The 56,483-nt window shown below is 64.2% G+C and carries 53 protein-coding genes; 33 read left to right on the plus strand and 20 right to left on the minus strand.

Annotated elements, in window-relative coordinates; translation table 11 throughout:
- Window positions 1–289: 289 nt before the first annotated feature.
- The 11 genes from AC3WTO_RS28495 to AC3WTO_RS28545 all read left to right on the plus strand — a co-directional run bounded on the left by AC3WTO_RS28495 (window position 290) and on the right by AC3WTO_RS28545 (window position 11,942).
- The gene (locus AC3WTO_RS28495; protein ID WP_492464315.1) at window positions 290–1,273 is read left to right on the plus strand and encodes an AraC family transcriptional regulator; all 984 of its coding nucleotides are present in this window, start codon (window positions 290–292) and stop codon (window positions 1,271–1,273) included.
- Between the two features lie 235 nt (window positions 1,274–1,508).
- Window positions 1,509–2,960, plus strand: a complete 1,452-nt coding sequence (locus tag AC3WTO_RS28500; protein WP_492464316.1) for a xylulokinase — start codon at window positions 1,509–1,511, stop codon at window positions 2,958–2,960.
- A 56-nt stretch (window positions 2,961–3,016) separates the two neighbouring features.
- On the plus strand, window positions 3,017–3,925 hold the full coding sequence (locus tag AC3WTO_RS28505; protein ID WP_492464317.1) for a sugar ABC transporter substrate-binding protein: 909 nt from the start codon (window positions 3,017–3,019) through the stop codon (window positions 3,923–3,925).
- Window positions 3,926–4,273: 348 nt separating this feature from the next.
- Entirely contained in the window at window positions 4,274–5,791 is a 1,518-nt protein-coding gene (locus tag AC3WTO_RS28510; protein WP_492464318.1) for a sugar ABC transporter ATP-binding protein, read from the plus strand.
- A complete protein-coding gene (locus tag AC3WTO_RS28515; protein WP_492464319.1) occupies window positions 5,788–6,717 on the plus strand; it encodes an ABC transporter permease in 930 nt (309 codons plus the stop codon). The genes AC3WTO_RS28510 and AC3WTO_RS28515 overlap by 4 nt, the downstream gene beginning before the upstream one ends.
- Window positions 6,714–7,412, plus strand: a complete 699-nt coding sequence (locus tag AC3WTO_RS28520) for a GntR family transcriptional regulator (protein WP_492464320.1) — start codon at window positions 6,714–6,716, stop codon at window positions 7,410–7,412. Before AC3WTO_RS28515 ends, AC3WTO_RS28520 begins: the two co-directional genes overlap by 4 nt.
- A gap of 349 nt (window positions 7,413–7,761) precedes the next feature.
- Entirely contained in the window at window positions 7,762–7,971 is a 210-nt protein-coding gene (locus AC3WTO_RS28525) for a cold-shock protein (RefSeq protein ID WP_492464321.1), read from the plus strand.
- Window positions 7,972–8,157: 186 nt separating this feature from the next.
- Window positions 8,158–8,385, plus strand: coding sequence for a hypothetical protein (locus AC3WTO_RS28530; protein ID WP_492464322.1), 228 nt, complete (start codon window positions 8,158–8,160; stop codon window positions 8,383–8,385).
- A 307-nt stretch (window positions 8,386–8,692) separates the two neighbouring features.
- Window positions 8,693–11,014: a glucose/quinate/shikimate family membrane-bound PQQ-dependent dehydrogenase gene (locus AC3WTO_RS28535; protein WP_492464323.1), complete on the plus strand. Its 2,322-nt coding sequence runs from the start codon at window positions 8,693–8,695 to the stop codon at window positions 11,012–11,014.
- A gap of 308 nt (window positions 11,015–11,322) precedes the next feature.
- Window positions 11,323–11,580, plus strand: coding sequence for a hypothetical protein (locus tag AC3WTO_RS28540; protein ID WP_492464324.1), 258 nt, complete (start codon window positions 11,323–11,325; stop codon window positions 11,578–11,580).
- Window positions 11,577–11,942, plus strand: a complete 366-nt coding sequence (locus AC3WTO_RS28545; protein ID WP_492464325.1) for a DUF982 domain-containing protein — start codon at window positions 11,577–11,579, stop codon at window positions 11,940–11,942. The genes AC3WTO_RS28540 and AC3WTO_RS28545 overlap by 4 nt, the downstream gene beginning before the upstream one ends.
- 47 nt (window positions 11,943–11,989) lie before the next feature.
- Here the strand turns inward: AC3WTO_RS28545 and AC3WTO_RS28550 are convergent, their stop codons facing one another.
- On the minus strand, window positions 11,990–12,310 hold the full coding sequence (locus tag AC3WTO_RS28550; RefSeq protein ID WP_492464326.1) for a hypothetical protein: 321 nt from the start codon (window positions 12,308–12,310) through the stop codon (window positions 11,990–11,992).
- A 1,087-nt stretch (window positions 12,311–13,397) separates the two neighbouring features.
- On the opposite strand from AC3WTO_RS28550, the gene AC3WTO_RS28555 reads away from it, so the two are divergent.
- The 4 genes from AC3WTO_RS28555 (at window position 13,398) to AC3WTO_RS28570 (ending at window position 14,648) form a co-directional block, all read left to right on the plus strand.
- On the plus strand, window positions 13,398–13,661 hold the full coding sequence (locus AC3WTO_RS28555; RefSeq protein ID WP_492464327.1) for a hypothetical protein: 264 nt from the start codon (window positions 13,398–13,400) through the stop codon (window positions 13,659–13,661).
- Window positions 13,658–14,026, plus strand: a complete 369-nt coding sequence (locus AC3WTO_RS28560) for a hypothetical protein (RefSeq protein WP_492464328.1) — start codon at window positions 13,658–13,660, stop codon at window positions 14,024–14,026. The genes AC3WTO_RS28555 and AC3WTO_RS28560 overlap by 4 nt, the downstream gene beginning before the upstream one ends.
- Window positions 14,027–14,128: 102 nt before the next feature.
- Entirely contained in the window at window positions 14,129–14,380 is a 252-nt protein-coding gene (locus tag AC3WTO_RS28565; RefSeq protein WP_492464329.1) for a hypothetical protein, read from the plus strand.
- Window positions 14,367–14,648, plus strand: a complete 282-nt coding sequence (locus tag AC3WTO_RS28570) for a hypothetical protein (protein ID WP_492464330.1) — start codon at window positions 14,367–14,369, stop codon at window positions 14,646–14,648. The genes AC3WTO_RS28565 and AC3WTO_RS28570 overlap by 14 nt, the downstream gene beginning before the upstream one ends.
- Window positions 14,649–14,963: 315 nt before the next feature.
- On the opposite strand, the gene AC3WTO_RS28575 is transcribed toward AC3WTO_RS28570, so the two are convergent.
- A complete protein-coding gene (locus AC3WTO_RS28575) occupies window positions 14,964–15,701 on the minus strand; it encodes a Crp/Fnr family transcriptional regulator (RefSeq protein ID WP_492464331.1) in 738 nt (245 codons plus the stop codon).
- A gap of 487 nt (window positions 15,702–16,188) precedes the next feature.
- Here AC3WTO_RS28575 and AC3WTO_RS28580 point away from each other — a divergent pair, with 487 nt between their 5' ends.
- Complete coding sequence (locus tag AC3WTO_RS28580) at window positions 16,189–16,476, plus strand: hypothetical protein (protein ID WP_492464332.1); 288 nt, start codon at window positions 16,189–16,191, stop codon at window positions 16,474–16,476.
- Window positions 16,477–16,518: 42 nt separating this feature from the next.
- On the opposite strand, the gene AC3WTO_RS28585 is transcribed toward AC3WTO_RS28580, so the two are convergent.
- From AC3WTO_RS28585 to AC3WTO_RS28610, 6 genes are all read right to left on the minus strand, one after another.
- Complete coding sequence (locus AC3WTO_RS28585) at window positions 16,519–17,850, minus strand: MFS transporter (RefSeq protein WP_492464333.1); 1,332 nt, start codon at window positions 17,848–17,850, stop codon at window positions 16,519–16,521.
- Between the two features lie 270 nt (window positions 17,851–18,120).
- Window positions 18,121–18,555 carry a nucleoside triphosphatase NudI gene (nudI, locus tag AC3WTO_RS28590; RefSeq protein WP_492464334.1) on the minus strand — a complete coding sequence of 145 codons (435 nt, stop codon included), beginning with the start codon at window positions 18,553–18,555 and terminating at the stop codon, window positions 18,121–18,123.
- 167 nt (window positions 18,556–18,722) lie between these two features.
- On the minus strand, window positions 18,723–19,727 hold the full coding sequence (locus AC3WTO_RS28595; RefSeq protein WP_492464335.1) for a TRAP transporter substrate-binding protein: 1,005 nt from the start codon (window positions 19,725–19,727) through the stop codon (window positions 18,723–18,725).
- Window positions 19,728–19,754: 27 nt separating this feature from the next.
- The gene (locus tag AC3WTO_RS28600; protein WP_492464336.1) at window positions 19,755–21,584 is read right to left on the minus strand and encodes a TRAP transporter large permease; all 1,830 of its coding nucleotides are present in this window, start codon (window positions 21,582–21,584) and stop codon (window positions 19,755–19,757) included.
- A 223-nt stretch (window positions 21,585–21,807) separates the two neighbouring features.
- Window positions 21,808–22,938, minus strand: a complete 1,131-nt coding sequence (locus AC3WTO_RS28605) for an LLM class flavin-dependent oxidoreductase (protein WP_492464337.1) — start codon at window positions 22,936–22,938, stop codon at window positions 21,808–21,810.
- On the minus strand, window positions 22,935–23,783 hold the full coding sequence (locus AC3WTO_RS28610) for an ABC transporter substrate-binding protein (protein ID WP_492464338.1): 849 nt from the start codon (window positions 23,781–23,783) through the stop codon (window positions 22,935–22,937). The genes AC3WTO_RS28605 and AC3WTO_RS28610 overlap by 4 nt, the downstream gene beginning before the upstream one ends.
- A 229-nt stretch (window positions 23,784–24,012) precedes the next feature.
- On the opposite strand from AC3WTO_RS28610, the gene AC3WTO_RS28615 reads away from it, so the two are divergent.
- Window positions 24,013–24,381 carry an ArsR/SmtB family transcription factor gene (locus AC3WTO_RS28615; RefSeq protein ID WP_492464339.1) on the plus strand — a complete coding sequence of 123 codons (369 nt, stop codon included), beginning with the start codon at window positions 24,013–24,015 and terminating at the stop codon, window positions 24,379–24,381.
- On the plus strand, window positions 24,381–25,007 hold the full coding sequence (locus tag AC3WTO_RS28620; RefSeq protein WP_492464340.1) for a glutathione S-transferase family protein: 627 nt from the start codon (window positions 24,381–24,383) through the stop codon (window positions 25,005–25,007). The genes AC3WTO_RS28615 and AC3WTO_RS28620 overlap by 1 nt, the downstream gene beginning before the upstream one ends.
- A gap of 12 nt (window positions 25,008–25,019) precedes the next feature.
- Here the strand turns inward: AC3WTO_RS28620 and AC3WTO_RS28625 are convergent, their stop codons facing one another.
- Entirely contained in the window at window positions 25,020–25,901 is an 882-nt protein-coding gene (locus tag AC3WTO_RS28625) for a DMT family transporter (RefSeq protein ID WP_492464341.1), read from the minus strand.
- A 135-nt stretch (window positions 25,902–26,036) separates the two neighbouring features.
- On the opposite strand from AC3WTO_RS28625, the gene AC3WTO_RS28630 reads away from it, so the two are divergent.
- Complete coding sequence (locus AC3WTO_RS28630; protein WP_492558463.1) at window positions 26,037–26,741, plus strand: ArsR/SmtB family transcription factor; 705 nt, start codon at window positions 26,037–26,039, stop codon at window positions 26,739–26,741.
- A gap of 4 nt (window positions 26,742–26,745) precedes the next feature.
- On the opposite strand, the gene AC3WTO_RS28635 is transcribed toward AC3WTO_RS28630, so the two are convergent.
- Complete coding sequence (locus AC3WTO_RS28635) at window positions 26,746–28,257, minus strand: glycosyl transferase family protein (protein ID WP_492464343.1); 1,512 nt, start codon at window positions 28,255–28,257, stop codon at window positions 26,746–26,748.
- 252 nt (window positions 28,258–28,509) lie between these two features.
- On the opposite strand from AC3WTO_RS28635, the gene AC3WTO_RS28640 reads away from it, so the two are divergent.
- The 6 genes from AC3WTO_RS28640 to AC3WTO_RS28665 all read left to right on the plus strand — a co-directional run bounded on the left by AC3WTO_RS28640 (window position 28,510) and on the right by AC3WTO_RS28665 (window position 35,452).
- A complete protein-coding gene (locus AC3WTO_RS28640) occupies window positions 28,510–30,531 on the plus strand; it encodes a TonB-dependent receptor domain-containing protein (RefSeq protein ID WP_492464429.1) in 2,022 nt (673 codons plus the stop codon).
- Complete coding sequence (locus AC3WTO_RS28645) at window positions 30,504–31,442, plus strand: alpha/beta hydrolase (protein WP_492558464.1); 939 nt, start codon at window positions 30,504–30,506, stop codon at window positions 31,440–31,442. Before AC3WTO_RS28640 ends, AC3WTO_RS28645 begins: the two co-directional genes overlap by 28 nt.
- A 111-nt stretch (window positions 31,443–31,553) precedes the next feature.
- Complete coding sequence (locus AC3WTO_RS28650; protein ID WP_492464430.1) at window positions 31,554–32,495, plus strand: siderophore ABC transporter substrate-binding protein; 942 nt, start codon at window positions 31,554–31,556, stop codon at window positions 32,493–32,495.
- 281 nt (window positions 32,496–32,776) lie between these two features.
- On the plus strand, window positions 32,777–33,736 hold the full coding sequence (locus AC3WTO_RS28655) for an ABC transporter permease (RefSeq protein ID WP_492464345.1): 960 nt from the start codon (window positions 32,777–32,779) through the stop codon (window positions 33,734–33,736).
- Window positions 33,737–33,788: 52 nt separating this feature from the next.
- Entirely contained in the window at window positions 33,789–34,685 is an 897-nt protein-coding gene (locus tag AC3WTO_RS28660; RefSeq protein WP_492464431.1) for an iron chelate uptake ABC transporter family permease subunit, read from the plus strand.
- Complete coding sequence (locus tag AC3WTO_RS28665) at window positions 34,682–35,452, plus strand: iron ABC transporter ATP-binding protein (protein ID WP_492464346.1); 771 nt, start codon at window positions 34,682–34,684, stop codon at window positions 35,450–35,452. The genes AC3WTO_RS28660 and AC3WTO_RS28665 overlap by 4 nt, the downstream gene beginning before the upstream one ends.
- A 108-nt stretch (window positions 35,453–35,560) precedes the next feature.
- Here AC3WTO_RS28665 and AC3WTO_RS28670 read toward each other — a convergent pair whose 3' ends face one another.
- Window positions 35,561–35,734 carry a hypothetical protein gene (locus AC3WTO_RS28670; RefSeq protein WP_492464347.1) on the minus strand — a complete coding sequence of 58 codons (174 nt, stop codon included), beginning with the start codon at window positions 35,732–35,734 and terminating at the stop codon, window positions 35,561–35,563.
- Between the two features lie 37 nt (window positions 35,735–35,771).
- Window positions 35,772–36,968, minus strand: coding sequence for a sensor histidine kinase (locus AC3WTO_RS28675; RefSeq protein ID WP_492464348.1), 1,197 nt, complete (start codon window positions 36,966–36,968; stop codon window positions 35,772–35,774).
- 207 nt (window positions 36,969–37,175) lie between these two features.
- Between AC3WTO_RS28675 and AC3WTO_RS28680 the strand changes: the two genes are divergently transcribed.
- The 3 genes from AC3WTO_RS28680 to AC3WTO_RS28690 are packed head-to-tail and all read left to right on the plus strand — an operon-like array spanning window position 37,176 to window position 38,108.
- Complete coding sequence (locus tag AC3WTO_RS28680; protein ID WP_492464349.1) at window positions 37,176–37,505, plus strand: PadR family transcriptional regulator; 330 nt, start codon at window positions 37,176–37,178, stop codon at window positions 37,503–37,505.
- A gap of 2 nt (window positions 37,506–37,507) precedes the next feature.
- Window positions 37,508–37,885: a DUF1048 domain-containing protein gene (locus AC3WTO_RS28685; protein ID WP_492464350.1), complete on the plus strand. Its 378-nt coding sequence runs from the start codon at window positions 37,508–37,510 to the stop codon at window positions 37,883–37,885.
- Window positions 37,886–37,943: 58 nt separating this feature from the next.
- A complete protein-coding gene (locus AC3WTO_RS28690) occupies window positions 37,944–38,108 on the plus strand; it encodes a hypothetical protein (protein ID WP_492464351.1) in 165 nt (54 codons plus the stop codon).
- Between the two features lie 78 nt (window positions 38,109–38,186).
- Here the strand turns inward: AC3WTO_RS28690 and AC3WTO_RS28695 are convergent, their stop codons facing one another.
- The 4 genes from AC3WTO_RS28695 to AC3WTO_RS28710 form a co-directional block, all read right to left on the minus strand.
- Complete coding sequence (locus AC3WTO_RS28695; protein WP_492464352.1) at window positions 38,187–38,480, minus strand: hypothetical protein; 294 nt, start codon at window positions 38,478–38,480, stop codon at window positions 38,187–38,189.
- Window positions 38,481–38,772: 292 nt separating this feature from the next.
- Window positions 38,773–39,006 carry a hypothetical protein gene (locus tag AC3WTO_RS28700; protein WP_492464353.1) on the minus strand — a complete coding sequence of 78 codons (234 nt, stop codon included), beginning with the start codon at window positions 39,004–39,006 and terminating at the stop codon, window positions 38,773–38,775.
- Between the two features lie 175 nt (window positions 39,007–39,181).
- Complete coding sequence (locus AC3WTO_RS28705; protein ID WP_492464354.1) at window positions 39,182–40,201, minus strand: alpha/beta hydrolase family protein; 1,020 nt, start codon at window positions 40,199–40,201, stop codon at window positions 39,182–39,184.
- A 183-nt stretch (window positions 40,202–40,384) separates the two neighbouring features.
- Entirely contained in the window at window positions 40,385–44,308 is a 3,924-nt protein-coding gene (locus AC3WTO_RS28710; RefSeq protein ID WP_492464355.1) for an autotransporter domain-containing protein, read from the minus strand.
- A 293-nt stretch (window positions 44,309–44,601) separates the two neighbouring features.
- On the opposite strand from AC3WTO_RS28710, the gene AC3WTO_RS28715 reads away from it, so the two are divergent.
- Complete coding sequence (locus tag AC3WTO_RS28715; RefSeq protein WP_492464356.1) at window positions 44,602–45,519, plus strand: LytTR family transcriptional regulator DNA-binding domain-containing protein; 918 nt, start codon at window positions 44,602–44,604, stop codon at window positions 45,517–45,519.
- A 279-nt stretch (window positions 45,520–45,798) separates the two neighbouring features.
- Entirely contained in the window at window positions 45,799–46,671 is an 873-nt protein-coding gene (locus AC3WTO_RS28720; RefSeq protein ID WP_492464357.1) for a phytanoyl-CoA dioxygenase family protein, read from the plus strand.
- Between the two features lie 135 nt (window positions 46,672–46,806).
- Here AC3WTO_RS28720 and AC3WTO_RS28725 read toward each other — a convergent pair whose 3' ends face one another.
- Window positions 46,807–47,703, minus strand: a complete 897-nt coding sequence (locus AC3WTO_RS28725; protein WP_492464358.1) for a LysR family transcriptional regulator — start codon at window positions 47,701–47,703, stop codon at window positions 46,807–46,809.
- Window positions 47,704–47,832: 129 nt separating this feature from the next.
- Here AC3WTO_RS28725 and AC3WTO_RS28730 point away from each other — a divergent pair, with 129 nt between their 5' ends.
- The gene (locus tag AC3WTO_RS28730; protein ID WP_492464359.1) at window positions 47,833–49,464 is read left to right on the plus strand and encodes an ABC transporter substrate-binding protein; all 1,632 of its coding nucleotides are present in this window, start codon (window positions 47,833–47,835) and stop codon (window positions 49,462–49,464) included.
- 10 nt (window positions 49,465–49,474) lie between these two features.
- Here AC3WTO_RS28730 and AC3WTO_RS28735 read toward each other — a convergent pair whose 3' ends face one another.
- Window positions 49,475–50,272 carry a helix-turn-helix domain-containing protein gene (locus tag AC3WTO_RS28735; protein WP_492464360.1) on the minus strand — a complete coding sequence of 266 codons (798 nt, stop codon included), beginning with the start codon at window positions 50,270–50,272 and terminating at the stop codon, window positions 49,475–49,477.
- 168 nt (window positions 50,273–50,440) lie between these two features.
- Between AC3WTO_RS28735 and AC3WTO_RS28740 the strand changes: the two genes are divergently transcribed.
- Together AC3WTO_RS28740 and AC3WTO_RS28745 are read left to right on the plus strand one after the other, a co-directional pair.
- Entirely contained in the window at window positions 50,441–51,562 is a 1,122-nt protein-coding gene (locus AC3WTO_RS28740; protein WP_492464361.1) for a DmpA family aminopeptidase, read from the plus strand.
- Between the two features lie 36 nt (window positions 51,563–51,598).
- Window positions 51,599–53,038 (plus strand): APC family permease, encoded by a 1,440-nt coding sequence (locus tag AC3WTO_RS28745; RefSeq protein ID WP_492464362.1) that lies wholly within the window; start codon window positions 51,599–51,601, stop codon window positions 53,036–53,038.
- A gap of 78 nt (window positions 53,039–53,116) precedes the next feature.
- Here AC3WTO_RS28745 and AC3WTO_RS28750 read toward each other — a convergent pair whose 3' ends face one another.
- Window positions 53,117–55,360 (minus strand): putative bifunctional diguanylate cyclase/phosphodiesterase, encoded by a 2,244-nt coding sequence (locus tag AC3WTO_RS28750; RefSeq protein WP_492464363.1) that lies wholly within the window; start codon window positions 55,358–55,360, stop codon window positions 53,117–53,119.
- A gap of 261 nt (window positions 55,361–55,621) precedes the next feature.
- Window positions 55,622–56,440, minus strand: coding sequence for a DeoR/GlpR family DNA-binding transcription regulator (locus AC3WTO_RS28755; RefSeq protein ID WP_492464432.1), 819 nt, complete (start codon window positions 56,438–56,440; stop codon window positions 55,622–55,624).
- Window positions 56,441–56,483 lie beyond the last annotated feature (43 nt).

Raw genomic sequence — 56,483 nt, forward strand, 5'->3', positions numbered from 1 at the left:
AGCGTCTCGGCGACGAAGCGGCCGCCAAAAATGCCGAACATGCCCTGCTCGTCGGGACCAGTGCGGAAGGAATTGGGTTGAAACTGTGCGGTCATCGGAAGGTCCGTTTGTGGTTCCTCGATTGTCGCCGGCCGGGGAGGGAACAAGTCAAGCCGTGCCGAATGGCAGGGCGTCAAAAAACAAACTTGAATTACAATGGCTTGCGGGAAGATGGCCGAAAGACAGGCAAGCTGCTTGTGCCCCTTGCGCAGATGGACAATCCGAGGCGCCGCACCTATTCTCGTGGGGGATGACGCCAGACCTGATCGACATCTCCAGCCGCCTTGCACGTGCTCCGGGCATCCAGTCCGGCTCGGCGGATGGTGCCGTCGCGGCCCTGTCGACCAGCTACCGGCCGCACCGGCTGCATCTGGCCAATGAGGCGTCGGCGCTCGACTTCCGCCACCACGCCATCGATTGCGAAGAGGCTTCCGTCAATTTCCTGCGCTATGGGCCGGAACTCACGGTGGACGCCGGGTCCTTCGACACGTTCTACATGCTGGAATTCCCGGTCAGCGGCGGCGTCGACCTTGCCTATGGCGACAAGCGGCTGGGCTCCCAGGCCGGAACGGGGCTACTGCTGTCTCCGGGCGCCTATATCCGCTCGACCTGGCGCGCCGACACGTCGCAGGTGATGCTGCGCCTCAAGCGGACCTTCGTCGAGCGCGCCTGGCAGCGTCATACCGGCGATACCGAGCGCCGTACGCCGGTTTTCCGCGCCGAGATCGATCTCAGCTCGGTTGCCGGCCGGCGCATCATGAGCCTGATCGGATTGATCGTGACGGAACGGCTGGATGGCGCCGAGGCGTCACCATCATCCATGCCGCTTATCAATGCCGTGCTTCAGACCGTATTCGAACATGCACCGGCGCTGACTGCCCCGCGGACCGAGAATGCGCTTGCCGGCGCCGTGCCGCATTATGTCAGCGGCTTCCGCAAGCTTCTGGACAATCCGGCCAATCTGCAACTGGCCATCGCCGAGCTGGCCGCCCTGCTGCACGTCACGCCACGCACGCTGACTGCCGGCATGCGACGCTTCACTGGCCTGTCGCCGCATGAATATCTGACCGGGCAGCGCATGAAGCAGGCCCGCCTCCTGCTGAACGATAGCGGCATGTCGGTCGCCGAGGCCGCCAGCAAGGTGGGTTATGCCAATGCGGGCCGGTTTGCCGCGTCCTTTCGCGCCCACAGCGGCGTGAACCCGTCGCGCCTCAAGGATACCGGGAACAGCTGATATCAAAGGTCATTTTTTGAATGACCGTTGGAGCGCGCGCCAATTGATTGTGTTCTTGGGCGCCGCGCCGGCGATTGAGGCGCCCTGGATGTGCCAACGTCCAGGACCTCCAACGAGACAGGACATTTTCGGAAATGCCCGTCCATTTTCGGAAGTCCGTTTTCGTTTCCCGCGCAAACAATTTGACAAAGGCCGGTGCGAAGCCTGCTCCTGAAGCGATGTCGGGAGGGGCAGAGTGAAGGACAGCACCATACTCGTCGCCGACGTTGGCACGTCGGGGCTGAAGGCCGTCCTTTTTGGGCTGGATGGCTCCGTGGTTGCCTCGGTGGTCGAGCCGATCGCCACCCACCATGGCGCGAATGGCGAACATGAACAGGACCCGGAAGGCTGGTGGCGTGCCTTGGTCGATGTGATCCGGGCGCTGCCGGACACCCGCACCGTGACCGCGATGGCGTTCTCCGGCTCGATGCAGAACCTCATCGCGCTCCATGCGGATGGTCGCCCGGCAGCGCCGTCGGTGCTCTATTCCGACCAGCGCCTGAGCACGGATGACGTGTCGGGCCTGGCGGCGAAACTGCCGGCCGATTATGGCCGCAGGGTCGGCAACAGGCCGGACGGTGCGCACACGATCCTCCGCTTGATGGCACGGCAACGCTACGGCCTTCCTGCCGGTGGCAACGGCGCGCTCTGGACGTTCGGGGCCAAGGATATGTTGATATTTCGGCTGACCGGCAGGCTGGTGATCGACGCCACCGTCGCCTCGACGACGGGGCTAATGGATTTTTCGAGCCGGCGATGGGATCGCGCGCTGCTTGGCATCGCCGGTGTCGACGAGGCATCCTTGCCGGCGATCGAAGCCGCCAACAGCATCGCTGGCCGGATCAGTGCCGCCGCCGCCGCCGAGACGGGCCTGCCTGCCGGCATTCCGGTGTTCAACGGGGCAGGCGATGCCGCAGCCGCCACCTGGGGCGCCATGGCCGACGAGCCGGGTGCCGCCTATTGTTATCTAGGCACCACCGGCTGGGTGGCCGCAACCGTCCGCAACGACGATGGCGCCCTGCCGCGCGACATCTACACGCTGGCCGATCCGCTACGGGCTGACTGCGCCATCATCATCTCGCCCTTCCTGACTGCGGGCGCCGCCATGGACTGGCTGTCGGCCACCACCGGCCAGAGCATCGAGCAGCTCTGCGAGCGTGCCGCAAAGCACGATGCGGCGCCCGGCAGGCCGCTGTTCCTGCCTTACCTCGGTGGCGAGCGTGCGCCGTTCCAGGACCGCGACGTGCGCGGCGCATTTCTCGGCCTCGAGCAGACCAGCGACGCCGGCGCGCTGGCGCTTGCCGTCATGGAAGGCATTGCCTTTGCGGTTCGGCACAATCTTGAAGCGGCGGGGCTGCCAGGCTCGCTGCTCACCGCCATCGGCGGCGGCATCCGCCATCCGCTGCAACAGCAGGTCCTTGCCGACGTGCTCGGCCGCGATGTCCGCATCCCGGCCGACAGCGAAGCGACCACGGCTGCCGGCATCATGCGGATGGTGGCGAACAGCGTCGGGATCAAGGCGGATGTCGCCTCGCGGCACACCGTCGTGAAACCACGTCCGCAGCGCGTTCCGCGTCATGGCAGGCGCTACGACGCCTATCTTTCCGCCTCGTCGATGGCGCGGACGCTGGCGGGCCGGCTGGAATGACAGATTAGTGGAATGACGGATCAAGGCGCGGCAAGCGCAATCAGGGGAGGAAGGACATGAAAAGAACATTCGCGGCACTGGTGGCATTGGCTCTGAGCAGCACGGCGGCACTCGCGGAAGACATCGCGGTGCTGACGCCTTATCTGAGCTCTGTCACCACCAATGAGATGGTCGAGACCTATAAGAGCGAAGCCGCCTCGAAAGGCTGGAGCATCAACGTCGTCGACACGCGCGGCGACTTCCAGCAACTGGCGAGCCGGGTGGAAGACGTCACCAATGCCGGCGTCAAGGCCATCGTGCTGGTCAGCGTCGATCCCAAGCAGATCGTCGATCAGGTCGAAGCGGCATCGGCCAAGGGCATTCCGGTCATCGTGCTCGACGGCGCCGTGGCCAAGGGCGTGACAGTCAACATTACGACCGACAATTTCGCGCTCGGCACCATCCTGTCGGACTATCTGTTCAAGGCGATGGGCGACAAGGGCAACATCGTCAAGTTCTTCCACTCCGCCCATCCGGGCGTCCGGCAGCGCGAACTGGCGCTCGACAAGGCGCTTGCCGCGCATCCCGGCATCAAGGTGATCGCCGAACATTACGTCCAGGTGCCCGGCCCGATCGACAATGCCCGCCAGGCGATGGAAACGTTCCTGCGTCAGCACGGCAGCCAGATCAACGGCGTCTGGGCCGCCTGGGACGAACCGGCGATCGGCGCGCTGCTGGCGATCCAGAGCGACGCGGCCGATTCCAAGGTGCCGATTGCCGGCATCGACGGCAATCCGCAGGCGCTCGACCTGATCAGGCAATGCACCAACCTGGTGGCGACGGTGCGGCAGGATTTTCCCGCCATCGCCAGGACAGCGGTGTCCGAGACGGCCGCGGCACTCGAGGGCAAGAAACCGGAAAAGCCGGAGATCTTCGTCGAAGCCAAGGTGGTGGATCGCGCAAGCCTCGGCGTCACCTGCAACTGATGTAGACGGGGAGACCATGGCGTATGGAAGGCTTGGACCGCCTTGCTGTCGTTGCTGTTCCGGCATGGATCCCCGACACTCTCCACTCCCTCCGGTCGCTTCGAGGTCGAGGATGACGGGCTCCCTTGGTCGGCGCAAACTGCGAACGTTGGCGTCATCACCAACGTTGGAGATTGGCCGAGACGTTCCTTACCCTCGTCATCCTCGACCTCGCAGGGAGCGAAGCTCCCGGAGAGTGTCGGGGATCCATGCCGGAGCGCCGATGACAAGCGGAAGCGGTCCAGGTTGTTGCAGCACGCCATATGCGATTGCCCTTACAGGAAACGCAGGGTGACGGGAGGAACGACAATGCTGGAGGTTGCCGGGCTGGAAAAACGCTTTGGCGGCGTCCGTGCTCTCGACGGCGTCGCGCTCGGCGTCGCCGCCGGGCGCGTGCATGCGCTGCTTGGCGAAAACGGCGCCGGCAAGTCCACCCTGCTCAAATGTCTTTCCGGTGTGCACCAGCCAGATGGCGGCCGCATGCTGCTGGACAACCGCGAATTCGCCCCGTCGACACCGGCGCAATCGGAAAAGGCCGGCCTGCGCTTCGTGCATCAGGAACTGAATCTGGTGCCGCATTTCACCGCTTATGAGAATGCCTGGGTTGGCCGCCGCTACCCCAGGCGCGGCGGGTTGATCGACTGGCGTGGCATGCGCACCCGGTTCGCCGCGACATGCGAGCGCTACGGTCTCGACATCGACATCGACCAGCCGGTTGGGCGCATGTCGATCGGCAGGCAGCAGATCGTCGAGATCATGCGGGCGCTGATGGACGAGGCGCGCATCCTGGTGCTCGACGAACCCACCGCCGCATTGAGCGAAAAGGAAGCGGCAGTGCTTCACCGCATCGTTCGCCAGCTTGCCGCGCATGGCTGCGCGGTGATCTTCGTATCGCACCGGCTTGAGGAGGTGATGGCGATCGCCGACGACTACACGGTGCTGGTCAACGGCGCGACGGTCGGTTCGGGCCGCATCGCCGATGTCGATCGCGACCAGCTGGTCGCGTTGATGGCGGGCGGTGCGTTTCAGGCGCGGGCGGCCACGCCGGCGACGGGCACCGGCCCGACGGTGCTGGCGCTGTCGCGATTTGTCGTGGCCCCGGGGCGGCAGCCGATCGACCTTGACGTTGCCGCCGGCGAAATCGTCGGTATCTACGGCATTGTCGGCAGCGGCCGCTCGAGCCTGCTCAAATCCATCTGGGGCGCCAACGCGCTGAGCCGGGGCGCCATTTCGCTCGCCGGAAGCGTGCTGCCGGCGAGCGGTATCGCTTCGCGCATCCGCGCCGGTGTCGCCTTCGCGCCGGAAGATCGCCGTTCGGCGGGCCTGGTGATGGACCATTCCATTCTCGACAACACACTGCTACCGCGCCTGCGGCTCAACCGGCTGGTGCGGTCCTTGCCATTGCTCTCCTGGCGTTCGGCTCGCCGCGACGTCGGCCAGCTTCTCGCACAGCGCGGCGTCAAATACGGCAGCATCAACGACCGCATGTCGACGCTGTCGGGCGGCAACCAGCAGAAGGCGCTGATCGGGCGCTGGGTGCGCCCAAGCTGCCGCCTCTATCTGCTGGACGAGCCGACGCGGGGCGTCGACGTGCGCTCGAAAGCCGAAATCCACGCGCTCTGCCAGAGCCTCGCCGCTCAGGGCGCGGCGGTCGTCTTCGCCACGTCCGACATCGAGGAACTGGTCACGCTGGCCGGACGGGTGCTGGTGATGGCCAGCGGCGCCATCACGCTCGACAGCCCGAACCGTGACCTTACCCGCCGAACCATCGTCGAGGCCGCGCTGCAGGCATCAAACGCCACGGAAGACCAGGGGAGCCACCCATGAGCCTGATCTCGCGCTTCGGAACGCTGCTTGGTTTGCTGGCCATCATCGCCCTGTTCTCCGTGCTGTCGCCGACCGGCTTCGCGCAGCCTTCCAACCTGATCAACATCACCCAGCAGATGGCGCTGCTCGCCATCGTCGCGCTTGGCGTGGTGTTCGTGATGGCGGTGTCCGAGTTCGATCTTTCGATCGGCGCCATCGTCTCGATGGCCGGCATCACCAGCGTCTATCTGTTCGGCCAGGGCTGGGGCATCGTGCCCGCAATTGTCGTCACGCTTGCCGCAGGCTTTGCGGTCGGCTGCGTCAATGGCCTGGTCGTTTCGGCCTGGCGGGTCCCGAGCTTCATCATGACCCTGGCGATGGGCACCATCATCGGCGGCTTCACCTTCTGGCTCAGTGCCGGTGCGACGCTGTTCGGCAACATACCGCCCGCCTTCCGCGATCTTGGCCGCGGCTATCTCGCCGGCATTCCGGTGCCGACGCTATGGGCGCTGGGCGCGGTGCTGTTCGTGACGCTGATGCTGGACTGGACCGAACTCGGGCGGCGCATGCTGGCGCTCGGCGGCAACCGCGAGGCCGCGCGCCTCACCGGCGTCCCCGTCGTGCCGACCACCATCAAGGCCTTTGGCTTGTGCTCCGCCATGGCTGCGGCTGCCGGCCTCCTGCTGACGGCCAAACTCGGCAGTGCCCACCCCACCGGCGGCAACGGTTTTCTGCTGCAGGCCTATGCCGCTGTCTATCTCGGCATCACCGCATTCCGCGATGGCCAGCCAAGTGCCGCCGGCACGCTGCTCGGCACCGCGATCATCGCCGTCGTCGCCAACGGGCTGACCATCCTCGGCATTCCCAATTACATGCAGGACGTGCTGACCGGTCTCATCATCATCGCGTCGGTGCTCGTGCGCAATGTCGGAGCGCGCGCGCGGTGAGCGGACAGGAGCCCGTTCATGCGCGCATTGCCCGCATGCTCGCCACGGAGTTCGGCGACAGCCTGTGGCAGGCCAACGAACCGCTGCCGTCCGAAACCGAGCTTGCGCGCTATTTCAAGGTGACGCGCCGCACGCTGCGCAAGGCGCTGGCGATCGTCGAGGCCGAAGGGCTGATCACCAAGAACCAGGGACGCAATTCGCTCTATCGCGGCCGCTCCATTGCACTGTCGCACGACACCATCGTCGACCTGCCGACAGCCGCCCGCGAGGCAGGCTTTCGGCTGACCACGAAGCTGCTGCGTCTGGGCGAGGCGCGGGCCGGGTTGGCGGACGCACGCGCGCTTTCCGTCAGGCTCGGTGAAACCGTCGGCGAGATCTGCCGGCTCAGGCTGCTCGACGGCCGGCCGGTCGTGCAGCAGCGCTCGGTCATTCCGGAAAACCTTCTTTTGGGAATACGGCCAGCCGACCTGGAGCGCAGCTCGCTCTATCGCGAGTTGCAGCGCCTGCACGGCATCGACAGGCTCGTCATCGGTCGCGAGCAATTCATCCAGTCGTCGGCCACGGCGGAGGAGGCTGCCTTTGCCGGCATAGAGGCGGGCCATCCCGTCGTCCGCGTGCTCCGCCTCGTGCTCACCGACGGCAAGCCTGTCGAATATTCGAACTCGATCCTGATCGGCGGCTATTTCCGGTTTTGACCTGCGCTTCCGGCGAGCTTTCAGATCAGATGCCTCAGATCAGATGATTGCGTTCCATCATCCCCTTGGTGAGGCGTGCTGCGAAGGCATCAATTGCGCCTCCTCATCCGGCGGTTCAGCCCCGGAAAACGATGCGCTCCTTGCGCTCCGCGACCCATGTCTAATTCGAATATTTTTCCCGAGCCTTGTTTTCGCGGCAAAATCGTTCTAAGTATATCAAATCGATCTTGCCTGTTGAGCTTGTTTTCGCGTTTCGGCGCCGAACCGATCTTCCTCTCAATTTCGAAAAGTACGACGTTTGGCATGACGCCAAGCGGCGAATTTCTATGCCAATTGAAAGGAAATTCTGATGGCTTCCGGAACAGTAAAGTTCTTCAATTCCACCAAGGGCTTCGGGTTTATCGCACCGGATGATGGCTCGAACGACGTCTTCGTCCACGTCTCGGCAGTCGAGCGCGCGGGTATGCGCGGTCTCGCCGAAGGTCAGAAGGTGAACTTCGACGTCGTTGCCGATCGCAAGACCGGCAAAAGCGCCGCAGAGAACCTGCAGGCGATCTGAGACAGGTCGTTTCTGGCTGCTGACCACGGATGTACTGGCACGGCCATTGAGATGACTTTTGGAGAAGGTCGGGTTCGCCCGGCCTTTTTTCATTAGGGCGCTTCCGTGTTTCGCGGAAACGCGGAAACGCAATTCCGAGAGAGAACCGTTACACATTTTCCCGGAACTGCTCAGGCGGAGATTGAGATGAACAAGTCCATCCCCAACGATGTGTTCAAGCCGAAGCCGACACGGACGGAGTCCAAGGACGACACCACATCGAAAGCGGCAAAGGCGATCATCAGCGACGAACTCGCGCAGCGCCGGGCCAAGACCGAGCGGCTGCGGAAAGCCCGGCTCGCCCAGGAAGCGGTAGCCGTCCCGGACAAGCCCAAGGCGCCAAAGGCACGCGCCAAGAAGGCCGCCAAGAGTTAGAGCAATTCCGGCAAAAACGCGCAGCGGTTTTGCGTCCGGAAACGCGTCAAAACAAGAAGATAGAGCATTGCAGGCGCTTTTCGCCGGAAATGCTCCGGCTCGGCCCGTTGGACATTCGAAGTCTATCCATGCTGTAGCGAGCGCCGCTGCGGCTGGAGCGTTTCGGACGGAGCTTCGGCGCGCCAGGCATCATTGCCATTGCCTTCCGCAGCTCCGTCACCCCGTCTTTCATCAATTGCAATAACGGGTTAAGCTCGCTTCGGGTCGCGGGGTCTACGAGCTGTCATTCCACAGTCTGGGCGGCGCCATGATCGTGTTCACATCTCTCCTGCTGGCCTTGTTCGGCCTCCTGCTCGGTGCCGGCGGCATCTGGCTTGTCACCCTCGGCGGCAGTCCGGTCTATCTTGTCATCGGTGTCGCCTTCCTTGTCGTGGCGCTGCTGCTGCAGCGGCGCAACTCGCTCGCCCTTTGGGTCTACGCGCTGCTGGTCATAGCGGCGCTCGGCTGGGCGATCTGGGAAGTCGGCTTCGACTGGTGGCAGCTCGGCCCGCGCGGCGGTCTGATCATCCTGATCGGTCTCTGGCTGCTCACGCCCTGGGTGCGTCGTTATCTGCGCGAGCCCGACGGTTCGGTGCCGAGCCCATGGCCGCTGGCCATCCCGGTGCTGGCTGCCATCGCGGTCGCGGGCTATTCGATGACCACCGATCCGCACGACATCGCCGGCGAGCTGCCGAAGGAAGGCGCTGTCGTCGCCTCGCTCGGCAATCTCGTGCCTCCGGGCGACTGGCATCAATATGGCCGTACGCAGTTCGGCCAGCGCTATTCACCGCTCGACCAGATCAATGTTGCCAATGTCGCCAGCCTCAAGGAGGCCTGGCGCTACCAGACCGGCGACGTCAAGCTGCCCGACGATATCGGCGAGACCACCTATCAGGTGACGCCGCTGAAGGTCGGCGACACACTTTATCTGTGCACGCCGCACAACCTCGCCATCGCGCTCGATGCCGAGAGCGGCAAGGAGAAGTGGAAGTTCGACGCCAGGCCGGGCCTCAATCCCGATCGCCAGCACCAGACCTGCCGTGGTGTCACCTATTGGGCCGACACCAGTGTCGCGGCAGACCGGCCCTGTGCCGCGCGCGTCTACCTGCCGACCTCCGATGCCAGGCTGATCGCGCTCGACGCGGCCACCGGCAAGATCTGCGAGAGTTTTGCCGACAAGGGTGTCCTGCATCTGGAAGCCGGCATGAAGTACAATCCGGCCGGCTATTATTATTCGACCTCGCCGCCGGTCGCCGTCGACAACAAGCTGATCATCGGCGGGGCGGTCAACGACAACTATTCGACGCAGGAACAGTCCGGCGTCATCCGCGCCTTCGACATCAGCACCGGCGCGCTGCTTTGGAACTGGGATTCCGGCAATCCGGACGATACGAAGCCGATCGCGGAAGGCGCCACCTACACCACCAATTCGCCCAACAGCTGGTCGGTGTTCAGCGTCGATGAGCGGCTGGGGCTGGTCTACATCCCGCTCGGCAACCAGGTGCCGGACCAGCTCGGCATGGGCCGCAGCGCAAATGTCGAACGCTTCTCGTCTTCGATCGTGGCGCTGGAGATTTTCACCGGCAAGCTGCGCTGGGTGCGCCAGACCGTGCATCACGACCTCTGGGACATGGACGTGCCGGCGCAGCCCGTGCTGTTCGACCTGACCAAGGCGGATGGCACCATCGTGCCGGCGCTGGTCGGTCCGACCAAGCAGGGCGATATCTATGTGCTCGACCGGCGTACCGGCGAGCCGATCATCCCGGTGCGCGAGATCCCGGCGCCGGGCGGCGCCATCCCCGAGGATTTCTCGGCGCCGACGCAGCCGATCTCCGACCTCACCTTCTCGCCACCGCCGTTGCAGGAGAAGGACATGTGGGGCGTCTCGCTGTTCGACCAGCTGATGTGCCGCATCGACTTCCACCGCCTGAACTATGAGGGCCGTTACACACCGCCTTCGCTCAACGGCACCATCGTCTATCCCGGCAATTTCGGGGTCTTCAACTGGGGCAGCGTCGCGGTCGATCCCGAACGGCAGATCATGTTCGGCATGCCGACCTATCTCGCCTTCACCTCGCGCCTCGTGCCGCGCGCCGACATTCCGCCGAAGGGCAGCGGCGAGAAGGGCCGCGAGCAGGGCCTGAACCGCAACGAAGGCGCGCCCTATGGCGTCTATATGGGCCCGTTCCTCGGCCCGCTCGGGATTCCCTGCCAGGCGCCGCCCTGGGGTTATGTCGCCGGCGTCGACCTGAAGTCGGGCAAGATCGCCTACAAGCACAAGAACGGCACGGTCCATGACATGACGCCGTTGCCCTTGCCGTTCAAGCTTGGCGTTCCAGGCATCGGCGGGCCGATGCTGACGCGCGGCGGGGTGGCGTTCCTGGGCGCTGCCGTCGACGATTATCTGCGCGCCTATGACGTCACCACCGGCAGGCAGCTATGGCAGGCGAGATTGCCGGCCGGCGGCCAGGCGACGCCGATGACCTTCGCCACCGCCAGCGGCAAGCAGTATGTGGTGATGGTCGCCGGGGGCCACGGTTCGGTGGGCACCAAGCCTGGCGATTACGTCATCGCCTATACGCTGCCTTAGGCAGGTTGGGCATCTCCTGTCAAAGCCCGCCCCGCTTCGCCGGGGCGGGCTTTTTTCGTTCGAGAGACGGTCGCGGCGGAGGCAGAGGCAAAAGCGCAAAATAAATGCGCGCAAGTCGACACAGAATATTTTAAACCATTGATAATACTGGATGAATTCTGTCTTCATACGTGACCGTTTGTGTCCACTTGTGGACAGACGGCTCTCGGAAACGAGCGCATGTTTCCGTCATCGGCGGTAGTTGACCCGGGCATCGCCGACTGTGAGCGCACTCGCGCGCTTCCGCCCCAGCACGAAGGGAGGAGGCCATGGCGGTTCCTCACCATTTCAGTGGTATCGCATATCCTGACGATCTGAAATTCCTCTCGGAAATCTTCGACGCCATCTGCGTTGAGCGCGGTTTTCATTGCGGCAGCCCTGCTGCCGCCGACCTCGCGCGGGCGACGATGGACCTGTTCGCACAAGGGGTGACAGACGAAGCCGAAATCCGGGAAAGCCTGGACGCCTATCTTGGACGCAGGTCGATAGCCGGCGAATTGTTGCGTGCAACGGGAGCGCCATCATGAGCGCGTTCACGCCGCTGACTTTTCGCACTGCCCGCGGCTATGAGCTCAGCATTGCGAGATTGAATGACGTGGTCAAAGCCATTTCGATGGCATGGCCGGACAAGGAATGCGAACTCTACCGCAATGCCGCTCATCTGGCGGATAAAGCCAGGCAGGGCTGGTGTACGCCGCGGTCCGCCTATGACGCCTTCGTTGTTGCGGCGCGTGCTCAAGGGTGCATCGTCGAATGCCGGCCGTTGCGGGATCGTGTCGCCGAGCAACTCGCAGCGATCGAGCCGGAGAGTTTCAATCCCTTGCCAACACTGCATCAGACGCGGCCGGATCTTCCTGATGAGGAGCTCGCCAAGCGTCCCCCTGGATAAGATCGGCACGGTATCGCCATGGCCATAGCTCCCCGGCCTCTCCCATGTCAGCGTCGCGCGAAAAACCATCTGGCGGCTTTGGTCGCTGCCTGAAGTCCGGGGACGGCGTGGGCTGACCTGCGCGGTTCATCATCGCCAGCCGCGGGGCCGGGTTCTTCCGGGACATCGCCACGTATCGCGCTCCCCGGGGCCGGGCTTCCGGCCGGTTCAGGCGTCGAAACGTGGATACCTCGGTCTTCGTCATCGATCTGCCGCATGGCCGTCAGCCATTGCGCTTCATGGCGGTCCATCAGCCCGCCTTCCGCCGACCAGATCTCTGCGGCGCGTTTGACGATGCGGGCATCTCGGGCGTTGCGCTCCTGCGTCATACCAACCTCCGTCCGGGAGGCGTTCCGGTCTCGCTCCGGGACGTCTCATGCGGCTTGCTAGACCAGTTCATAAAGTATGAAATAGGAAACAATGACGACGGACGCTGCAAATGTCAGCATTCCCAGCAGATAGCTGTAGTGATTGATGGTTTTTGCGTGCGTCGAATAGTTGGTCATGGAAATGTCCTCGCGTTGCATCCGGTGAATTCTCTGATGCTGAAATCCTTTCCCTGAATTCGAGTCTCTTCGACGCCGATCGGTGTCTCTGAATGCATGGTCGTCCCTGTCCGGGCCGGACCGATGTCGGTGGCTTGATGGCCGTCCCGTAGCATGGCCGTTTGCAGCATGATTGTGCGTGCGCTGCCGCCGACCTGGTCTTGGCAGGCCTCTTTCTTCAATACTCTTCACGAGAAATCACGGCCGCTTCCCGGGGGAAGTCGTCTGCAGGATGGCCGGAACACGTTATGCCGGAAGACATGATGTCCTCCCTGTTGGGGCTAGGGCACGGTGGCCGCCCTCAATCGACAGCGCCCTTGAAATGGCCGTCGATGGCGCATCCTACGCGCTTGCGCCGCTGAAAGCGAGGCCAATCTTCGCAGCGCGCGTGTGCCGACACTCTTGAAATCAGCTGTCGTGCGCCGAACTTACGGTAAAACAGTACTGTTGTCAGTCTTTTCAAGAAGGAAATCGGGAAGCGTATCGTTTATATAGTTGAGTAGAATATAATCAGGGTCGCGATTGTTTTTGTTATGCGAGAATTTTTCTCGGGAAATCTGGAAAAATAACGGGTCTTGCAAAAGAAAATCTGGAAATATTTTTTATAACGCCTTGTTTAAAACTCAATCGAGGCGCATAGAAAAGTCTCGTTGATTTGGCCGACTGGCTTTGCGGTGTCAGAGACCCGCCACTTACCACCGAATTATCGATAGCGAACGTTCATGTGCCGACCCGGCGCGATGCGTCGCTTCATCGGAACGGAACGAGCGCTGACACTGACCACGGATGTACTGGCGGTGCCAATGATCGTGCCTGTTCCGATGATGCCGTGCCTGGGCGCGCATCAGCGTGCTCCCTTGGAGACAACGCCATGACCAGCCGCAGCAGACAGACTGTCGTCCACTTTTCTTCAGCCTTCCTGCTGCCTGGTTTCGATGCGCCGCAGCCAGCCGGCGATTACCGCGTCGATCATGACGAGGAACCGCTGGAGGGAATGTCCTGGCTTGCCTGGCAGCGCGTCGCCACTTTCATCCATCTGCCTGCAGTCGGCCAGCAAGGTCCGACACGCCAGATGTTTCCGATCAATCCCGCGGACCTCGATGCCGCGTTGGAAAAGGACCACAACAACTCATGACCGCAGCAAATAGTCTTCACCGCCCGGCTCGTCCGGCACGCCGGGAAACCCTTACGCATCTGTTCGCGATTGGGCAGGCGGTCCGGCTGAAGGGAAATTTCGGGACATTCCCGAAAACCGAGGACGTCTACCACGTCACCGGCACGCTTCCGCCGCAAGGCGGCTCGCCGCAGTACCGTATCCGCAACGATGGCGAGCGCCATGAGCGGGTGACCACGCAAGACCATCTCGAACCGGTGCGCGCGTCGCCTGCCGGGGACGGCGCCACTCTCATCGAAAGGACATTCGGCCATGGCCAAGGGGCAGCAACGCAGCAATCGCGAGATCAGAAAGCCGAAGCAGGACAAGCGCCTGCCCAAACCTGAAAGCCCGTTCGGCAAACCTGCCGCCGGCGGCAGCGATGCCTTGCGCGGCAAGGGCAAGGCCTGACGGCTGCAACGAAACCCGGAACGGAGAGAGCATCGACGATGAAAATCGTGATCGAGTTCTACCGTACCCGGGAGGCCGACGACGCGCATGCCGTCGTCGGTCGCGAGATCGCGGAAGCTGCCGATCTGGGCGTCGCCATGGAAATCGCGCGGCACCTCTCTCAAAGCTTGAATATGCCCCAGCAGCCGGATGCGTTCGCCATTACCGATAGCGACGGCCACAGGCTCTATTCCGGCCTGCTGTGCGCCAACGAGAATTTCGAGGAGAGTTATCACCATGAACGCCCATAGCAATGGCACCGCGCTCGACCGGCATTCGCTTGCGATTGGCGTCTGGGACAATGAAGGTGGCGCGCAACTACCCGAAGGCGCGGACCGCCAATATGGCCGCCGTGTTGAGATCGATCAGACCTGGACCGTCTATCACGTATTTACGGGCGTGCCGGCACATGTGGACGGCCAAGCCATGACTGGCCTCAGCCGATCGAAAGCCACTGACGGCATGGTGTCGCTCAACCACCGAAACGAAGCACGCCGCTTCGCCGGCCGGAAGCCTTGAGCGCATTCGATCGAAGGTGAAAGCGCCGCCGCCGCTGCGCGTACCGACCCGGTACGGAATGTGGACATACCGGGTCGGCGCTCGCGCTCTGGTGGTCGGAGGGACTGACCACCAGTCTTGTTGAAACCGGCGACGACGGCTGCCGTTCCAAAAAGAAGCGCTGCCGGGAAAAGAGCCGGGCAGCGCAGTTGGGAGTACTTCGATGAAGCCTTCCAATAACCCGCCAGTCGTCGATTGGTTCAAAGAACACCGTATGCCTGGGATACCTTTCGCCGACAGACACCGGCGACTGGCCGGTCCGGCCCTTCAGCGTTTCTAGACCTCGTCCTGGCCGTTCGGGTAAACCCCTTTCAGCACGTTGTCGAAATGCCGGGTGACGGCGTTGTTGCACTCGCAGGCAATCGAGCGGAGCCGGCTCTTCTTGAGCACGACGACGTGGCCACGTTTCGTTTCGACGATGCCTTCGCTGCGCAGGTCGCGAAAGACACGGGCCAAATAGCTGCGCCCAACCCCCAGCATGGCTGCAAGGTGCTCCTGCGTCAGCGTCAGGTCGTGCCTGCCGGTCCGGTCCATGGCCGCGAGCAGCCACTTGGCGGTGCGTTGTTCAATCGTATGGGCGGCATTGCAGGCCACCGACTGGAAAATCTGCGCCAGCAGGCAGTCGGCATAGCGCGTCAGCAGATGCCGCAGGCTCGGTGACTGGGATTTCACCTTTTCAAGGTCCTGCACGTCGATCCGCCAGAAGGAAGCACCGACCTGAACCACGGCCCGGGCGTAGGCTGGCAGTTTTCCCTGGCTGACGATGCCGCCAACGGCTCCTTCGCGGCCGACCAGCACCGTTTCAATGCCTCGGCCGTCGCGGAGCACGACGAGATAAGAGATCAGGCTCGAGCCGCGCGGAAAATAGGCATGACGAACCGTGTCGCCTGGCTCGTGGATCAGTGCCCCCGACTGTGCCGACCAGTCTTCCAGATGCGGTTGCAGAATGGCCCAGTCGTCCGGCCGCAACGCGCGCAGCAGGTTGTTGTCCACCGTCTCGAGCGATCCATGCATGGCAACCGGTCCTTTCTGCTTGGCTCATTCATAGCCAACGCGAGAAGCGGAGAAATGTTCATAGTCATGCGGAAGCTTGCTTCTTTCGCCGCATCGGCCTGCGGCCACCCGATCACGATCGGGCAGCACAGGCAATCCCGGCCCGGCTGCCGCGAGTGCAACGATATCGCCAGGGATCATCGCACAGAAGATGTCGTGGCCTGGTCCAGGCCTTCCGCCCCGGATGATTTCTTGCGGAATATAACCTGCTCCATCCGTCGTGGTTTTTGTTTTGCAAACATGTTTTCGACTTCGTGGAACCTTCGCCAAAATCGCGCGTTGAAGAAAATCATTACGGCGTTGTTGCGTATTTCAGGTTCGCAGATGACAGGCAGCGGAGGCTGCCAGGGTGTTCAGCCCAAGGTGGTCAGCGATGTGGAAGCCACGCCAGGCCCGGAGAGGGCTTCATTCAAAAACCGCGGATCATCTCCCCGGCCGCAGTGTCGCGGTGGCGGTGCTGCTCTGTTTTGTGTTCGCACCAGCCGCTGCACATGACGCGCCCGCGGGCTGGAGCTACGACATCGAGTGCTGTTCCGGGCTCGACTGCTACCAGGCTCCGGCCTCCGATGTGCAGGAAACGCGGGAAGGCTACCTGCTCTCGACAGGCGAACTCATCCCCTACAGCGATCGCCGCATCCGGCCTTCCCGGGACGAATTCTTCCATGAGTGCAAGCCGGGCGGCCAGACAGGTTCGCCACGCTCGCTGTGCCTCTATGTGCCGAACAAGGGCTTGTAGGGCGGCTGGTTCGGGACGCTCCGGATACCACGTCCGAGGGCTTCAGCCTGCAATCTCCGGCCCGGGCCGGCGAAAGATCGAGCCTCTGGCCTGGCGGGCCAGCGCCATTGCCAGTTCGGCCAGACCGAATGCAAGGATGGCGGTAATGAACCAGGGCAGGCCGGCATGAACGATCAGCCATGCGCCCAGTGTCGGGAAACCGAAGATGCCGACGAAATAAGCGATGACGAACCAGGTCAGCGCGGCGTTGCGGTGTTCCGCGGGCGCATCGTTGACGGCCTGTGTCTGGATCAGCGAATAGACCAGCCCGTATCCCAGCCCAAGCAGGATCGCGCTGGCGACCTGGACTGCAACGCCCAGGCCGAGCCAGAAGGCCGCGGCGACGCTGAGGCACATCAGGATCAGCAGGACGATGGAAGCCTTGTTGCCGTCGGCACGGTTGAGCAGCGGCGCGAGCGTAAAGCGTGCAGCCACGACGGTGATGGCGTTGACCGCGAAATAGGTGCTGGCCTTCAGCCCGGTTCCTTCGACCAGCGATGTCTGGAAGGTCAGCATGCCGCTGAACACGCAGGCGCCCAGTCCCACCATGACGATCGGATAGAGCGCCTTTGTCCGTGCGATCGACGGCAGCGCCACCACCCAGTTCCCTCGGCTGGCGACAGCCGCTGCCTTGCGGTCGTAAGGCGCGATCCTCTCGAACATCACCAGCATCAGCGCGGCCAATGCCGTCGACGCGGCAACGACCTCGAAGGCCTGAGCCGTCGTCAGGCCGACATGGTCGATCAGCGCAGTCGCGACGATGGGGCTGAAGCCGATCCCACCCATCTGGAATGCGCCATAGCGGGTGAACCAGAAGCCACGATCACTGTCGGTGACGCGGACGGAAAGCGACATCGGCCCAGCCAGGAAAAACGTTCCCCAGCCGAGGCCGATGAAGAACCCGGCCACTGCGATTGTGGGAGCGACGGCCGAGATCCATGCGAGGCCGACATAGCCGGCGGCCATCAGCGCCGCGCCGAGCGCCGCCATGCGGGCAGCGCCGATCTGGTTCGCGAACCAGCCGACCAGCGGCACACCGACCAGCGTGCCGACCATCGCGCCGCTCAGCGTTACGCCCGTCTCGATCTCGCTGCCGCCGAGGGCGCGGAAATGCATCGTTAGCAGGAATGTCGCGCCATAGCCGACCGACGTGAGAAGCGTCGCGATGAAGAGCAGATAAGCGTGGGAAGACCGCATGCTGGCCAAGACCTCATGAAAAGCGGTCCTATCCTTTGCCTGGATTTTGCGGGTTTCACAGGTCCACTTCGTGTGCCCATACCGGACCGCTCTGGAGTGGGGCCAGGCGCGCCCTTTTCTCCCCCTTGCGGGGGACAAAGGATTTTCACGATCTTAGCGAGCACACCCTTTAGGGCGGCGCAGTCTAAGTCGTAGAAAATCCAAGAGAGGGGATATGCAGCTGAGGGGTACGCAATGAGCCTTTCTCTTGCCGGTGCAGGACACGACGCAGACTGTCGGCGAGGTGCCGACAAATCCCCTCTCTGGCGATTTCCAGCACTTAGACTGCGCCGCCCTGCGGGCGTGCTCGCTAAGATGCTGAAATCGCTTTCTCCCCCGCAAGGGGGGAGATAGAGGCGCCGATCCCGCTCACACCGCCGGCAAGATTCCCCTTTCCATGAACGTCTGCCTTGTCGCCACGTTGAGATCGTAGTCCTGGAGGCGTTCGGGCTCCACCCAGGCATGTCCGTCGAATTCGTCGTTAAGGGTGACGTCACGGTTGCCGGCTTCGCAGTCGAAGATCAGGTAGATCATGTGCAGCTGTTCGGTCGAGCCGTCGGCATAGGTCTTTGTCCTGATGTCGTCGCGGAAGCGCCATGGCTTGATTGTCGTGATGAGCAGCCGCTCTCCAAGTTCCTCGCGGATCTCGCGACGCAGGCCTTCTTCCAGGCGTTCGCCTGGCTCAAGACCGCCGCCCGAAAGTGCCCATTGCCCGGGGAACACGCCGCGATCGGTCGGCATCCTGCAGAGCAGGTAGGCGCCCTGGTTCTGGATGAGTGGGCACACGATGATACGCTGGCGCAATTGCCTCTCCGCTGGCAGTCCTGGTCACCGGGACTGCTGCGTCATCTTCGCCGTATTGTCGATCCCGGCAAGGCCAGGTTTTTTCATAGGCCATGGGCGTCGGGAGCAAGCGCTCCCAACGCTCATCGAGTTGCCAGCAAGCGCCGGATCGACCCTTGCTCCGGCGATCAGGCCACCGCGCGGATCGCCTCGATCCTGTCCAGGCCCCCCACGGTCCCGGCGAAGCTCTCCCACACACCCTTGGCGCCCTTTTCCCAAGCGGCGCGGTCCTGCGGCTGCGCGACATGGCCGCCTTTCTCCGCGGCTTTCGCCACCGACACCGCCTCGTCCTCGACGATGAGCTGGTTGAAATAGGCGGCACCTTCGCTGGCGGCGGCCTGGAACACGGTCTTCTGCTCGTCGTTCAGGCCATTCCAGAAACCTTTCGAGAAATAGACCACGCCGGAGGCCCAGATATGGCCGGTCTCGGTCAGGTAGGGCACGACCTCATAGAGCTTGAAACCGGCATAGGCGGACTTGGTCAGGTCCATGGCATCGGCAACGCCGGTGGCCAGCGCATTGTAGGTCTCGGTGATCGGAATGCCGATCGGCGTGGCGCCGAAGGCGCTCCACAGCTTGGTGTGCAGCGGGCTCTGGATGACGCGGATGCGCTTGCCCTGCAACTGCTCCGGCCGCACGATCTCTTCCTTGGCGAGCAGATGGCGGGCGCCGTAATTGATGTAGTCGAGCGCGACGAAATCCTGCGCCAGCAGCTTCTGCTTCAGCTCCTTGCCGACGTCGCCGTCGACGACCTTGCGCACATGGGCGGCGTCGCGGAACAGGAAGGGCAGGTCGAGGATCTGCAGCTCCGGCACCCAGCTGGTCAGCCACGACACGGTCGACTGGCTGGCCTGGATGGAGCCGAGCCTTATGCCTTCGGCGACTTCCTTCTCGCCGCCCAGCGCGCCGTCCTTGACGATGTTGAAATGAAACTGCCCCGGCAGCTTCGCCTCGACGATGTCACGGATCTTGAACCAGATCTTGGTCTCCGGCTTGTCGTCGCCGAACAGCGAGGCAACCGTCAGCTTCGTTGCTGCCTGGGCGCGGCCGATGATGGCAGGGGCAAGCAGGGCGCCGCCCGCAATGGCCCCTGTGGCTTGAAGGAAACTGCGTCGGCTAATGAATTTGCTCATGATAAGGATCCGTTGCTTGAGAATGGGTCAGAAGAGAAGGGCCCAGGCGCTCAGGATCGCCAGGGAAACCAGAAGCGCCGCGAGGTAGGGCAGGATGGCGCGGAACAATGTCGGCGCCGGAATGCGGGTGACGCCGGAGACGACATAGACCAGCATGCCGACCGGTGGCGTCAGCCCGCCGATCATCAGGTTGACCACCAGGATGACGCCGAAATGGATCGGGTCGATGCCGGCGGCCACCGCGATCGGCAGGAAGATCGGCGAGAACAAGAGGATGGCCGCGCCGATGTCGAGCACGAGGCCGACCACCAGCAGGATCAGGTTGATGGCGATCAGCACGCCGAGCGCGCTGGCGCCGAGGCTGGTGGCGACGCTGGAGACCAGTCCCGAAATGTCGTCGACGGCGAGCAGGAAGGCGAAGGGCGCGGCGCTGCCGATCAACAGGCCGATCGCCGACGCCTCGACCGCGGCCTGCCGAACGGCCTCGTAGAGCGAGGCCGCACGCAGCCGGGCAAAGACGCCGAGCAGCAGCGCGTAGAGGGCGGCGAGTGCTGCCGCCTCTGTGGTGGTGACGACGCCGAAGCGGATGCCGACCACCACCAGCACGCCGAGGCCGAAGGCCGGGATGGCGCCGATGGCCGAGCGCCAGCGTTCGGTGGCGTCGGCGCGTGGCTGCGTGGTGTTCTCGCGCACCGTGAAGTGGATGGCCACGGCCAGGCACACGGCCATCACGCCGCCGGCGAAGAAGCCGCCGACCAAAAGCGCGCCGACCGAAAGATTGGTCGCTGCCGCCAGGATCAGGAAGGCGATCGAGGGCGGGATGACATTGTCCAGCACCGAGGTCGCGGCGATGATCGCGCCGGCCTGCGCCGGCGGATAGCCGCGCTTGACCAGCTCCGGCTGGAAGGTGGCCGCGCCGAAGGCGGCATTGGCGACCGACGAGCCCGAGGCGCCGGAAAACAGCACGCTGGTCAGCAGCGCGGTCTGGCCAAGGCCGGCGCGGCGATGGCCGACCAGTGCGGCAGCAAAGCGCACGATCTGTCCGGCCACGCCGGAGATGGTCAGGAAGCCGCCGGCCAGCAGGAAGAACGGGATTGCCAGCAGCAGGAATTTCGACAGGCCGGTGACGGTGGACGAGACGATCGCTGCTTCCGGCAGGCTCGAGCCGAACAGGAGCGCGATGTAGGAAGCCGCCAGGAAGGCATGGGGCAAGGGTGCTGCCACGATCAGGCCGATGGCGGCGATGATGCCGAGTACCAGGCTCGGCGGCCAGGAAACTTCCACGGAAAACCGTGTCCCAGCGACATAAAGTGCTGCGCCGATGATGGCGGCGAGGATGAACTGGCCGCTGCGCCCTTCGGCCACGCGGCTGAGCGCCAATGCCAGCAGCACCAGCGCACCGCCCGCACCCAGGAAGCCGAAGCGGATCCATTCCGGCAGGCCGAGCGAGGGCGAGATGCCGCCAAGCTTGGCCACGATGGTGGCGCCGCCGAACAACAGCACCAGGCCGGTCAGCACCGAGAAGACGTCGGCGACGACATCGGCGATGGATTGGCCCACCGCCGGCATGCGCCGCACGAAGATGTCCAGCCGCATCGCCAGCGCGCTGTTGATGGCCAGCGGCGCGCCGGCCGCGATCAGCGCCACATGCAGCCAGATGCCGGCGTCTTCCGCACCAAGCAGGCCGGTGGAGAAGACATAGCGCAGCAGCACGGTCGCCAGCACCACCACCAGAAGCACGGCCAGCAGCAGCGCGCAGACCGCGCCGAGCCCGTTTTCCAGCCAGCGCAGCAGCCGTGCCGCCTGCCGGGCGGCGCCCGAGGCGGGCGCGGGTGCGGTGATATCGAGAGCGCTCATGGGGTCAGCCTCGGGGCAATCGCATGTGGCGCGGAGGCCCCCTCTCCGTCTCGGGCTTTGCCCGAGCCACCTCTCCCCCGCGTTGCGGGGGCGAGGAACCCAAGCTGGAGGGGTGCCGGCGCTTGAGTTGCCGTTCCTCGCCCTGCCGAAGGCGGGGAGAGGTGGATTGCCAGAAGGGCAAGACGGAGAGGGGAAATTTGCACCATATGTGATTGTCCTGGCATCAGCCCGCAGACGCTTTGGAAAGGTCGCGGTCGAACAGGGTCGACCAGGTGAAGTTCTTGGCCTGGGAGACCTCGCGCTTGACGTCGAGGCGCGGCAGCACGCTTTCGCCGAAGCGGTAGGCTTCCTCCAGCAAAGGCATGCCGGACAGGATGAAGGTATCGACACCGGCTTCCTTGTAAGCCTCCAGCGTGCGGATCACCGTGTCGGGCGAGCCGACGATCGCCGTGCCCGGCCCCGGCCGTACCAGGCCGATGCCGGCCCACAGGTTCGGCGCGACTTCGAGCTCGCGCAGGTCGTCCGGCTTGACGCCGCCATGCATGGCGCTCATGCGTCGCTGACCCACCGAGTCGGAATTCGAGACGAAGCGCTGGTTGGCGGCGATCGCCCTCTCGTCCATGCGGGCATAGAGGTCGCTGGCCGCTTCCCACGCCTTGCTGTCGGTCTCGCGCACGATGACATAGAGGCGGATGCCGTAGTCGAGCGTACGGCCATGGCTTGCTGCCTTGGCCTTGACGGCATCGACCTTGGCCTTGATCTGCTCCGGCGTCTCGCCCCAGGACAGGTAGGTGTCGACATGCTTGGCCGAGACCTCGAGCGCCTTGTCCGAGGAGCCGCCGAACCACAGTGGCGGCGGCGCGATGCTTTCGCCGACCGGCAGTGCCAGCTTGGCACCGACCGTACTGAGATATTTGCCCTGGAAATCGACCGTCTCGCCTTTGAACAGCCGGTGCCAGATGGTGAGATATTCGTCCGCCATGTCATAGCGTTCGTCATGCGGCATGGTCATGCCGTAGGCGCCGAGCATCTTGGCGTCGCCCGACACGATGTTGACGAGCAGTCGGCCCTTGGAGAATTCCTGGAAGGTCGCCGCCATCTTGGCCAGCAGCGTCGGTGCGATCAGGCCGGGATGGATGGCGACCAGGAACTTCAGCCGCTCCGTATAGGGCAACAGCGCGCCCGCCAGCACCCAGACGTCATGCGCGCCGGTGGCGAACAGCGCACCGGTATAGCCGAGATGGTCATAGGCCTGGGCGAGCTGACGATAATAGCCGTAGTCGACCTGGCGCGAGCCTTCCGGCTGCCAGGGATAAGCGCCGTCCGGCGCGCACATGTACCAGAGCACGTTCATGCCGGGACCTTTTCATTGCTGGAGCCGAGTTGCACCGGCTGGTCGAGATAGCCGTGCCGATAAAGCGTATCGGCCTCGTCCTGTTGTTCCTGGACGACGGCGGCATCCGCCGCCACGACCGAAAAATCGCGCGAGCGGATCACCCGTTCCCAGGCCGCCGCGTCGCCATCGCCGATGCGCGCTGCCGCCAGAAGCGCTGCCGCGCGTGCCGGCTCGGCCTGCACCTCGCGCCCGACGCGGGCAAGCTCGGCCAGGATTTCGGCCTTGGCGTCGTTGGCGTTCCTGCGTCCGGCCAGTGTCCAGAACACCGAGCGGTTGGGAATGGTGTCGCCGCAGCGGGCAATCAGCCGGATGTCATCGCGCTCCAGCGCCTTCTCGAGCCGTGGCGCCATGGCGATCCAGGCGTCGACCCGGCCGGAAAGCAGTGCGTCGAGCGAGTCTTCCGGCTTCAGCTCGACCGTCTCGATGTCGGGCAGGCGCAGGCCTTCGCCTTCAATGGCGCGCGCCAGCAGATAGGTGTGGAAGGAGCCGTCGATGAGGGTTACGCGCTTGCCCTTGAGGCCGCCGACACTGCGCACGGCGCTGTCCTTGCGCACGAAGATGCCGCCATTGGCCGGCCGCGGCGCCGATGCGGCGAGGTAGGAGACGCGCAGCGAATTGGCCTCCGACACGATCGGCGGCGTCGAGCCGGTACCACCGAAATCGATGCGCCCTTCGTGCAGCAGCCGGCCGGTGTCGCGGCCTTCCGGATAGAGCACGAATTGCGGGGTCAGCGATGCGAAGGCGCCGGGCCAGGAGCGGGCCAGCATCAGGTGCAGGTTGGAGGGGTGAACGCCTATCTTCATAATTTCTATCGTATTTATGGATTGCCATATCAATTTACTTTTTTATGAAGTGAATCCGAGTGCGCTCATGCCAATTGCATCGGGCGGAAAGGATTTTTATCGCGTCGATCCGGCCCGCAACGGCATTTCCTTTGCGGCCCCTGAAACGGCATGGCGCCGTGCTTGTCGGGCGGGTGGTGTCACTATACTTTTTTATGAAGCGTCAAATCAGGATCCCGGATCAGGACCGATGACCAAGCCGATATCCCCGAAACTCTGTCCCAGCGTCGGCGACGCCAGCGAGTTGCTGAAGCATCTCGCCAATCCCAACCGGCTGGCGATCCTGTGCTTCCTGATGGAACAGGAAAGCTCGGTCGCCACGCTGGAAGAGGAGCTCGGCATCCGCCAGCCGACGCTGTCGCAGCAGCTCGGCGAACTGCGGGAAGCCGGTCTGATCGAGGGACGGCGCGACGGCAAGTCGATCCTCTACCAGGTCGCCGACATCCGCGTTGCCCGTCTGGTCGGCATGCTGCGCGAGCTGTTCGCCGGACTGGACGACGTCACCAGCCGGCGTGCCATGAATTCCGGTCTCGCCGTCGAAGAAATGATGTTCGACTGATGATCGACCTCTACACCTGGATCACCCCCAACGGAATGAAGATCTCGATCCTGCTGGAGGAGCTTGGGCTGCCTTACCGGGCGCATGCCGTCGACATCACGCGTGGCGAGCAGGACCAGCCGGCGTTCCGTGCCGTCAGTCCTTCCGGCAAGATCCCCGCCGTCGTCCTCGACGACGGCAGCATGTTGATGGAGTCGGGCGCCATCATGATCCACTTCGCCGAGTGCACCGGGCGCCTGTTGCCGCAGGAGCCGGCCGCCCGGCGCAACGTGCTGGAATGGCTGTTGTGGCAGGTCGGCAATTTCGGCCCGACGCTCGGCCACGCCCACAACTTCCTCACCTACAATCCCGGCAAGGCGCCCTATGCGGAGGACATTTTCCGCACCGAGACGCGCCGGCTCTACGATACGTTGGAAGCCAGGCTCGAAGGCCGCCAATACATCGCCGGCGACTATTCGATCGCCGACATCGCCATCTGGCCCTGGGTGTCGCGTTTCGCGCGCCACAAAGTCGACCTCGACGACTTCCCCAATGTCCGCCGCTGGTATCTCGAACTCGCCGCCCGGCCTGCGGTGATCCGAGGCTATGCAGTGCCGCACTTCACCGGAGCGATCCCGCTGCCGTAGCGAATGCTTGTCCTATTCGACCCTCGAGGTGAGTGGCCGTTGACCATACCGGGATTTGAGCAGCATCTCGCCCATCACTGCGCCCATCACGATGGTACCGCCGATCCAGGTTGCCAGCGCCGGCGCCTCGCCGAAGGCAAGCCAGACCCAGAGCGGTGCGAGCGGGTTTTCCAGGCTGCCGACAAGGGCGGAACGGGTCGCCGAAATCAGCCGTGTCCCGACCGTCATCAGCAGCAGCCCCATGCCGAACTGTACGGTGCCGAACAGGAACAGCTCGAACAGGGCAGGCATGCCGACATTGATGGGGTCGGCCCACGGCAGCACCAGAAGCGCGCAGGCGAAAGCCGACAGGCATGCCGCCGGCAGCATCGAGACGTGTTCGTTGCTTCGAATGATGACCATCATCGCGGCATAGGACAGCGCCATGATCCCGGCCAGCATGCTGCCCGCCAGATGCTCCGTCGTGCCTTGCGGGTTCACCATGATGGCGACGCCGAGAAAAGCGAGAAGACTGGCACCCCAGGTGGCCCAGTCCTCACGCGCGCCGGTGAAGGCGAAGGCGAGAGCCGCCGTCAGGAACGGAATCGCGGCGTGAATGGTCATGACGTCGGCGACCGGCGTCAGGCGAAGCGCATTGATGAAGCTGATGGTGGCGATGGCTGACAGGACTGTGACCCAAAGCCCGGCCATGCCCATTGCCTTGAAGGCGCCGCTGATATCGTCGCTGTGGCGCCAGCACACATAGGCGCCGATGAAGGCTCCGCCGAAAACACCGCGCCAGAACAGCATCGTCCAGACATCGAGTTCGATCGATCGGGTGAAATATCCCGACAGGCTGTAGGCGATGGCCGACCCCAGGATCAGCAGGATGCCGAGTTGTTTTTCGTGTCGCATCGCGTGAGCTCTCCACGTGCCTGTTGCACAGGCGCTCACTCTGCCGGCCGGACGGCTGCGATGTTTCAGGATTTCCTTTAGCATTGCGAGCTGCAACCATTCATGATCGGGGACCGAAACGCCGGACTGATGCCGATGGAAAGAGTTCCTGGATCGCTCGCCGAACTTGGCGCCTTGCTGGGCGATCCCGTCCGGGCAGCCATCCTGCAGCATCTGAGCGAGGGCACATGCCGCCCGGCTGGAGAGCTGGCCGTGCTGGCAGGCGCTTCGCCGCAGGTGGCGAGCCAGCATCTGGGACAACTGGTCGACGGTGGATTGCTGACGGTGGAGAAGCAGGGGCGCCACCGCTTCTACCGGCTGGCGTCGAGCGAGGTCGCCGAGATGCTGGAGCACCTCACCAACTGGACGAACCCGCCGACGAAGCGGCTTCGCCACGACGCGGCGCTCTGCCATGCCCGGCTGTGCTACGACCATCTTGCCGGCCATCTCGGCGTCGCTTTGCTGGACAGTTTGTCGGCGCGCGGGTTCGCTGTCTTGCGACAGGACGGCGTCGAACTCAGCGAGGAAGGCCGGCATTGGTTCGAGCGCCAGTGGGATCGGCCGCTCCCGCCGCCGCCCGGCCGTCGCCCCTTTGCACGGCTCTGCCTCGACTGGACCGAGCGCCGCCATCACCTCGGCGGCTATCTCGGCGCGCGATTGACCGAGATGTTGCTGGCGCGGGGCTATCTTCTGGCCGGGCCGAAGCGGCGTTCTCTGCTGGTGACAGCCGCCGGTACGCGTTTCTTCTGCGAAGAGCTTGGCATCGCTGCCACGGTGGCGCAGCGGTCGGACCGGTCGTAAGCGGTCAATGTGGCCGTCTGGATTTATGCCGGTGTTCCCACAGGTCCCCGGCCAGCCGGCAATAGGAGGTCAGGTCTTCGTTCGGTGCCTTGCGGATCGTCATCAGGGCCAGCGCCGCCGTCAGCACGATAATCTCCGTCGCCCGCGTGTCCCGTGCGGCGCCCGACCACACTGCCATCCAGTATTCGAGGCTGGTGAGACCACCAATGCCTTGCGACAGGGACTCTGGCTGGGCCGTGGTCATCAGGTCGAGCGGCCGGCCATTCACCAGACGGTGCAGCGTTATTGCCCGGAAGGGATTGCACTCCGCGACGTCGCGGCTGGAAGCGACGATGGAAAGATCGCCGTGGCCAAGCAACTGGGCGGTGTCCCGGTGCAGTTCGCGATAGGCCGGCTGCGAGACGCCGAGCAGCATGGTTCGCGCGCGCAGCGGGTTGAGCAGATGCACCGCCGAATTGATTGAGCTGCGCGACTCGAACAGCGGATAGAGTGACATTAGTCCCTGCAGCCGCGCGCCGAACCCGGCCAGCGGCAGGTAGACGATGTTCTTTTCACCAAGCGCTGCCCATGCCCGGGGGATCGACAGGGCAACGGGGATGCCGATCGTCTCCACGGCGCGTTCCAGCCTGCCGCCGGCATGCGAACCATGCATGACCACGCGATGGCCGGCAGCCGCCACCAGCAAGGCGGACAACACGAACCACGGTGTCCGCAGCGAGCGCGGCGATGGGTAAGCCGGCCAGTCGAGATCGGCGCCGTTCATGCCGTCGCTCTCGAAACTGTCCCTGGCCGCCTGGACGAGCCCGGCGAGTTCCGCCGCTGTCTCGCCGCGATAGCTGATCAGGCGCAGCAGCGCGCCAACCTGCATCGGATCGGCCTCGCCGCGCAGGATCGTCGCGAAGGCGTCCTGCGATTCCGCGAGCGCCAGCGGCCGCGAATTGCCGGACTTGCGGCCGACCACGGCGATGTATTTGGCAAGCCGCCGGCGCGGGTCGCCATCGCTTTCGATGCCGGCCAGCTGCAACGCCAGGGCCTCGGGGCCGGGCTCGTCGTCGAGCAGGAAAGCCGGCCGCATCGCCAGTGGTGGCGCCTGCACGATCGGTTCGCGCTGCCAGCTTGCCAGAATTGCCGGGTCCGGCCCGGCGCGTTCGGTTTCGGGCATGTTGCGGTCCATCATCCGCTCGGTTTCGGCTGCCAGCGCGCGCAGCCGGTTGCGCAGCGACTCGGCGCGCGGCGTCGGCACCAGCCTGCGGCCGGAACGCTTCAGCAAAGGGTCGCCATAGAGCGCGCGCGCCTGGCCAAGCAGCCGGCTGACCGCGGCCGGGCTCAGCGCGAGCCGCTGTGCTGCCCTGGTGACGCTGCCTTCCACCAGCAGGCAGTCGAGCGCGACCAGCAGTCGCAGCCTGCCAAGATAGGACGAGGCCGGGTGTGTCGCTTCGATCGGGCGGCGCTTGGCAGCAGGCGCTTTCCGGCCGCCGCCCTGCATATCCGTGCCCATATCCTGGTCCGCCGCCATTTGCGTTTTCCTGAATTTGGAATCGTTCCGAAACATAGGCGTTGACCTTCCCGCGGCGCGATCAGAAAAGACGACTAACTTACTCAAGTTTTCTTTACGCGAGTTTTGAAGAGCGGGGAATTGATGATGGCGGGGTGGGACATTTCGCGCGGCAACACCGGAGCGTTTCGGACGCGGCGGTCACGCCTGAAGTCGGGCCTGTCTTGTGGCGCTGCAGCCCTCGGCCTGCTCGCCGCCTCCGTTTCCGGCACAATGGCCCAGACTGCCCCCGCGACGCAGCCGGCTCAGAAGTCGACCTTGCTGGACCGCATCGTCATCACGGCGACCGGTTTCGAGCAGAACGTCAAGGACGCGCCGGCCAGCATCACGGTCGTCTCCCGCGAGGAGCTGGAGAAGGGCGCCTACCGCAACCTCACCGATGCGCTGCGCAGCGTGCAGGGCGTGGCGGTGACCGGCGCCGCCGGCGAAGAGGACATCTACATTCGCGGCCTGCCGGGCGCCTACACCTTGCTTTTGGTCGACGGCAAAAGGCAGAGCACGCGGGATGCCCGCACCAACGGCAATTCCGGTTTCGAGCAGAGTTTCCTGCCGCCGGTGGGCGCCATCGAACGCATCGAAGTGGTGCGTGGGCCGATGTCGTCGCTCTACGGCTCCGATGCCATGGGCGGCGTCATCAACATCATCACCCGCAAGGTCGACGACCGCTGGACCGGAACCGCCACCATAGACGGCACCGTGCAGCAGCATTCGCGCTACGGCAATTCGGCGCAGGGCAGCATCTATGCCAGCGGGCCGATCATTCCGGGACTGGTGGGTGCGCAACTGTGGGGGCGTGGCCTGAAGCGCGCGGAAGACACCTTCAGCGCCGGCAATCCGCAATACAAGGATACCGACCTCACCGGGCGGCTCACCTTCACGCCGAACGAGAACCATGACTTCGTCTTTGAGGCCGGACGCACCAACCTGCGGCGCGAAGCCAGCGTCGGCAACACCGCGACCAGCAACAGCTACAACTACAACGATCGCGATCACTGGTCGCTGTCGCACACCGGGCGCTGGGGCTGGACGACTTCGGATTTCTCGATCTCGCAGGAATGGGCCGAGCGCACCAACTTCAACTGGGACGGCCGCACCTCGCGCTTTGTCGAAAACCAGCGCTCGCCGCAGATCCGCAACACCGTCGTCGACGGCAAGTTCACCACCCCGTTCGAGATGCTCGGCCAGCACACGCTGGTCACCGGCGGCCAGTTCATCGACGCCACGCTGACCGACCAGAATCCCGGCAGGCGCACCGGCAAGGACGAGAAGTTCGGCATCCGGCAATGGGCGCTGTTCGCCGAGGACGAATGGCAGCTGACGGAGGATTTCGCCCTCACCGGCGGGCTGCGCATGGACAACCACGAGATTTATGGCTCGCATTTCAGCCCACGTGTCTATGGCGTGTGGCACACCACCGACCAGATCACCCTGAAGGGCGGCGTTTCCTCCGGCTTCAAGGCGCCCGAGATCCGCACCATAGCGCCGGGTTATGCCTACACCACCGGCGGCGCCAACTGCACCTACGGGCCGAGCGGCACCTGCGGCGTCATCATCGGCGACCCTAACCTCAGGCCTGAGAAGAGCCTCAGCTACGAGGCGACCGTGCTGTGGGACAATCTGTCGAACTTCCGCGCCGGCGCGACCTATTTCTACACCGACTTCAAGGACAAGATCTCGAACGCGCTGGTCTACAATCCGGACGGCTCGTTCGCGCGCTGGAAGGAGGATCCGAACTACCGCCTCTGGTACAGCTACAACATCGACGATGCCGTGCTGCAGGGCGTCGAACTGACGGCGGACTGGCAGGTCATGGACTCGCTGACCCTGCGCGCCAGCTACACCTATACCGACTCGGAACAGCAGACGGGCAGCTTCGCCGGCCTGCCGCTGACGCGCACGCCGACGCATATGGGCAACGTCCGCGCCGACTGGACGACGCCGATTGACGGGCTGAGCGCCTGGGCAGCCGGCAACTACCATGGCTCCGAGATCAATTCCGGCCTGCGCATCGGCACGCAAGGGGCACCGGTCTACGACAGCGACGGCAAGACCATCCGTGCCCGCAAATACGGCGCCTATCTCACCGCCGACATCGGCGCGTCCTACACCTTCAACGAGAACGTCACGCTCAACGCGGCGATCTACAACATCTTCGACAAGCGCGTCGAAACCAACGACTACAATGCCGTGGTCGAAGGCCGGCGGCTGTGGATGAGCCTCAGGTCGACCTTCTGACAATGGTCGGGTGGGTGCGCAAAGCGATGATCGGGGCCGCGGCGGTGGTCATTGCCGTCGCCGGTACGGCGATGGCCGATGAGCCGGCGCGCCTGAGCTTCGATCTCGGCGGGCCCGGCGATGTCGTCCACAGAATCTTCCTCTCCGTGCCTGACGGGCCACCGCCCGCGCAAGGCTATCCGGTTATCTACCTGATCGACGGTAACACCACCTTCGATCTTGCCCGGCAGGCGCTGGCTGGCGATCGGCAGATGCGGGCGGTCCTGGTCGGTATCGGCTATCCGAGCGACAACCGCGAGGAGATCGTGCGCCTGCGCTTCTTCGACCTGACGCCGTCGACACCGGCCGAGCTGATCCCGCCGGGCATGAGCGCGCCGAAAACCGGCGGAAACGATGCCTTCCTCGAGTTCCTGCAGGCGACGGTCAAGCCGGAGGTCGAGCGCCGTGTTGCGGTCGACCGGTCACGCCAGGCGCTTTTCGGCCATTCGCTGGGCGGGCTGTTTGCCCTGCATGTGCTCTTCTCGAAGCCGGACGCCTTCCAGGCCTACATCGCCGCCGACCCGTCGATCTGGTGGAACGGACGCTCGATCCTCAACGAAATGCAGACCTTCCTGCGCGCGCCGTCCTCGGGCGAGGGCAGGCGGCTGCTGATCGAGACGAGCGGCAAGCGCGCCCGGAGACCCGGGGCCGACGCCGGGACCATCGCGAAGATCGAGACGCTGCGCTCCGGGCCCAACGGCCATGATGTCCACGACACCCTCAAGGCGAGCCGGCTCACGCTTGGCTACCACCAGTTCGCCGATGAAAGCCATGGCAGCATGATCCCTCTCGCCGTCGCCGATGCGCTGCGCTTCGCGCTGCTCGGTGTCAGCCCCGCAACCGATGCATCGAAAATGCCCGATGGCCAATAGGCCGCAGGCGCAAGTTGAAAGGCAGCTACAATGTTCAGCAAGATCAGCCCTCTCATCGCCTCGATAGAGCAGTTCCGGTTTTCTTCGAACCACCGGAACTGCGCTATCTCATTGTTCTTACGTAATTCCGGACGCAAAACCGCCCACACTTTTGCTGGAATTGCTCTGGCCCTTGTGGTGTTGGCGTGTCTGCCCGCGCAGGCGCAGGAGATCACCGTCAGCCACGCGCAGGGCGAGACCAAGCTCAGCGGCCAGCCGGCCAAGGTCCTGGTCTTCGACCTCGCCACGCTGGACAGTCTCGACCGTCTTGGCGTGCCGGTGGCAGGCGTTCCGGGCGGACCGAAGCCGGCCTATCTCGCCAAGTTCAATGCCGACAGCTACGCCAAGATCGGCACGCTGTTCGAGCCGGATTACGAGGCGGTCAATGCCGCCAGGCCCGATCTCATCATCGTCGGCGGCCGTTCCGCCGCCAAGTTCGCCGAGCTGGCGAAGATCGCGCCGACCATCGATCTCACCAGCAATGCCAAGGACTATCTCGGCTCGGTCGAGAACAATGTGAAGACGCTTGGCCGCATCTTCGGCAAGCAGCAGGAAGCTGAAAAGGCGGTCGCGGAACTCGACGGCGCCGTCAGTGCCCTGAAAGCCAAGGCGGCCAGCAAGGGCAAGGGCCTGATCGTGCTCACCACTGGTGGCCGCATCAGCGCCTATGGGCCGGGTTCGCGTTTCGGCGTCCTGCATGATGCCTTCGGCATCGCGCCCGCCGCCACCGGCCTCGACAACGGCACCCACGGCCAGCCCGTCTCGTTCGAATACATCCTCAAGACCAATCCGGACTGGCTCTATGTCATCGACCGCGACGCAGCGATCGGCCGCGAAGGCAGCCCGGCCAAGTCCTTCCTCGACAACGAACTGGTCCGGCAGACGATTGCCTGGAAGCAGAACCATGTCGTCTATCTGGAGCCCGCCAACTGGTACCTGGTCGGCGGCGGACTGACGGCACTGCACCAGAGCATCGAACAGGTCTCGAAGGCTTTCGACGTTCCGGGTGAGTGAGTTGGGCAGCGTGTTCGTACACGCGGCGCTGCCTTCTCCCCTTGTGGGAGAAGGTGGCCCGAAGGGCCGGATGAGGGGTGTTGGAAGAAACGAGGCCGAACAGAACTGCTCACTTCGCATCGATCCTGGCAGACAATGGTGAAGGCAGCACTCCGTCCAACACCCCTCATCCGACCTCGCCTGCGGCTCGGCCACCTTCTCCCACAAGGGGAGAAGGAACTGGCTGCGACGCTGCCAGCCACCACGGCCCGGTCCCCCGAAAGCGCCTCCCGGAAATTGCATTGAAGATAGCCGCCGCCATCCTGCTCGTTGCCTGCCTGGCGCTGGTCAGCCTTTTCGTCGGCGTCAGCGACATCTCGCCTTTTGCCCTGTTCGGCCAGGGCGCGGACAGCCGGGCCGCTGAGATCATGCTGGCCAGCCGCATCCCGCGCACGGCGGCGATCATGCTGGCCGGCGTGTCGATGGCCGTCGCCGGCACGATCATGCAGATGATGGCCCGCAACCGCTTCGTCGAGCCGTCGACGGTGGGCACGGTGGATTCGGCCAGCCTCGGCATCCTGGCCGTGACCCTTCTCGCCCCCGAGACACCGATCTTCGTCAGGATGCTCGTCGCCTCGGTCTTCGCGCTCGCCGGCACGGCGATGTTCCTGCGCATCCTGCGCGCCATACCGCTGCGCTCGGTGCTGATGGTGCCGCTGGTCGGCATCCTGTTCGGCAACATCATCGGCGCGGTCGCCGCCTTCATCGCCTACCGTTTTGAACTGCTGCAGGCGCTCAATGCCTGGACGACCGGCGATTTCTCCGGCGTGCTGCGCGGCCGCTACGAGCTGTTGTGGGTCTCCTTCCTGCTGGCGGCGCTCGCTTATGTCACCGCCGACCGCTTCACCGCTGCCGGCCTTGGCGAAGACTTCACCACCAATCTCGGCCTGGACTACAGGCGCCTGCTGCGGCTCGGCCTGGTCATCGTCGCCATGGTCACCGCCGGTGTCGTCGCTACCGTCGGCATGATCCCTTTCGTCGGCCTGGTCGTTCCCAACATCGTCGCCATCGCGCTCGGCGACAATGTCCGCCGCTCGCTGCCCTGGGTGGCGATCCTCGGCGCCGGGCTGCTGCTTGCCTGCGACATCACCGGGCGCATCATCCGCTTTCCTTACGAAATCCCCGTCGGCACCATCATGGGTGTCGTCGGCAGCGCCTTCTTCCTGGCGCTGTTGCTGCGCCGGCGGAGGCAGCTTGGTTAGCCGTCGTCCCTTCTTTCTCATTGCGCTGCTGTCGCTGCTCGCCCTGGCCGCGATGACCGCCTTCATGACGCTCGGCGCCAATGGCAACTGGAGCTTCGTGCTGCCGTTTCGCGGTGCCAAGCTGGCCGCCCTGTTGCTCGTCGCCTATTCGATCGCCGTGTCGACGGTGCTGTTCCAGACCCTGACCAACAACCGCATCCTGACGCCCGCGATCATGGGCTTCGACGCACTCTATGTGCTCGTCCAGACCAGCGTCGTCTTCCTGTTCGGGGCAGGCTACTCCAGCCTGGTCGGACCCTGCGCCGTCTTCGTCATCGATGCAGCCGCCATGGTGCTGTTCGCCGCGATCCTTTATCGCTGGCTGCTGTCCGGCGAAGTGCGCTCCCTGCATCTGCTGCTTCTGGCCGGGGTCGTCTTCGGGGTTTTGTTCCGCAGCCTGTCGACCTTCCTGCAGCGCATGATCGATCCGCTCGACTTCATGGTCCTGCAGGACCGCTTCTTTGCCTCCTTCAACACCGTGCATGGCGAGATCCTCTCCGTTGCGGCGCTCGCCGTGCTGATCGCCTCGGTGGTCGGCTGGCGCTTCTTCTCCACCTTCGACGTGCTGGCGCTGGGGCGCGAACATTCCATCAGCCTCGGCATCGCCCACAGCCGGGTGGTGACGGTGCTGCTGATCCTGGTCGCCGTGCTCGTTTCGGTGGCGACGGCGCTGGTCGGCCCGGTCACTTTCTTCGGCCTGCTGGTCGCCAACCTCGCCTATCATCTGGCCGGCACCGCGCGTCACGCCGTCGTGCTGCCGGTCGCCATCCTGCTTTCGATCATCGTCCTGGTCGGCGGGCAGACATTGCTCGAGCGCCTGTTCGCCTTCAGCACCGCGCTCAGCGTGCTGATCGAATTCCTCGGCGGGACGCTGTTCATCCTGCTGCTGCTGTCCGGAGCAAGACGATGATCCGCATCGACAAGGTGACGAAGGCCTATGGCAGGACCGTTGTGGTCGATGCAGTGAGCCTCGACCTGCCGCAAAAGGGCATGACCTCGATCATCGGGCCGAACGGCGCCGGCAAGTCGACGCTGCTGTCGATGATGAGCCGCCTGATGCCGATGGACGCCGGCACCATCACGGTCGATGGCCTCGATGTCACGACCACGCCCGGAGATGTGCTGGCGCGCAAGCTCGCCATCCTCAGGCAGGACAATTCCATGTCCTCGCGCCTCACGGTGCGCGAGCTGGTAGCCTTCGGCCGCTACCCGCATTCGAAGGGACGGCCGACGGCGGCAGACCACGAGCATGTCGAGCGCGCGCTCGCCTATCTCGAGCTTGACGCACTCGCCGGCCGGTTCCTCGACGAACTGTCCGGTGGCCAGCGCCAGCGCGCCTTCGTCTCGATGGTGCTTTGCCAGGACACCGACTACGTGTTGCTCGACGAGCCGCTGAACAATCTCGACATGAAGCAGGCAGTGTCGATGATGCGGCTGCTGCGCCGTGCCGTCGACGAGTTCGGCAAGACCGTCGTTCTGGTGCTGCACGACATCAACTTCGCCGCCAGCTATTCCGACCACATCGTCGCCATGCGCGACGGTCGGCTGCTGAATCAGGGCTCGCCTGCCGCCCTCATGCGCTCGCAAGTGCTGGCCGAGATCTATGACCTCGATTTTCCCGTGATGGATGTCGGCGGCAAACCGATGGCGCTCTATTATCGCGGCGATGTCCGCTGAGACCGGTCGCGCCGGCCATCGCCGGTGCCCGATCCGGAAAGGCGGAACCTGTTTCGGGAGCCGGCGGCGAAAGGGCGCTGGCGTGAATGGCGGTTCAACGCAATCCGCCTAGAGTCGGAAGCTCGGCCCGTTGTGTCTGTACAACCTTCTCAGGGTCGCCTCATCCTCCCGTCTTTCGGCGGCGCCGTTTTCCTGCCGCGTCAGCATGGCGAAGCCGATCAGGCCGGCGGCAAGGATGGGGGCGACGGTAAGCAGGAGCAGCCAAATCTCGTTCTGCAGCATCTGAGCCTCCTGTGGGGGGCGGGTTGAAACGCGGGACTCAATCGGCTCCGTTTGCGATCATGGTGCCCGCCTGGATCGGGCGCGTGGCAGAAGGGGCTTTGCGGATCATGTTGTCGCGCAAGGACGGTGAGCGGACCAGCCGGATCGGGTCGAACACCTGCTGGCTGAGCGCCGGCTCTTCCTCATTGTCACGCACTGCCGTCACGCTGTCGATCGGTGCGGTCAGCTGCCAGCGCACATGACCGGTGCTCCGGTCGATCTCGGCGCTGCCGTCCAGCGCCTGTGGCGTTGCCCGCAGCAGCACGATGCTGCCGAAGCCGCGCGGGTTGCTCTGGTGACAGGACATCGGTTCGCCGGCGAAGCGTTCTTCCCAGCTGAGCTGCAGCGCCGGCGCGCCCGATGCGCCCGGCGTCACCTGCCAGGTCACTTCGATCGAGCCGCTGGGGCAGGCCAGCGCGCCATATTTGGCCGAGTTGGTGCCAAGTTCGTGCAGGGCCATGCCGAGATATTGCACCGAGCGCGCGTTCAGCGTCAGCAGCGAGCCCGACACCTTGATGCGCTCCTCGTGCCCGAACGGCTTCAAATGTTCCTGCACCAGTTCGGCGACGCTGGCGCCCGACCAGTCCGACAGCACCAGCAGGTCGTGCGAACGGGAAAGCGCGGCGATGCGGTCGCGGACATGGCGCTCGAAGTCCTCCGGCGTCGTGGCGCGCCGGCTGGTTTCCTTCACCATCGCCAGGATCACGGCGTATTGGTTTTTCACGCGATGGTTGACCTCGCGCAAGAGCAGCCGGATGCGACGTTCGTTCTCGCGGGTCGCGCTGATGTCGCGGGCGATCTTGGAAGCGCCGATGATCCTGCCGTCGGCGGTGGCGATCGGCGAAATGGTCAGCGAGACATGGATCGTCGTGCCGTCCTTGCGCAGTCGCACCGTCTCGAAACTGCCGATGCGCTCGCCGTTGCGGATGCGCTCGATGATCTCGTTCTCCTCGCTGTGCAGGCGTTCGGGGATCAGCATCAGCACGGATTGGCCGATCGCCTCGCTCGCCGTGTAGCCGAACATGCGCTCGGCCGCGGCGTTCCAGGTGGTGATGACGCTGTTGAGGTCCTTGCTGATGATGGCGTCGGAGGAGGAATCGACGATGGCGGCCAGGCGCGCCTGCGCTTCGGCATCGGTCTCCGCATTGGAGCGCGGCTGGTCGGGTTCGATCCGGTCGTTTGCCTTGGCCCGCATGATACCCTCCGATCCTATGATGCATGGACAGGAGAAAATCCGTTCGCCGCATGCCGGTTCCAAAAATCTGCAGGCGCATGGCCGGCTGGGTCGGATTGTGCCCGGTCGTGCTGCCGTCATCGCGCTTCGGTACGCGTGTTGACAGTCATTCTATTAAGCATTACTAAGTACTGGTAGTCAGCATTAATGAGTAGCGGAAGGAATGCCATGGGCAAGCAGATGACCGAAATGCTCAAGGGCACGCTGGAGGGCATCGTGCTCACGATCCTCGCGGGCCAGCCGGCCTATGGCTACGAGATCACCGCCTGGCTGCGCGACCGCGGCTTTGCCGACATTGCCGAAGGCACGGTCTACGCGCTGCTGGTCAGGATCGAGCAGCGCGGTCTCGTCGATGTGGAGAAGATCCCGTCCGAGAAGGGGCCGCCACGCAAGGTCTATTCCCTCAACGCTCAGGGCCGCGACTATCTCGACGAGTTCTGGGGGACATGGAGCTTCCTCGCAGACCGGCTCGAACAGCTCCACACCGAAAGGAAATGATCATGGCCATGGAATGGGTCGAGAAGATCACCGGTTCGCTCGAACACAAGAAGCGCTACCGCGCATACAAGGCGCGCAAGGAGCAGCTTCCCGAGAACCACCGTGCGGCGCTCGAAGCGCTGGACCGCTACTTCATGTATTTCGGCGGCATCACCAAGGGTGAGACGCTGGTGGCCATGATCGAGGACCTGATCGACCTCTTCGAGGAGAGCGCGGCCAACGGTACCCCGATCCGCGCGCTTGTCGGCGAGGACCCGGTCGAGTTCGCCGAGGCGTTCCTGAAGAACTACGAGGATGGCCGCTGGATCGACAAGGAACGCCGCCGCTTTGTCGATGCCATCGACCGCATCGCCGCGAACGAGGCGAGGCTGGTCCGATGAGTGTCGACGCCTTTCGGTTCTACACCATCACGCCCATCACCGGTGCGGAGCAGAACTGATGCCGATCCTGTTTCTGTTGCCGCTCGGCGCCCTGTTCTTCCTTGCGGCAGCCTATCTGACCACCGGCCGCGCCCGGCGCGTATACGCCGGGATCGGCTGCGCCATGGCAGCCGTTTCGCTTCTCTATGTGGTGCTGCTGGTCAATCTGGATCTGCCGGACTGATCCCCGGGGCCATCGCTGCGGCGATTGGTGCCTCGGATTGGCGATGCAGCCTGGACGGCAATGCGCCGCATGAAGCGGTCAGCGCAGCCGCCCTCCCTTGGCGAAGCGCGCCTGCTGGGCCGCGGCGAGGATTATCCCGGCGCGCTCGATCCAGGGCCGGGAAAGCCATCCGGCGATCTCGTCCCTGTCGGTTGTCCAGCGGCACTCGATGCGGCCGGTATCCGGATTCGGGCTCCAGATCGCGATGATCTCGGGACGTGTCCGGGGCTTCTCCCGACGGGCTTCGGGCTGGAGGCTGGTTTCAAGTCTCTCGGCCACGAAGTAGCTGCGGGGCCGGGCGAGAGCGCTGCGTGGGAAGGTTGCGATGTTCATGTCTCACTCCTTGACGTGCCGCGCGGGACGTCAGGGCGAGACCGATTGTTCAGACCCGACCTGACGGCCTTTGCGGCGTGCTTGTTCGACTACTGTCGCTGGGCATCTCAGGTTCCTGTCTGATTGTCGGAGGCTTCCGAACGTCACTCGGATAGCAAGGCGGCTGAAGCATATCCAGCCAGCAATGGGATACGATCGATATACGAAAGGATATTGCCGGCGTGAGCCTGTCGCCAAGCCAGGGCCCGGAGATGCGCCGCTCGTCGGCATGTTCAGCCGCTTGAGTACCGGCTTAGCGGCTCTGGCTGCCGGCCCTGCTGTCGAAGCGTGTCTTGCCGATTGCCGCGTTCAGCAGCATCGCCACGCGCCACGGCTTTTCCGCGAGCGCGATGTGTCTGGGCATGGATGGATCGCTGGTCACCTGCTCGACCTGCGCCTTGCCGTTGAACTGACGGATTTCGACGACATTGGCCGGATCCAATTCGACAATGGTGCCGTCCGCTGCTTTCAGCTGCACCCGCGGCATTGAGCTGGAACCCTCATTTGTAAGCTCTTAGCCTAGCCCATCGGCATGGCGCACGGGAAGCAAAGCCGCCGGTCGGGATGGCGGGAGTCAGGAAAAAACGCCCGCCGAATGGACTATTCTTGGCATGAGAATCCATTCCGCAACGGAATAGCAGCATCGGAGCCGTGATGGCCTGTCACAACCGCTTTTCAAGGAAAGCGGCAATCTCGCTCTCGAACTTCTCATGAACCGCGGCACGGTCGACCGGTGGTTCGTCGGCGCAGATCAGTGGCGCTTCCGCCGCCAGCTCCTGCGGGCAGGGATCGATAAAGACGAAGTGGCGGCCGGGCACCACCGCCTCCTGCGGCGGGAAGGACAGTCCCTTGGCCAGGGCCAGCGCGTTGTGCGCCGCGTTCATATAGGCATCGTCCTCCGGCCGGAGCAGGAAGATCGGCAGGCTGATTTCCTTGAGGCTCACCCGGTCGAAGACGATGCTGAGCGGATCCATCAGCACCAGCGCCTTCAGTCGGGGTTCGGTCGGCAGTTCTGTGGTTCGAATCTGGCGGATCGCGTCCACCACGCTGTCTTTTGCCGGCCCGCAAGAGCCGATATCGTCCCGGCCTGCGCCGGAACAATAGGCCGACGCCGCGGTTGCATCGAGGCGGGCTCCGGCGAGTGCGAGCGCGGTATAGCCTCCGGCCGAATAGCCGATCATGCCGATCCGGGCCGGATCGACATGTGCGGCAAGACGCTCATCCTGCAAGGCGGCCTGCAGGGCCTCCATGGCCTGGCGCGGGCGAGCGGTGAAGATCTGCGCCTGCGTCTCGAAGCGGGGGCGCGTCGCCGTATCGCCGAGATGCGCCGGCGCGACCACGACAAAGCCCTTGCGGGCGAGCGCGCCGGCAAGCCCGCGATGGCCCAGCGGCGTGCCGCCGCTGCCATGGGAGAACAGGACGACGGGAAACCGCCCCTGCGCCGCGATTGGCGCATCGCGGCTGGCAGTGATGGTGAAGGGCCCGGCCTGCCAGGGTGTTTCGGGCGCGTCGGTCGGATACCAGACCATGACGTCGAAGGGACCATCCGCGTCCGGAACCTGCAGCCGCAGCACGCCCGCCTGGCGCTCCGTCGCCGCGGCGCTGGCGATCGATGCAATCACCGAGATGAGCATCAGGGCGAGAAACGCCAGGGCGGATCGGCCAGCTGTTCTTGTCTTCATCGTCGGGATGCTCATTGTGCGCGAAGTTGCCTCGGCATGTGCAGAGGTTTCGCGCCATGTTCAAGACAATTGGGGCAAAATCAAAGAGGGTTGGAAGATCGGCCGAAATCCCCACCGTCGCCCACCCACCTTTTGGGGAGATAGCGCAAGCTTGTCCGTGCCGGCGCCGTGAGGAGCGCCGCCTTAGAACTTGACGCTCAGATCCGCCCGCACGCCGTGGTCGCTGGCCTTGGAGCCGACCTGGCCGTGATAGGCGATGCCGAGCGTGGCTTGCGGCGTGATGGCAAAGTCGAGCCCGGCTTCGATGACGGCTGCGTCTCGGGCGATCGGCGCACCCGCGATCGTAAAGATACTGGAGCCGGTGAAGGCCTGGCTCACTGCCGGCGTGACATCGCCATAACCATGCCGCCAGCCGAGCATGCCGCGAACTGTGGCCTTGGTTGAACCGAGATCGAAATCGGTCGCGGCACGGACGCCGAGTGTGGTGAAGGTGTTGTCGTTGGAGCCGCTATAAACGGTCAGCGCCGATACGCCGCCCGTCTCGGTGAAGCCATTGGTGTGCACATTGACGTAGGCCAGATTGGCAAAGGGCTCGAAGGCGAAGCCGCCGGCCTTGATGCCGTAGCCGAGTTCGCCGAAGAGCTGCGTGGTGCCGGCGCGGTGTTCGCCGGTCAAGTTATCGCTGAAGCCGGGGAATGACACCTGCCGGCTCGTATCGATCTGGCTCCAGGTGTAGGCGAGACCCGAGCGGAAGGAGAGTGCTCCCAACTGCGTGCCGCCATAGAAGCCGAGATGATAGTTGTCGGTCGAGGCGGAAGAACGCCTGTCATCGACCTTCAGCGAGGAATGGCTGTAACCGGCGAGGAAGCCGAGGCGGACATCGTCGGTGACAAGACCATCGATGCCGGTGACGAAGCCGCCGGTCGAGCGCAACATCTTGGCGGCGTTGCCGTCGCCACCGAAATGTCCCCATGAGCCGAACACCGAACCCCAGGCGCCATAGCGCTCGGAAGCGACAGAAGCCGTGGTAATTTCCCTGGCATCCTTGCCATAGTTCATCAACGGTAGCGGCTCGGCACCGACGGTCTCGAACGCCGAACGCAGGCGATCGTTGATGGCGTCGCGCGTGAAGCGGCTGTCTTCGATCAGGCCGGTCACCGTCGAGGCATGGACCTCGCCCGACAGGCCGTCGAAGGCAGCGCGGGCTTCGTCTGCGGAAAGCACCAGCAGTGTGTTGTAGAGCGCCAATGGCGCACCGCTCTGCTGCAGCGTATCTAGCGCACCGGCCGTCTGCGTGCGGTTGAAGGTGTCGGCGACCGTGGCGAACAACGGCTTCTTGCCCGGCTCTTCGGGCTTGCCTGGTTCTTCCGGTTTTCCGGGCTCCTCCGGCTTTGTGTTCTTGACGGCGATCTTCAGGTCGACCGCATTCGCAGTCTGCAACAATGTCGCATCGAGGAAGGCCGAGCGTGACAGCACAGCCGGATCGAAGCTGCCGGTCACCCCGCCGGCCGCGGTCAAGATCGTATAGGTCTGGCCGGACTGATAGCTGGTCTGGGCATCCAGCGCCGTCACTTCCACCTTCGTGCCGCCAAGCGTTGCCGTGCCGGTGGCAGCAATGCGATCGCTTGTGCCGTTGCCGGCGATTTCGACCTCATAGGTCGAGCCTGTTGCCAGGGTCACGTCTCCCGCCACGTTCAGCGTGCCGATCGAGTTGCCGGGCGCCAGCGTGCTGTCCTTCGCGAAGGTGACGGCGCCAATGGTGCCGTTGCCCTGCAGGCGGCCGCCGGCCAGAACGTCCACTGTGCCACCAAGCGGGCCGTTGACCGACAGCGTGCCGGAACCGACTGTCGTCTTTCCGGTGAAGCCCGAATTGTCGCCGGTCAGCGTCAGCCTGCCGGTGCCGGTCTTGGTCAGCGATCCGCCGGTGCCGCCGTAACCGACATTGGCAAAGTTGTCGGCGATCTGGCCCGAGATGACGTCGTCCTTGTTGAGGGCTCCGAGCGTCAGCTGCGTCACACCGAGCTGGATGCGACCGCCGCCGCTCAGCGAGCCGATGCTGATCGCCTTGTCATTGGCGGTGACCGTGCCGGTATCGCTGAGATCAAGGATGGCGTCGGTACCGTTGACGATGGTTGCCCCCGCAGCGACCGGATTTATCGTCTTGAACGTGTTGAGAAATTGCAGATAGCCGTCATTGTTGATCGTGGCGCTGCCGAGATCACCGCCGACCTGGAGGTTGGGCATGAAAAGAGGGCCGGTGAAACTGCCGCCCGGAACAAGCGTTATCGTCTGCGATCCCAATGCGGCCGTATAGTAGAGCTTGACCTTGCCGCCGGGATTGACGACCAGCTCGTTCTCGAAGTTGCCGGTGAGGGTCAGTTCGAGCCTGCCGCCGCTGGCGACGGTGACCTTGCCGGTTCCCAAGGTGCCATCATCCAGATAGAGGCGTCCACCCACAATCGTCGTGCCGCCTCTGTAGCTGTTGTTGCCGGTCAGCGTCAGATAGCCGGCGCCGGTCTTGATGAGCGCGCCGTCACCGGAGATCACGTTGCCGATCGTGGTGTTGCTGTCGGTCCTCAAAGTGCCGCCGCCGCTGCCAATCGTGATGTCGCGGGTTAGCGACATGATTGCCGTGGTCTGCAGCGTGCCGCCATCCAGGGTCAGCTTCCCCGACGACGCACCAAGCGCGCCATCGTTGGAGATCGACAGGGTGCCGCCCTTGATCGTCCACGGGGTGACGGCGGAAGTCGTGCCGGTCAGCGTCCATGTGCTGGTGCCGGTCTTCTGGAACGCCGTGAAGTTTCGGTACTGCACGCCGATCCTTGTCAGGTCGAACGTGCCGTTCATGCTGCCACCGAGCGCCAGCATGTCCGAGCCGCCGGCGACGGCGACGACACCGCCGGTGATGGACGCGTTGGCCTGCAAGGTCAGGCTGTTGACGCCACCAGTGAACATGATCGCATTGGCACGGGTCACGTTGTCGCCGCCGAGGCCGCCGGAGATCGAACCGCCGCTGTTCAGGAACACGTTGACGCCGGAACCGCTGAGACCCACACCGCCTGCGCTTGGCAGCATCAGCATGTTTGTTCCTGCGACTCCTCCTTTGCCACCGGAAACGGCGGCATTGATGGCGATCGATCCGCCGGCGGAAAGGATCACGCCGGCACCGCCGCCGCCGCCATCGCCGCCACGCCCCCCATCCCTGGTCGAGACGCCGCCGGCCCCACCCGCGCCGCCGGTAACGTTGGCGTCGATGACGATGTCGGTTGCCGTGCCGGAGAACACGATGCCGTCGCCGCCACCACCGCCGCCACCGCCGCCGCCTTGATCGTTGAGAGATTGCTGGACGGAATTGCCGCCGCCGCCGCCGGCGCCACCGGTCACCGTCTTGCCGATGGTCACACGATTGGATGTCGACTGAAACAGCAGGCCGATGCCGCCGCCACCACCGCCGCCGCCATTGCCCGAATTCGCCGCGCTCGAAGTGCCGCCATCCCCGCCGGCACCGCCAAGGGTCGATCCGGCAAGCGCTGCCGGTGTTGCGTTCGGGCCGGTGACGACCGCACCAAAGCCGCCGGCGCCGCCGCCGCCGCCATCGCCAGAGAGACCACCGAGCGCCGAACCGCCGTCGCCGCCACTGCCACCTGTTGCCGTCCCGCCAGGGAGTATGGTGGCAACGGAGCCATGCTCTCCGCCGGCCCCACCGCCGGCGCCGCCTTGACCGTTCGAGTTGGCGCCTGCCTCGCCAGCCGTTATGCCGCCCGCGCCGCCGCCACCCGCGCCGCCTGCGCCGAATGTCTGTCCAGCCCCGCCGCCCCCGCCGCCGCTCACCAGACTTGCGATGCCTGCGGTCCCGCTGCCAGTTGCCGCCGATGCGCCGCCGCTGCCGCTGAGAGCGCCGCCGCCCCGGCCACCACCGCCGGGCAGGCCGCCATTGCCGCCGCTTCCTTGGAAACCTGGGACCCCAATGGTGCTGCCGATACCGCCCTGTCCGCCGGCCTGCGCCGCAGGCGGCACCAGGGCCATCAGCGCCGCAACCGAAACGCCAGCATACCACGCCCCGGCGCATCGCGGTCCGCTACCGCCGCGCTTCCCGCCCTGCATCATCAATCGTTCCCCAAGTCGCCTGCGCGCCGCTTTTTTTCGCCGCCGAGGGTGCGGGCATGGCGGCGGACCAGCGCCGCCATGCCTTACGCGAGCCCCCCAACGGGCCTGTCCGCCCACGCCCCCGCAGGAGGCCAGGCCGAACAGGCCCGGTTTCGGCCGGCATTTCGCGCGCGTCAATCACTTCACGGACCAGCGGACATCTGGTACGGACGAACGGAAAGAGGCGCCAACATTGCATTGCCCATGATGCGGTTTTGCCACAGGCATGCCGTAGTCGGCCGATGGAGGGGATCGTGTCCAGGCAAAAGCGCTACCGAAGCCGTTCCATCAGGGATATCTCCGGCGATATCGTGCTCGACTGCGTCGGCCTCGCCGCCGTCAGCCTCATCGCGCTGCCGGGCGACGCGGCGATCTCGCAGGTGCTCGCCGATCTCGGCGGCAAGCTGCACGCCGACCGTGCCTGGATGTTCGAATACGATGCCGATCTCACCCGCTTCCGCAACACCCACGAGTGGTGCGCACGCGGCATCCATTCGCATGTCGAGGACCTTCAGGACGCGCCGGTGACGATGATCGGCTGGCTGCAGCGCTCGCTGCTCGCCGGCAAGGCGGTGATGATCGATGACGTCTCGGCGCTGCCCGCGGCCGCGGCCGTGCTGCGCCGCGAAATGCTGCGCCAGCTCGACAGGAGCGTTCTTAGCGTCCCGGTGTTTCATGATGGCAGGCTGCGCGCCTGCATCGGCTTCGACACGGTGCGGGAACAGCGCGTGTGGACCGACAGCGAGGCCGCGATCCTGGCGGTGTGCGGCCGCATGATCGCCGAGGCTCGTTACGGCGCGCGGGAAGTTCGTCTTCAGGCGCGGCACGGCAGCGCTCCGCTTGTCTATATCGGCCATGGCGGCATGATCAGGGGCGTCACCTTCGGCCAGGTCGTCGGCATCCGCTCGCAGCGCAATGACACCATGGTGTGGCTCGACGACGGCTCTGTCATCGTCGACAGGCGCACGCTGGCCGCATGGCGCGACCTGTTACCGCCGGCGCGGTTTCCATCCATCCACCGCACCGCGATCGTCAACTTGAACCACATCGCCGGCCTCGACAAACATGGCGGCGCCGGCTTCCACTGGCAAGTCCGGCTGCGTGTCGTCGAGGAAGACTGGCCCGTCTCGCGCCAGCACCGCAACAACCTCGTGGAACGTCTTGGCTGGTAGGGGCGAGAGCGCCAACGCCGGAAGTGGTCAGCCGCTGTAGCCCATCACTCCTTGCACCGATCTCATGTGGGAATGCTTCTGGCGCGGGTGTCGCGCCGGCCTTCATCGCCTTGCCGTTCACGGGGAGAAGACGGCAGCAGGCGGATGAGGAGCGGCATAGACGATCGGCATTTACGATTATCCCGCTGAGCGGGAAAGTCGTTGCACAAAAGCGCGGCTACACTCTTTTGACCTCCCGAATATCCTCATCACAACGGTCGAACCGGGTGAGGAGAAGTCATGAACACCAGCCATGTCGTCGAGCTTCGGGAGCAGGGTTACGCGGTCATTCGCGGCTTCCTCAGCAAGGATGAGGTCGCGCAACTGCGCCGCGAAAGCGAAAGGGTCTACGCGGAGGGCCTGAAACATCACGCCACCTACCGCGACAGGAACCTCTATTTCGAAGTGATCAGCGATCCGGGCAACCAGAAGCGGACCGTGCCGCAGGCGCACTGGTTCTCCTGGATCAATCCGGCTTTCGAAGCGTATCGCCGCAGCCAGAAAGTGTTCGACCTGCTGGCGCCCTTGCTTGGGCCGGACATCAAGCAGATCGCCAACCAGCTGCACTGGAAGGCGCCGGGCGGCAAATACACCTATTACCGCATGCACCAGGATGTGCGTTTCCGCTCGCGGCCGGAACTGTTTGCCAATCTGGATCGCTATTCCCTCAACACCGGCCTCGCGCTCAACCGCCAGGATGCCTCGAACGGCGCGCTCAAGGTTGTGCCCGGCCATCACAAGCGCGGTTATCTCGGCCTCTCCGAGGACGGCGGCATCATGGTCGGCAATGTCGAGCAGGGCTCGGAGCTCAAGGCTGTCGGCGTCGACCCGTCTGAGGTTGTCCAGCTTGAGATGGAGCCCGGTGACCTGGCGCTGTGGACGCTCTACACCATCCATGGTTCGGGCCCGAACGTTTCCAACGAGCCACGTATCCTGCTGATCGACAATTATGTCCGGGCCGAAGACTCGCCGGAACGCGGCGAATGGGCCTTCCGCGATGGTCGTTCGGTGCCGCTCGGCGCCGAGCCCGAGATCTGCAAATACGAACAGCTGCGCGAAAATCCCGGCCCGTTTTATGTCGACGAACAATGGACGGATGAAGCCAGAGCATGATCCCGAAAAGTTGCAGACTTTTCGGACCAAGATCATGCGCAAAAAAGAACGCCGACGGTAAGCACAAGATGGCGGGTTGAACCGCCACACGGGGGCCTGGCGCCGGCTGCCGTTGGTCGGCCGGCGCCAGTCTTTTCAATCGAGATCGGGAGAGAGCTCACGCATGAGGAAATCCACGAACACCCGCACCTTCGTCGCCACATAGGTCCGGTGCGGATAGAGCGCATAGATAGGGCTGGACGCCGGCCGGAAGTCTTCGAGCAAGGCTTCGAGCCGGCCGTCCCGTATCGCCTCGGCCACCAGCAGGCTGGGCAGGTTGCCGATGCCGAAACCGCCGATCGTCATCTGGTAGGCGGCCTCCACGCTGTTGGTGGAAACGCGCCCCTTCACCGGCGTGGAGAATGCGCCGTCCGGCCCCTGGAACGGCCAGCTTCCCAGTCGCTTGGCGAAATTCGACAGCACGCAGGAATGGTTAGCCAGCTCGCGCGGGTGCAATGGGCGGCCGTGACGCTCCAGATAGGCCGGCGTCGCACAGACATAGTTGCGCACAGTGCCCAGTTGCCGGGCGACGATCTCGGCATCGCTCTGGCGCTCGAAGCGGATCGCCACGTCATAGCCCTCTTCGACAAGGCCGACGACATAACGCGAGGTCAGGTTGAACTCGATCGAGACCAGCGGGTTCTGCTCGAGGAAGCGCGGGATCAGCCGCGTGATGCGCGTATAGGCAAGCACGTTGGAACACGAGACGCGCAGCAGGCCGCGCGTGCCGCGATCGAGCCTGCGGGTGGAATCCTGCAATTCCTCGACCTCGTCCAGCAGGGTGCGCACGCGTTCGGCATAGTCGCGCCCGGCCTCTGTCGGGCTGAGCCGGCGGGTGGTGCGGTTGAGCAACCGCACGCCGAGTTCGTCCTCCAGTTCCTTGATCACGCGGCTCACTGCCGTGGTCGACATGTTGAGCTCGCGCGCCGCCGCCGACAGGCTGCCGAACAGGCAGACCCGGTCATACACCTTCATGGCCGCAAACAGGTTCAACCGCCCCTCCCATTGTCCGCGATCGCATCTGCTCGCCGGATCGATATGCCGGAGCGCCCGCATGTGCGGCGCTCCACTTCCCATTACCCGTCACCATGAAGCAAAAAGATCATCAGAGGGAGAGACTGAATGACACGCAAGCTGCATCCTGCGATCGAAGGATACGCCAGCCAGGCCCGCGGCGGGCATATGAGCCGGCGCGAATTCCTGGCCACGGCGAGCGCCCTTGGCGCGGCGACCGCGACGGCCTATGGGCTGCTCGGCCTGACGGCGCCTGCCGCGGCTGTGGCCGCGGAACCGCGCAAGGGTGGCATCGTGCGGGTTTCCATGCAGGTCATGGCGCTCGACGATCCGCGCCTGTTCAGCGTCTCGCAGATGGGCAACATAGCCATGCAGTTCATCGAGCCGCTGGTGCGCTGGAAGCCGGATTTCACCTTCAGGCCGATGCTCCTTGAGAGCTGGGATGTCAGCGAGGATGCCACCGAATACACGCTGCATGTCCGCCGCGGCGTGAAGTGGTCAAACGGCGATGATTTCGATGCGCGCGACGTCGTCTTCAACATCACGCGCTGGTGCGAGAAGGCGGTTCCCGGCAATTCGATGGCCGGCCGCATGACCTCCTTGATCGACGCTGAAACCAAGAAGGCGCGGCAGGGTTCGATCGAGATGCGCGATGCGCACACTGTCGTGCTGAAGCTCTCCAGGCCCGACATCACCATCATCCCGGCGATGACCGATTATCCGGCCCTCATCGTCCATCGCGATTTCGACGTCGCGAAAAAGACGCTGGCCAAGGATCCCGTCGGCACCGGCCCGTTCGCGCTCACCGCGCATGATGTCGGCATGCGCGCCTCGGTGCGCAAACGGCCAGACGGCTCCTGGTGGGGTGGCGACGTCCATCTCGATGGCATCGACTGGACGGACTACGGCACCGAGACCGCGCCGACGATCGCCGCCATGGAATCCGGCGAGATCGATCTGACCGCGCAGACCCAGTCCTACGATGTGAAGCCGCTCGATGCGATGGGCAAGAAGAAGTCGGAGATCATCACGGCGGCCACCGTGGTGCTGCGCGCCAATGTCAACGCCAAGCCTTATGACGACAAGCGCGTGCGCAATGCCATCCAGCTTGCCATCGACAACGATGCCATCCTGAAGCTAGGCATCGACGGCCTGGGCGAGGTGGCGCAGAACCACCATGTCGGTCCGATGCATCCGGAATACGCGCCGTTGCCGCCGATCGCGCGCGACGTCACCAAAGCCAAGGCGCTGCTGGCGGAAGCCGGCCAGCTCGACCATGAGTTCGAGATCATCTCGGTCGAGGCCGACTACCGCAAGGAGAGCGCCGACGCGGCCGCCCAGCAGATGCGCGAGGCCGGCTTCAAGGTGAAGCGCACCGTGATGCCGGAAACCGCCTTCTGGAACGACTGGACCAAGCACCCGCTCGCGACCACCAACTGGAATGCCCGTCCCCTCGGCATCCAGACTTATACGCTCGCCTATCAGACTGGCTCCGCCTGGAACGAGACGGGCTTTTCGGATCCGGCGTTCGACGCCAACATCCAGAAGGCCAATTCGATCGCCGATGCCGAAACGCGGCGCGCCGTCATGAAGGAGCTGCAGCAGACGTTGCAATCCTCCGGCATCATCGTGCAGCCATACTGGCGTAAGCTGTTCTGCCACATGAACCCGAAGCTGATGGGCTACCAGATGCACCAGGCCTACGAGCAGGATTTCACGACGGCCTGGTTCGAAGCCTGAGCGCCGCCGCCTATGCGCGTCGAACGCCGGAAAACATCGCGAACAGTTCCGACTGGCTGTTGATGCCCAGCTTCTCGTAGAGATTGCGCCGGTGCACTTTCGCGGTCTCGGGTGAAATCCCGAGATGGGCGGCGGTGCCCTTCGCGCTCTGCCCGGAAAGCAGCAGGAGTGCCGTCTGAACTTCCCGCTCCGTCAGGTGTGGTTCCCCGCGCTCCCGCAGCTTGCTTTCGATGCTGACAGGGTTCCAGCCATCGCCGGACACACCGACCTCGCCGATGGTGTTTTTCGTCGCCAGGCTGAGCAGCGGCAGCACCCACGCGCTGATCAAGGCGAGCAGTCCGTATTCCTGGGATGAGAACCGGTGCCTCGAGCCGACGGAAAGAGAAAAGACACAGCGGCTGCTGCCGATGTCCCGGTAGGGAGTGAGAAGCTGCATCTCGTCCTCAACGACATTGTGCCGGAAATACTCGCGGAAATAGGCCGATTCCCGAAATCGCGGATAGGTGATCTCATCGAGGCTGTGAACGCCGGGAGAGAATTGTTTCAGCGAGAATTTGTAGAACGGGTCGTCGAGATAGTGGCTCTGCAGGTAGCTGACGAAGAGCTTGTCCTCGATGCTGTCCTTGTCGCCTTCGTGGACCAGAATGGGCGGCATGTCGTTTCGGAATATCAGCACGACCCATGAGTCGAACCTGATGTGATTGCGCAGGAATGCGGCAAAGGCCGGCCAGAAGTCCTCGCTTTCCAATTGTTCGATCAGGCGGCCAAGCCGCCGATGAAATGCCAGATCCTCCTCTGCCAGGCGCAAGCGGCCTACCCTCCATTAGGTATGACAAACCAAGCCGGCTACCACGTCCGGGTTATAGTGTCCGGCGCATGACCTGTCATTCTGGGCCGCACCAGGTGTCATTTCCCGGCAGGCTATATGACCCCGGCCTCCGTTGGAACAACCGAAGTTGGGAAGGAAATGAACGGCATGCCGGACCATACTGCCATCCGTGTCGCATCGGGCGAACGAAGACGGGCGCGCGCGCTGGGGCTGCCTTTGCAGGGCAAGACAGGTCCCCTGAATGCAATCACCGATGTTGCCGGTATCAGCGTCGGCATGACCACGCTGATCGAAGGCGAAGGCGATCATGCCGTGCGCACCGGCGTCACCGCCATCCTGCCGCGGCCGCGGCAGCACCTGCTGCACCCGTGCTGGGCCGGCACCTTCGCGATGAACGGCAACGGCGAGTTGACGGGCTCTCACTGGATCAGGGAAGCCGGCTGGTTTCATGGACCCGTCCTGATCACCAACACCTGTTCGCTCGGCATGGCCCATCATGGGGCGGCGCGCTGGATGGTTCGCCAATTCCCCGGGAAGATCGGCGAGGACCAATGGCCGCTACCGGTCGTTGGCGAAACCTATGATGGCTGGCTCAACGACATCGGCGGCTTCCACGTCACCGAGCAGCATGTGCTGGACGCCATCGATGGTGCCGCCAGCGGGCCGGTTGCCGAAGGCAATGTCGGCGGCGGTACCGGCATGATCTGCTACGAATTCAAAGGTGGAACGGGAACATCGTCGCGTATCGTCGAGACGCGGGCCGGGACGTTCACTCTCGGCGTGCTGGTCCAGGCCAATCACGGGCTGCGCCCCTGGCTGGAGGTCTGTGGTGTGCCGGTCGGCGCGGCCATGGCTGAAGGTGGCGCTTCCGAGACAGAACGAGGCTCGATCATCGTTGTCCTGGCGACGGATGCGCCGTTGCTTCCAACGCAGCTGAACCGCATTGCCAAACGCATCGGCATCGGCATGGGCCGGGCCGGCACGCCTTCCGGCAACGGTTCGGGCGACATCTATCTGGCGTTCTCGACGGCCAACGATCCCGGCGAGACGCCGATGGCGCCCGAGATCGCCATGCGCGCGCTTGGCGACGACGAGATGGACGCCTTTTTCCTCGCCACGGTCTCCTGTGTCGACGAGGCGATCCTCAACGCCCTGTGCGCCGCCGAGACGATGACGGGAAGGCGTGGCCGCGTCGTCGAGGCGATCGATGCCGACAGGATGGTCGACCTCGTCGGCCGCCGTTCAATCCTTGATCATCGGGGACAATGAAACGCAGGCAATAACCACCAATGGGAGGAGGAAGAGATGACGGCGAACCCGGCAGCTCTGGGAGTTGGACAACACAAGCAGGAAACGAAATCCCTGCACGGAAATCTCGGCGTCAGCGCCATCGTCTTCATGGTTCTGGCGGCTGCCGCGCCGCTGACCGTCATCGGCGGCAACGTCCCGCTGGCCGTCGGCCTGGGCAACGGTCCCGGCGCACCTGTCGGCTTCCTGATCGCCGCCGCGGTGCTGCTGCTGTTCTCGGTCGGCTTCGTAACGATGACCCCCTATGTCAAGGAAGCCGGCGCATTCTTTTCCTATGCGACCGAGGGATTGGGACATCGTTTCGGCATGGGGGTCGCCGCGGTAGCGCTCGTCGCCTACACGGCCATCCAGGTCGGCATTTACGGCTATTTCGGCTGGGCGGCCAACGACACGATGCGTTTCTACGGTGGCCCGGAAATCCCCTGGCCGGTCTATTCCTTCATCATCCTGGGCTGCGTCGCCTATCTCGGCTACCGGCATATCGATCTCAGCGCTAAGGTGCTGGGTGTCGCGCTTGTCCTGGAAGTCTCCATCGTCGTGCTGCTCGACCTGATCATCTTCGCCACCGGCGGCAAGGAGGGCATCAATTTCACATCCTTTACGGCCGGAGCGGTCGGGTCCGGTTCTCTCGGCATCGCGGTGCTGTTTGCCTTGACCGGATTCATCGGTTTCGAGGCGACCGCGATCTTCCGTGACGAAGCGCGCGATCCCGCACGAACCATTCCGCGTGCGACCTATCTTTCGGTGCTGATCATCGGCGGCTTCTATGCGCTGACCACCTGGGCCCTGGTGCTCGGGGCGGGTGTCGCCGACATCAAGGGCGTGGCGGAGGCCACCCTTGCCGGCAAGGCTAACCTGCTTCTCGACCAGACCCTGGCATCGCTCGGCAAGATCGGTCGCGATCTTGTCAATGTCCTGCTGCTGAGCAGCCTGTTTGCCTGTGTGCTGTCGTTCCACAACGTCATCGCACGCTACCAGCATGCCCTGGCGCGCAAGGGGGCCATGCCGGGCAGGTTGGGGGCCGTTCACGAAAGACATGGCTCGCCAGCCTTTTCGTCCCTGGTTCAGACGGCAACGGCAATCGTCATCGTGGCGATGTTTGCCGTCCTCAGGATCGACCCGCTGGTGGGCGTGTTCGGTTCGATGGCCGGCGTCGCGACCATGGGTATGATCATCCTGATGCTCAGCACATCCGCTTCGGTGCTGGCCTTCTTCAATGCGCGGCCGGAGTTGACCGCGTCGAGGCAGTGGTCGACCCGCATCGCGCCGATACTGGCAATCCTCGGGCTGGCCGGATGTCTTTTTCTGGTCGTCACGAACTTTACGCTCATCACCGGCGGCAGTGTCGCCGTCAGCATCTTCCTGGCGATCATTCCGATCCTAGCGTTCGGGATTGGAACCGTCATCGGGCGCCGCTCAAGCCGGGACGCGGCCTGACGTCCCGGCGGCGAGGCTTGGCGCGTGGCTGCGCGCCAAGCCTGCAACGATCATCGCGGGTCCGGTCTGGCGGAGCAGTCAGACGGCCAGGAATTTGCGCAGATCGGCTTCGCTCATCGGCTTTGCGAAAGCATAGCCCTGGAACGCCTCGCAGCCGAGTTCGCGCAGGATTTCGGCATGATGCATCGTCTCGACGCCTTCGGCGATGATCTCGATCGACAGCGAGCGGCCGATTTCCACGATCGAGCGGACGAGCTGCCAGTATTCCGGCGAAGTCGTGATCTGCAGGATCAGCGGCCTGGCGATCTTGAGCCGGTTCGGCTGAAGTTTCATCAGGCTGAGCAGCGAGGCATAGCCGGTCCCGAAATCGTCGAGCTCGATGGCGATGCCAAGGCTCTTGATCTGTTCCACATGCCCGGCCAGCGTGTCGTCGTCATCGTCGAGAAAGATGGTTTCCAGCAATTCGAAGACGATGGTGCCGCGCGGTATCTTCAGCTTGCGCAGGGAGGGGATCAGGTTGGGATCGCGGAGCCGGCGGGTGGAGACGTTGACCGACGCTCTCGGCACCACCATTCCCGCGGCTCGCCAGCTTTCCATGTGCACCAGCGTCTGCTCCAGCATCTGCCGGTCGATCGTCGCCATGACGTTGAGATCCATGGCGACAGGCAGGAACTGACTCGGCTGCAGCAGCCCCAATGTCGGGTGCTGCCATCGCGCCAGCGCCTCGACGCCGATCACGCGTATGCCCGCGGCATCATATTGCGGCTGGTAATACGGCACGAATTCGTTGCGCTCCAGGCCGAGCAGGATGTCGTTGGCAAGCTGTCTTGTCGCCAGCACCTCCGCCTGCAGCCTGGTGGTGAAGAACTGGCACACATCGCCGGAATGGCTCTTGGCGCGGTTCAGGGCGATATCGGCATCCATCAGCATGTGGTCGGCGTCGCTGTTGGCCTTGAATTCGCTGGCGATGCCGATCGAGGCGCCGATGCGGCAGCTTTGGCCTTCATAGTCGATCGGCCGCGACAACTCGGCGACGATGGCGTTGGCGCGCTCGGCAAGCCGACGGTTCCAGCTGCGCTTGTCCATCCAGTCGCCGACGCAAAGCACGAGAAACTCGTCGCCGGCGGTCCTGGCCGCCACTTCGTTTACCCGAAGCCCTTTCTGCAGGAACCTGGCCGCATGCAGGATCACGGCGTTGCCGGCGGCATAACCCAGCGTTTCGTTGATCTGCTTGATATGACGGAGATCGATGTGGAGAAGGCCGATGCGCCGGCGCTCTTCTGCTGCACTGGCGGCCTGCTTCGCCAGGGCTTCGGTCAGAAATCTCCGATTGGGCAGGCCGGTCAGCGTGTCATGCGTCGCATCCCACCGGATCTTCTCATGCGCATCTTCCAGTTGGGTATTGCGGTGTTGCAGCGTCTTGGCGAAGTCCTTGCGGGTTTCCGCCAGCCAGCCTGAAACCAGCGTCGGCACGACGATCAGGACACCCGCCAGGAGGATCGCGGCGCGCAGCAGCCAAAGGCCGCCAGGGACGCTGTTCCAGCCTTGCATGGGACGGGCGTAGAGTTGCCACGAGCCACCCGGAAACTTCGCTTCCGCCATCACCGGATTGTCGCGCAGGATGTCCGGTTTTCCGTAGAAGAAGGCGCCGTCCCGGCCCGATCCGTCCTGGCCGGTGATCGCGACGTCGATCTCCTTGCTCGGCAGTCCGCTCGATCGATAGAGGTCTTCGGCGTCGATGATCTCGCTGACCAGGCCCCAGAACTGCTGGACATCGTTTTGCCTGGAAAGGAACACCGGATAGCGAGCCATGAAACCGGGGCCGCTTTGCGGCTGCTTCAAGGGGCCGGCCAGGACCGGTGCGCCGGTATCGCGTGCGCGCAGCGCCGCCGACAATCGGGTCGGGTCCTTGCGCAGGTCGAAGCCGACGACCGCCTCCCTCAGTTCTGGCGGATAGACCATGCTGTTGACCATATCGGGCGCCACCGCGATCAGCCGCACCTTGGTCTGTTGCTGCTGCATGAGATAGCCGGCAAAGGCCTGGAACTGGGCATCGTCCATTTGCGGATTGGCCGAGATTGCGGCCACCAGCCCGCCCATCAGGCGCATGTTCGCGCCGATATTGCCTTCCAGCTTGGCCGTGATCGTCTCGAGGTCGCGGGCGACTTCGACGCGATGGCTTTCGTTTTCCAGCCGGAGATATTCACGGTCGGCAAGGATACCCGCGATCGTGGTGACAAGGACGACAACGACTGCTGGCAGATAAGCGGGTCGCCAAAACAATGCCACCCACTCCCTGAGGTCCGCGCCCAAGAATGTCATGTCGATGAAATCTGCTTTCAACCCATGCCGTCACAGCGCAACGGCATCACTTGGCACGCAAAGCAGAAACTACACATTTTGCAGCTGAAATACATGCCCGCCATTACCCCGGAAGAAGCTGTCCGCGAAACGCGGGCAGCCGACATTGAAGTTTCAATTTACGTCTGCTGACACGCCACCGTCGCTCCCCTTTGAGCAGGCCAGGCTGCCGCCGAACGCGTCCCGACGATCGCCACATCGCCTGTCAAAATCGTCGCCCGGTCAGGATGCCGCTGCTCGGCGCAGCGGCGTTGCGACAGTGTGGATCTCGATGTTGCTTTGCTGGATCAGGTCGAGCAGCTTGCCCTCCGGCAGTGCGTCGGTCACCAGCACGTCGACATCGGCGACCGGGCCGAGGCGTACCATGGCGCGCTTGCCGAATTTGCTTGAATCGACCGCCAGGATCGTGCGCTCCGCCTGGACGATCGCCGTGGAGACGGCCGCCACCTCGGCGTGGTCGTCGTCGCACAGGTCGCCATCGTCATCCAGCCCGCTGACCGAGATCACCGCATAGTCGAATTTGAAGCGCTTGATGAACTCGGCGGTGTCTTCGCGGAACACGCCGCCGTCGACGGGGCGGACGAAGCCGCCCGGCACCGCCAGCGCGAAGCTGGAATGCTCGCTGAAGATCATTGCCACCCGCAGGCTGTAGGTGACGATGCGCAGGTCGCGGCGTTTCACCAGCGCGTGGGCGATCGCCTCGCAGGTGGTGCCGGTGTCGATGAACACCGCGGCACCGTCATGGATGAGGGCGGCGACCTGTTCGCCGATACGCGTCTTCTGCTGCGCGTTGTCGACGCGTCTCTGGCGATAGATCACCGGGTCGACGGACATGCCGATGGTGGCGCCGCCATGCAGGCGCCGCACCTGGCCGGTCTCCTCCAGCGCCAGGATGTCGCGCCGCGCTGTCTGCGTCGTCACGCCGAAACGCTCGGTGATTTCTTCGATCGAGATGTAGCGGTGCTGCTCGACATGGCGGGCGATGAAGGCTCTGCGCTCTTCCTTCGTCTTGCCTTCGCCGGCGTCACCGCCGCCCGACATAACCTCACTCACTTGGCCTGGCCCTTCCCGCGGATTTGTCCCG

The organism is Mesorhizobium sp. EU05-FHT14A09 (genome assembly GCF_058790995.1).

Bases quoted from the DNA above. Each gene is read 5' to 3' on its own strand.
- AC3WTO_RS28700 (WP_492464353.1), bottom strand. From the start codon at position 39,006: ATGCCGCGGGTGCAGCTGAAAGCAGCGGACGGCACCATTGTCGAATTG.
- AC3WTO_RS28630 (WP_492558463.1), top strand. From the start codon at position 26,037: ATGGAAAGAGTTCCTGGATCGCTCGCCGAACTTGGCGCCTTGCTGGGC.
- AC3WTO_RS28605 (WP_492464337.1), bottom strand. From the start codon at position 22,938: ATGAACGTGCTCTGGTACATGTGCGCGCCGGACGGCGCTTATCCCTGG.
- AC3WTO_RS28595 (WP_492464335.1), bottom strand. From the start codon at position 19,727: ATGAGCAAATTCATTAGCCGACGCAGTTTCCTTCAAGCCACAGGGGCC.
- AC3WTO_RS28575 (WP_492464331.1), bottom strand. From the start codon at position 15,701: ATGCATGGATCGCTCGAGACGGTGGACAACAACCTGCTGCGCGCGTTG.
- AC3WTO_RS28640 (WP_492464429.1), top strand. From the start codon at position 28,510: ATGGCCCAGACTGCCCCCGCGACGCAGCCGGCTCAGAAGTCGACCTTG.
- AC3WTO_RS28565 (WP_492464329.1), top strand. From the start codon at position 14,129: ATGAAAATCGTGATCGAGTTCTACCGTACCCGGGAGGCCGACGACGCG.
- AC3WTO_RS28710 (WP_492464355.1), bottom strand. From the start codon at position 44,308: ATGATGCAGGGCGGGAAGCGCGGCGGTAGCGGACCGCGATGCGCCGGG.
- AC3WTO_RS28745 (WP_492464362.1), top strand. From the start codon at position 51,599: ATGACGGCGAACCCGGCAGCTCTGGGAGTTGGACAACACAAGCAGGAA.
- AC3WTO_RS28740 (WP_492464361.1), top strand. From the start codon at position 50,441: ATGCCGGACCATACTGCCATCCGTGTCGCATCGGGCGAACGAAGACGG.
- AC3WTO_RS28620 (WP_492464340.1), top strand. From the start codon at position 24,381: ATGATCGACCTCTACACCTGGATCACCCCCAACGGAATGAAGATCTCG.
- AC3WTO_RS28510 (WP_492464318.1), top strand. From the start codon at position 4,274: ATGCTGGAGGTTGCCGGGCTGGAAAAACGCTTTGGCGGCGTCCGTGCT.
- AC3WTO_RS28535 (WP_492464323.1), top strand. From the start codon at position 8,693: ATGATCGTGTTCACATCTCTCCTGCTGGCCTTGTTCGGCCTCCTGCTC.
- AC3WTO_RS28505 (WP_492464317.1), top strand. From the start codon at position 3,017: ATGAAAAGAACATTCGCGGCACTGGTGGCATTGGCTCTGAGCAGCACG.
- AC3WTO_RS28755 (WP_492464432.1), bottom strand. From the start codon at position 56,440: ATGTCGGGCGGCGGTGACGCCGGCGAAGGCAAGACGAAGGAAGAGCGC.
- AC3WTO_RS28675 (WP_492464348.1), bottom strand. From the start codon at position 36,968: ATGCGGGCCAAGGCAAACGACCGGATCGAACCCGACCAGCCGCGCTCC.
- AC3WTO_RS28670 (WP_492464347.1), bottom strand. From the start codon at position 35,734: ATGCTGCAGAACGAGATTTGGCTGCTCCTGCTTACCGTCGCCCCCATC.
- AC3WTO_RS28555 (WP_492464327.1), top strand. From the start codon at position 13,398: ATGACCAGCCGCAGCAGACAGACTGTCGTCCACTTTTCTTCAGCCTTC.
- AC3WTO_RS28690 (WP_492464351.1), top strand. From the start codon at position 37,944: ATGCCGATCCTGTTTCTGTTGCCGCTCGGCGCCCTGTTCTTCCTTGCG.
- AC3WTO_RS28660 (WP_492464431.1), top strand. From the start codon at position 33,789: ATGACCGCCTTCATGACGCTCGGCGCCAATGGCAACTGGAGCTTCGTG.
- AC3WTO_RS28560 (WP_492464328.1), top strand. From the start codon at position 13,658: ATGACCGCAGCAAATAGTCTTCACCGCCCGGCTCGTCCGGCACGCCGG.
- AC3WTO_RS28625 (WP_492464341.1), bottom strand. From the start codon at position 25,901: ATGCGACACGAAAAACAACTCGGCATCCTGCTGATCCTGGGGTCGGCC.
- AC3WTO_RS28600 (WP_492464336.1), bottom strand. From the start codon at position 21,584: ATGAGCGCTCTCGATATCACCGCACCCGCGCCCGCCTCGGGCGCCGCC.
- AC3WTO_RS28665 (WP_492464346.1), top strand. From the start codon at position 34,682: ATGATCCGCATCGACAAGGTGACGAAGGCCTATGGCAGGACCGTTGTG.
- AC3WTO_RS28545 (WP_492464325.1), top strand. From the start codon at position 11,577: ATGAGCGCGTTCACGCCGCTGACTTTTCGCACTGCCCGCGGCTATGAG.
- AC3WTO_RS28635 (WP_492464343.1), bottom strand. From the start codon at position 28,257: ATGGCGGCGGACCAGGATATGGGCACGGATATGCAGGGCGGCGGCCGG.
- AC3WTO_RS28695 (WP_492464352.1), bottom strand. From the start codon at position 38,480: ATGAACATCGCAACCTTCCCACGCAGCGCTCTCGCCCGGCCCCGCAGC.
- AC3WTO_RS28720 (WP_492464357.1), top strand. From the start codon at position 45,799: ATGAACACCAGCCATGTCGTCGAGCTTCGGGAGCAGGGTTACGCGGTC.
- AC3WTO_RS28540 (WP_492464324.1), top strand. From the start codon at position 11,323: ATGGCGGTTCCTCACCATTTCAGTGGTATCGCATATCCTGACGATCTG.
- AC3WTO_RS28730 (WP_492464359.1), top strand. From the start codon at position 47,833: ATGACACGCAAGCTGCATCCTGCGATCGAAGGATACGCCAGCCAGGCC.
- AC3WTO_RS28705 (WP_492464354.1), bottom strand. From the start codon at position 40,201: ATGAAGACAAGAACAGCTGGCCGATCCGCCCTGGCGTTTCTCGCCCTG.
- AC3WTO_RS28525 (WP_492464321.1), top strand. From the start codon at position 7,762: ATGGCTTCCGGAACAGTAAAGTTCTTCAATTCCACCAAGGGCTTCGGG.
- AC3WTO_RS28615 (WP_492464339.1), top strand. From the start codon at position 24,013: ATGACCAAGCCGATATCCCCGAAACTCTGTCCCAGCGTCGGCGACGCC.
- AC3WTO_RS28610 (WP_492464338.1), bottom strand. From the start codon at position 23,783: ATGAAGATAGGCGTTCACCCCTCCAACCTGCACCTGATGCTGGCCCGC.
- AC3WTO_RS28685 (WP_492464350.1), top strand. From the start codon at position 37,508: ATGGCCATGGAATGGGTCGAGAAGATCACCGGTTCGCTCGAACACAAG.
- AC3WTO_RS28570 (WP_492464330.1), top strand. From the start codon at position 14,367: ATGAACGCCCATAGCAATGGCACCGCGCTCGACCGGCATTCGCTTGCG.
- AC3WTO_RS28530 (WP_492464322.1), top strand. From the start codon at position 8,158: ATGAACAAGTCCATCCCCAACGATGTGTTCAAGCCGAAGCCGACACGG.
- AC3WTO_RS28680 (WP_492464349.1), top strand. From the start codon at position 37,176: ATGGGCAAGCAGATGACCGAAATGCTCAAGGGCACGCTGGAGGGCATC.
- AC3WTO_RS28495 (WP_492464315.1), top strand. From the start codon at position 290: ATGACGCCAGACCTGATCGACATCTCCAGCCGCCTTGCACGTGCTCCG.
- AC3WTO_RS28750 (WP_492464363.1), bottom strand. From the start codon at position 55,360: ATGACATTCTTGGGCGCGGACCTCAGGGAGTGGGTGGCATTGTTTTGG.
- AC3WTO_RS28515 (WP_492464319.1), top strand. From the start codon at position 5,788: ATGAGCCTGATCTCGCGCTTCGGAACGCTGCTTGGTTTGCTGGCCATC.
- AC3WTO_RS28550 (WP_492464326.1), bottom strand. From the start codon at position 12,310: ATGACGCAGGAGCGCAACGCCCGAGATGCCCGCATCGTCAAACGCGCC.